Source organism: Pseudomonas sp. AK-TSAG1-1 (genome assembly GCF_056821665.1).
Window position 1 is genome coordinate 6,116,897 of record NZ_CM165965.1, and the last position, 57,671, is coordinate 6,174,567.

Below are 57,671 nucleotides of genomic sequence, written 5' to 3' on the forward strand. Positions count from 1 at the left end.
GCTGATGTTGAACGCCTCCGCCGGGCGCAGGCGCGCAGCGTAGATCATCCGTTCTTCCAGTTGCTCGAAGCGCGGTGGCGCAGCGAAGTCGGTCAGCGGACTCGACGCCGGGCCGTGGCCCTGACGGTCGAGCAGGACGGTTTTGTCGTCCTGGTTGTGTTCCATGTCCTTGATCATGTCGGTCAGTTCCTGATGGCCCAGAATTTCAGTTCAAGCTCGGCGAATTCGCCGGACACGTGGAACGCGAAGCCGCCGGAGCGCTCGAGTTGCGCCAGGTCTTCGGAACTGAGTTCGAGGATGAAGTAGGTTTTGTTCGAGTGGAACGCGATCTGCCGCGGGGCCACGGGCAAGGGTTTGACCTTGATCCCCGGCAGGTGCAGGTTGACCAGTTGGCGAATGCGCTCCACCGGGCCGACCTTGAGGTGCGCCGGCAAGCGTTGGCGCAGTTCTTCGGAGTCGCAGTTGGCACTCGCTGCCAGCACGAACGAAGCCGAGCCCAGCAGTTTGTGGTCGTGCAACGGCGACACGATGATGCCGTACTGACGCGCTTGCAGGATCAGCTCGATGGCGTGTTGCTCCAGCACCATCGACAGCACCTGACGAATCGCTTCCATCAGTTTGCGGAAGCTCGCGCCCTGATCGGCGTGGGAGTAGCGGCTGTCCAGGCGCGGGCGCTTGCTGTCGCTGGAGAAAGTCGCCAGATCGCCGAGCATGGTCAGCAGCGTGCGGTACAACTCTTCCGGGTGCACTTGCTCCAGGCCCAGGTAATGGCGCAGCAGCAGTTCGGTACGGTTGATCAGTTGCAGCATCATGAAGTCGCCCACCTCCGCGCCGCCGACCTTGCCGTTGGAGCGAATCCGCTCGGCAATCGTGTCGCCCCGGTGGTTGAGCATGCTGATGACTTCTTTGAGGCACGACAGCAGGTAGCTGGAGGCGTGGGCCTGAATGTAGGTCGGCACGAAATCCGGATCGAGGCTGATCACACCGTCCGGCGTGGTGTCGAGCACGTCGCAGATCTTCAGCTTCACGTAGGCCTGATCGCTCTGCTGCTCGCCGAGCAACAGTTTGAAGTCCGGGCGGCCGCAGCTGACCTGGCTCGCGGAGTCGTCGCCGGCGTTGGAGTCGGCCACTTCGGCGTCATACGCGGTGTAACGCGCCAGCACGTCAGACTGCTCCGGACGGCGCGCTTCGATGTGGTTACCGGTGACCAACGGCAGCGCCAGGTAAATCGGCGTGTTGCCGGTGTTCGGCGGCACGTCCAGCGCCAGCGGTTCGGTGTTGCCGCCGAGTTCGAACAGGCTGCCGTCCGGCAGGATCCCCGACGCGGCACTGATCACCAGCTTGCCCATGTTGAGGAACTGCAGGTCGATCTCCAGATTGAGAAAACCCCAGGTGTAGCCACCCAGCAACTGGGTGCGGGTTTTCATCTGGTGATCGTAATAGCGATCGTTGTGCTGGAAGTGCTGCGGGCGCAGCAACATGCCTTCCTGCCAAATGACTTTATGGGTATTCATGTTCAGTCATCCGCCTTGGCGAGCGCTTCATGGGTGTTGCGGATACCGGCCTGATCCAGGGTCAGATCGGCATCGGTCAGCTCCAGCGGCGTGACCTGCACGGTGTAGCGCCACTTGGTTTCCGGCAGATCGCGATACGCGGCGAGAACGCCGACGTAGCGGCTGCCCTCCTCCACGCTGAGTTTCATTTCCACGGTTTCACCCGGGCGCAGTTCGAGTTCTTCGCTGGCCACCAGGTCCGGGTTGAGGGATTCCTTGGCGCGCTCGTAGAGGCTGAAGAAATCAGCGTTCTCGAAGGTCACCGGGTGCTTGAGTTCGAACAGGCGCACCACGATCGGCGAAGGACGGCCGTTGAGGTCCGGGTTGAGCTGATCGCTGCCGGTCAGTTTCAGGTTGATCTTGGTCACTTTCGAGTATGGCGACAGCGACGAGCAGCCGGCGAGCAGCACCAGCACGGTGAGCGCAGTCAGCGTCTTGAAAAAAGCGGTCGAGCGGCGAGACATGCGCATCATCCTTGGTGGTCGGTGTGGAGGGTGGAGATCAGGCGGATCTGTTCTTCGTAGGCCTGGGCGAAATCGCGGGCCAGCAGACGCTCGCTCCAGTCATCGTCCTGACGCAGTGCCTGGTGGTAACGGCCGAACGCTCTCCAGCGGCCGCCCGACGTGGCGATCAACGGCTTGTTGTCACGCTCGAAACGCAGGGTCAGCTGTTCCGGCGAGAAATGCTCCAGGGTGCCGCGTACGGCGGCGCGGCTCGCGGTAAGCAAGGCCACCTGATGCGCCTGCAGATCGCGGAACGCCCGAGAGATCGCCTGCTCGGCGGGCAGGTGCCCGGGCTTGTGCGGCTGCAACAGAATCTGCAGTGCTTCGCTCGGATCGACGGCGAATTTCAGCGGGTTCTTGTTGGTGCCTTGCACGGTGGTCTGGGCCAGACGCAGCTCGTTTTTCAGCTCCGAACGGGTGCGCAGGCTCTGCTGCAAGCCACCGATGCTCTGCCGCAGCAGACGCGCAGCGTTCAGTGCCAGTGCTTCGCGCTCGTCATGACTGAGGCTTTTGACATCGACGCCCAGCGCCGCACCGAAATGCTCCCAGAACCCTTCGCTCTGACGCTCGACGGCTTTCGGGGCCGGAGCAGGCTCGGGTTCAACCGGTGCGATCAGCTCCGGCACCATCAGGCTTTCCATGTCGATGCGCGCATAGTCGGCACGCTGACGGGAATCCTCGGGCTTGGCGGTCGGGGCCAACAGTTCGTCGATTTCCGAATAGACGCGCTCTTGCTGTTCGATCGCATTCAACGGATCAAGATCGAGAAACGCGTCGTCCGGAATGATGCTGCCGGCGGCACGCGGACGGCCGACTTCACCGTCGAAGGTCGCCGGGTCACGCACCAGTCGCGCGCGAATTTCGAAGTCGCCGAGCACGTAGGTGCTGCCGTGTTCGATGCGCACCGGTTCGCCCTTGTGCAAGCGTGCACCGCTGTCGCCGTCCTGAACCCCATTGCTGCTGGTGTCGGTGAGAAAAAACGTGCCTTCGCGGTAGCTGACAATCGCGTGGTGATTGGACAGATGACGCTTGCGGTCAGGAATGATCCAGTCGCAGTCCTCACCCCGCCCGATCACGCCGCCGGCCTGTTTGAAGGTCTTCTGGCACAACTCGGTGGGCACGAACTGCTTGGTGTTCAGCATTTCGAAAACCAATTCCATGTTTGATGCTCCTTGCGGTCACTTGCCGCGATTGACCGCTTGCGGATCACCCAACGGGCGATAGTCGTTGTCGTTGAATTTGTAATTGCCGCTACAGCCGCCAAGGCCGCATAGAACGACGAGGGTCAGCAGGACAGCGTGCCAGTGACGAACAGACATCAGAGGGTCTCCAGGGGTAGACAAAGCACAAAGCGCCGACCCTTGCGGGCGGCGCTGAAATAAGTTTTTGAGGTGATCGCGAAGGCTCTACATCGCGGCCTTGAGCCTGACCACCGAGGCACACGAACTCCCTGCGGCGAGGGGACTTGGCTGACCACAAAGGCGGCGCCTGTTCCAGAAAACAGCCCTAGATCAACCATCGAAATCACCTAGGTTGATATTCAGGCGCCCGAGGCGGTACAGCAGCGTGCGGCGCGGCAAGCCCAGTTCGCGGGCGGCGAGGGTCTGGTTGCCGTCGTTCTTGCGCAGGCAATCGAGCAACAGCGTGCGTTCGACCTTTTCCAGGCGTTCACGCAGATTCAGGCCGCTGTGGTCTTCGGGCATCGGCTCCATGCGCAGGGAGAAATGCTCGGCGAGCAATTCGCCACCCTCGCACAACAGCACCGCGCGCTCGACCAGCGCCTTGAGTTCCCGCACGTTGCCGGGGAAGGTGTAACCGGACAGGTGTTCCAGCGCCGCGTCGGACCAGCGCACCGGATCACGTTGCAAGTACGCACAGGCCTTTTCGGCAAAGTGCCGGGCCAGATCGAGGATGTCGCCTTCGCGCTGACGCAAGGCCGGCAACTCGATCGGGAATTGCGCCAGGCGGTAGTACAAGTCCTCGCGGAACTTGCCTTCGCTGACCAGCACTGCCAGGTCGCGGTGCGTCGCGGCGATGATGCGCACGTCGATCTTGTGGGTGTCGTTGGAGCCCAGCGGACGGATCTCGCCTTCCTGCAACACACGCAGAATCTTCGCCTGCAGCGACAGCGGCATGTCGCCGATTTCATCCAGCAACAGCGTGCCGCCATTGGCCGCATCGAACAGCCCGGCGCGATCGCGGTCAGCGCCGGTAAAGGCGCCTTTGCGGTAGCCGAACAACTCGCTTTCCAGCAGGTTTTCCGGGAACGCCGCGCAGTTTTGCACGATGAATGCCTGGGAGCGACGCGGGCCACAATCGTGAATCGCCCGGGCGACCACTTCCTTGCCGGTACCGGTCTCGCCCCGCAGCAACACGGTGTACGGGCTGTGCAGGACTTTGCTGATCAGCGAGTGGGTCTGGCGCATCGCCGCGCTTTTGCCGATCAGGCCGTAACCGTTGAGACTCGGCACGCTGCGGCTCACCGGCGCCTCCACCCCGACGGGCTGGCGCAGGCGTTGCAGCAAGTGCAACTGACCGAGTACGAACGAGCCGAGCTGGCCGAGGGAATCGGCGAAACCCTGCAGGTCGACGTGGCGGCGACTGGCACACAACAACAGGCCCTCCACTGCCTTCTGCTGATTGACCAACGGCACGCACAGCAGCGATTGCCAGGTGCCGGCGGTGGCCGGCAGGAAGCTGGTTTCGTGCAGGCTGGCACCCAGATCATCCAGGCACACCACGCGGTTCTGGCACAGGGCAAACTGCAGCAATTGCTCGCCGTTGTAATCCGCCGGCAGGCTGGTCGCGGCGCGCGGTTGCAGCGCGCCGTCGAGGCACTCGGCGTTCATCCCCAGGCAAGTATGGGTGGCGTCGAGCAGGTACAACTGCGTCAGCTCGCAACCGCTCAGCTCGGCCAGGCCGCGCACGAAGTCACCCAGCAGCGCAGCCCCGTCCGCCGCGCGCGACAGGCTGGCGAACTGCGCCAGCAAGGCTTCGGCATAGACCAGTGGCTGCGGCACTTGAGTGAACATCACACCCACCTCAGGCGAACTCGCACGTCACGCTGGCGTTGCCGTCGAGCGTGGCATGTACCCGCTTGAGGCTTTCACCGGTGGCCATCGCATCGAGCAAGCGGTCGGCCACCAGCGGCAGCACGTGCTGATCCAGCAGATGATCAATCAGGCGCGCGCCGCTTTCGCTTTGGGTGCAACGCTCGGACAGGTGATCGACAAGGCTCTGGCACCAGCTGAAATCCAGCTGACGACGGTTCAAGCGCTCGCCCAGACGGCCGAGTTTGATCTCGATCAGCTCGCGCAACACCGGGCCGCCCACCGGGTAGTACGGCACCACTTTCATCCGCGCCAGCAGCGCCGGTTTGAAGTGTTTGCTCAGTACCGGGCGAATGGTTTCTTCGAGCAGCTCGGCAGTCGGGCGTGCACCGTCTTCGCAGAGGTCGCTGATCTTGTCGCTGCCGAGGTTCGAGGTCATCAGGATCAACGTATTGCGGAAGTCGATTTCGCGACCTTCACCGTCGTTGGCCACGCCTTTGTCGAAGATTTGGTAGAACAGGTTGAGCACGTCCGGATCGGCCTTCTCGACCTCATCGAGCAGCACCACCGAGTACGGCTTCTGGCGCACCGCTTCGGTGAGCATGCCGCCCTCGCCGTAACCGACGTAGCCCGGTGGCGCACCGATCAGGCGCGATACGGTGTGCTTCTCCTGGAACTCGGACATGTTGATGGTGGTGATGAAACGATCGCCGCCATACAACAGGTCAGCGAGGGCCAGCGCGGTTTCGGTTTTGCCGACGCCGCTTGGACCGACCAGCAGGAACACGCCGACCGGTGCATCTGGCTTGTTCAGGCCAGCCGCTGTGGCGCGCATCGAACGATCGAGTGCGTGCACGGCTTGTTCCTGACCACGGATGCGCGTGCGCAGGTCGGTGGCGAAACTCGCGACCTTGGCGTTGTGCTCGCGAGCCAGTTGCGCCAGCGGCACGCCGGTCCAGGCGCTGATCACTTCAGCCACCAGACGCGGGCAGACTTCGAAGCTGACCAGACGCTCCTTGACCTGCGCGGCGGTCAAGGCGCTGTGGGTTTCGTTGAGCTGGGCTTCCAGCGCTTCGACGCTCTGGCCTTCCTCGACCTCGGCAACGAGGGTTTCGATCACGGTGCCTTCGGCGTCTTCTTCCACACTGACGGTCGGCTCGACGGCGGCAGTTTCGCGGGCCTTGGCCAGTTGCTGACGCAGTTCCAACAGGCGCTCGGCCAGTTGTTTCTGTTCAGTCCACAGGCTTTCCAGGGCGACCATTTCGCTTTCGGCTTCGTCCAGACGCGTTTCCAGTGCATCCAGGGCTTCGTGGTCAATCAGCAGACCGGCCTCGGCATCGCGACGCAGGGCCTGACGCTGACGGCCACCTTCGGCCAGTTCGCCGCGCAGGCGCTCAAGGCTTTCCGGGGCGGCGGCGAGGCTGATGCGCACGCGGGCACACGCGGTATCGAGGACGTCGACGGCTTTGTCCGGCAGTTGGCGACCGGCCAGATAACGCGCGGACAGCTCAGCGGCGGACACCACCGCGTCATCACGCAGGTAGATGCCATGGCTCTTCTCGTAGACCTGCGCCAGACCACGCAAAATGGTCACCGCTTCGCTGACGGTCGGTTCGTGCAGTTGCACCGGCTGGAAACGCCGGGCCAGTGCCGGGTCTTTCTCGAAGTATTTCTTGTACTCGGCCCAGGTGGTGGCGGCGATGGTGCGCAGTTCGCCACGCGCCAGCGCAGGTTTCAGCAGGTTGGCCGCGTCGGAACCACCGGCGTTGCCACCAGCGCCGATCAGGGTGTGGGCTTCGTCGATGAACAGGATGATTGGTTTTGGCGAGGCTTTGACTTCGTCGATCACGCCTTTGAGACGACGTTCGAACTCACCTTTTACGCTGGCACCCGCCTGCAGCAGGCCCATGTCCAGCGACAACAGCTCCACGCCCTTGAGCACCTGCGGCACTTCACCGGCTGCGATGCGCGAGGCCAGGCCTTCGACGATGGCGGTCTTGCCGACACCGGCTTCACCAACCACGATCGGGTTGTTTTTGCGCCGACGGGCGAGGATGTCGACCATTTGACGGATCGCACCATCGCGGCACAGCACCGGGTCGAGTTTGCCGTCGCGGGCCTGTTGCGTCAGGTTGTGGGTGAAGCGCTGCAGCAGCGATTCGCCCTGAGCGGCCGGCTTGCCGTTGGCGGCCGGTTGCTCCTGTTGCGACAGGGCGAATTCTTTCAGGCGATCGATGTTCAACTTGGCGAGCAGCGGCTGATAACGGCTGCCGGCATAGCGCATCGGGTTGCGCAGCAGCGCGAGGATCAGTGCGGCATCTTCGACCTGGGTCTGGCCCAGTTCGAGGTTGGCCACCAGCAGCGCGTCTTGCAGCCATTGCACCAGTTCCGGGGCAAACACCGGGTTGCGCGAGGCACTGTGTTCAACGCGAGATTGCAGCGCGGCGCTCAGTTCGCCGGCGTCGACGTCTGCATCCTGCAGCGCACGTGACAGCAAGCCGTTCGGACGTTCCAGCAGACCCAGCAGCAGGTCTTCGACGAGGATCTTGCTGCCGCCACGGGCCACGCAACGTTCGGCCGAACGTTCCAGGTCACGGCGGGTTTCGGCGTCCAGCGCCTGGATGAGTTGTTGCAGGTCTACGTTGATCATGGCTCACGTCCTTAATGAATTTTGCTGCCCAGGGTCACCACGCCGTCTGCTTTCTCGCAGCCCAGCCAACTGGTCCACCCCAGGCGACAGTCGTTCTTTTCACCAATGCGCAATTCGCGGATTTCTTCCGGGCGCAGCACCAGGCGAATGTCGTAATCAAGCGGGTCACGCAGGGTGAACCGCACCAGCGCACAGAGCGGCTGGTAACCGAACCCGATCGGCAGGAATTCGTGGAATCGCTCCCAGTCGAGTTCGGTGATGTGAATGCGGAATTTGCCGCTGCGGTCGCGCACCTGCTCGCCCAGCACCAGGTCTTCACCGAGCAGGCTGTTGGCGCGACCGAGGCGGTTGCGCTGCTCGTCGAGGATCTCTACGCGACGCTCGATACACTGCTCGATGACCAGGTCTTCGTGCTTGAAGTAGTAACGCAGCACGGCCTCGATCAGCGCCGCCGAGTGCGCCCGCAAACTGAGCAGACCGAGGTACGGCAGCAAGCGTTTCCAGTTCAGCTCCTTGGCCTTGCGGATCTCTTCGCCGCCCAGGCCGATCAACGCGAACAGCTGCGCCGAGAACGGATCGAGCGCACCACTCTGGAAGCTGGCGCGGTAACGGTACTTGCGCCAGATCGGCAGCATCAGCCGTTGCAGGCGATGATGGAACAGGTCGAGGAAGTTGCGCGTCGGGTTGCCGTCTTCGCTGTCGCCCAGCGCCTGCTCGCCGTAGAACGCCGGCAGTGGCGAGCCGGAACCGACCAGCCCGATCAGGTTGAAACGCATGCGCGCGCGCATCTGCCCGTGCTCTTCGAAAAACTCCACACGGTCGACGTCGCTGCGCGGAAAGCCCAGGCTCGGGTTGGCCTGGAACTCCACCTGGTCGTACAGATCGTCTTCGCTCAGGTACGGGTGTGCCTCGCGCAGCCGGTCGATCACCAGCAGCACGGCCTGAAACAGCGAGTACTCGCGTATTACCTTCGTCAGCCCGCTTAAAGCAGGGGCTGCAGGCCCATACGTGGTGTCCATTGGTACACCTCTCCCTGTGTGCTTTTTACCCGCAGCTCGTGGTACGAATTGAGACTGGCGTAAAGCGCGAAAAACTCGTTAAGAACCGAGGCGAAAACGAACAGGTCGCCTTCGCCGATATACCCTTCCGGGTCGATGGTCAGTTCGGTGCGCAGACCCCGCACCGGCAAGCCCCGGTGCAGCCGGTCGACGTGCTGGTGCTTGATGTGCTTGAGGCCGCCGAGCAGGCGTTTGCTGACCTTCTCCGCGTGCTGGTCGTAGTAGCGCGGCAGGTCGTAGGTTTCGAGAATCACCTTCAACGCGTTGACGTCGGCCAGCGACAGATAGTTGAGCGACATGTTGCTGATCAGCTTCCACAGGAAGTCACGGTTCAGCGGAGGCGCGAAACTCGACGTGGCAGGGGTGATGTTGCGGAAACTGAGGAACTCCGGCGTCTCTTCACAGGCCATGCAGATGTCGCCGAGCTTGAGCTTGCGCGGCAGGTTCTGGTTGGTGCAGATCAGCTCGATCGACAGGGTTTCGTGGGCTTCGGTGTGGCGGATACCGAAGCTCAGGTAGGTGTCGAGGCCGTCGTGCAGCAGCGACGAACGCTGGCGGATACTGTAGTGCGGGCGGCTGTTGGGCACGTCGAAACTCGGGTCGTGCTCGAACGATTCGAACGGCACGTATTCCTGATAACCGAGGCCGCCGGGCTTCCAGCCGGTCACGGTTTCGACCGAGAACACGCCGCAGTTTTCCAGATCGAATTCCGCCGGCAGCAACAGGTATTCATCCTGCTTGCCGTCGAGGCGGATCGGCAGTGCGTCGTGCGCGAACAGGTTGGCAATCGGCGTGCAGAACAGCTTCACGTTATCCAGCGTAGGGCGCATGCGCATGATGCCGCTCTTGCGGATATCGAAGCGCAGTTCCAGGCCGCGCATCTGCTTGAGCGTGTCTTCGGGCAGCGCCTTGAGGATGTCCAGGCCGTTGACGTCGACGAACAGGAACTTGTCCTGGAAGGCGAAGTATTCCTGCAGGTAGCGATAGCCACGGAAGGTGTTCAGCGGATACGGGATCAACGCTTCTTCTTCGGCAAAACCCACCGGCTTGACCCGGTCACCGGGAATCTTGAACGCCATCGGCTTGCCGGCCACGCCATCGATTGGCTTGCCGGCGCCGTCGAGCGGGATCAGCTCGATGCCTTCAAGGTTGCGCAGCAGGCTCAGGTAGAGCATCTGGCTGATGTAGCGCTCACCGGCAAAGTGCAGGCGCAGTTTGCTCAGCTCCAGCTCACCGAGGTGGCCGTCGGCACTCATTTCCAGACGCAGGCTGAGCAGCGAACCGTCGCCCTTCACCGAGTAGTTCAGCGCAGCCAGATCCAGCGGCAGCACCTCGGTCGGGTAGCAGGTGCGGAAACGGCAGCGCACGTCTTCGATCGGCTTGCTTTCAATCGGCGTATCGCGCTCCACCAACAGCGCCGGCCCCGAACGCTTCAGCGGATCGAACTGCAAAATACTGAACGCCGGCAGCGGGCGCATGTAGTTCGGCCACAGCAGTTGCATCAGCGAATGGCTGAGCTCGGGCAACTCGTCATCGAGCTTCTGGCGCAGGCGTCCGGTGAGGAACGCAAAACCTTCCAGCAACCGCTCCACATCCGGATCCCGCCCGGCCTGGCCCAGGAACGGCGCCAACGCCGGACTACGCTCGGCGAAACGGCGACCGAGTTGGCGCAGTGCGGTGAGTTCGCTTTGGTAGTAGTGGTTAAAGGACACGGTGGGTTACCTGTTTGTCGTGTTTTGCAAAAAAATCAATGCTGTAGGCATTCGTCGATACGTACGTCATGGGCAAAAAGAGCGGTCAGCAATCGTCCAGGAGCTAACGTCGCCCTGCTTTAAAGAATCGACGTCTGCAATTGCAGCTCTAAGCGTCGGCGCATGAATGACCTTCGAACCATTTGCAGTACTGATCAGCAATTCGTAGTCATCGCCAATGCGCACCAGCGAATCCTTCTCGTACGAGAGGTAGCTGCCGATAATCTGTCGAGCACCGACCGGCGCGACATAGTCTCCAACCGCCGGGCCCCAGTTTGAAAAGTGCGATGCCTTCAATGTCAGGGGCACCGCGCAGACGTTCTGCAAGTAGATTTCCTTGCGATAAAGCTGCTGAGAGGTACAACCCGTCAGGGGAAATACCAGTACCGCAAATCCGATGTACTTGATCATCGAACTAATCCTGATCGAATTCATGGGCAAATCGACTCACAGCCGGTGAGAGCGACCGGCAGGCAGAAACCCAAAAACCTAATCATCGAATTCAACTCTGGCCAGCCATAGCAAGCTTTTGACGTCTTGCTCAGCTGCAGCAACTCGACTGAAAAAGTCACTTGAGCGATCACCGCTGTAGTAATTCATCACATCGATTTCACCAGTGGTTGGCTCGGGGTGATCAGGCTTGACGTTTTGTGTCAGCGTCGAAGAGTCCTTGTGAGTCCAGGAGTACATCGGGATGAGGCCACCGCCATACTTATTCAGGATGAAATGCCCGAACTCATGAGCGGCGGTGCATTTGAAATCTTCACCCGCCAATTTCGTCGCGTAGGAAACATTGGTTAAACCGTTTGATGCGCCGGTGATGTAGTAACCCATGTTGTGATGAATCTTGCGAAAAAACGCGAGACTGGTGGAACGGCCACCGCCCTCAGATAAGTTGTCGACGAGAGGAAATTTACCGGCAGAAGGCTCAGCATTGACGTTGACCTTCACAGTGACTTTGTAGACACCTTTGCTGGTGGTGATTGCGCTGGAAATTCCATTCCCACGACTACCATCACGCGACCAGTAACGCTCGATCCCCTCTTTGGCAAATCCTTCCAGAGTCGCATAAGGCGTGCGCGGGGCGCCTTTCGCAGAACCGGTAGAACCGCCGTCAGAAAACTTCGGACGCAACGTCACTTCCACCGTCTTGGCATTGCGATCAACCCGCACATCCACCCAATCCACTTCTTCGGCAGAGCAATCAAGCTTCACTTCGGTGATTTGTTGCTCTCCCGCTTGAATCGCGGTCAGGCGTACTTTCAGGCCCGGGCTTTTCAGCACTCGGGTATCGAGGATGCCGGCGGTGTCGTAGCCGTCCCATTGCCATGGGTGCTCGCCAGATGGCAGGAACACTGCGGTATTGGCTTCGGTGTAGATCAGTTTTTCACCGTCCAGCACTTCCAGCTTTACGCTGTCGGCGGCGGCTTTGCGGTTCTCGACAAGGAAGTCGATCATCTCGCGGTTTTTCGAAGAGCCGGATTTCAGTTCAGCAAAATCCGGAATCTCCAGCGGCGTCAGAATCGAGTTGCCGCCAGACTTCAGTCCCACGCGATAATCCAGCTTCTTTTCATCGGCCGAGGCAGTTGGGATAACGGCGGCCACCATTGCGCTCACGACACTCGCAGCAATGCCCGAAAACGCCGCCGGCGAATGCGAATTCCCGATAATCACCGTCCCGGAACCCGCCGTAACCTTGTTCCCATGCGCCCCCACCGAACCCACGGTCGCGGCGGGTTTGCCATTGATCAAAACCGTGGTCGCCAGATCACCGACCAACGCACCACCACACGCCGAGGCATCGCCTTGGCGGGCGGCCGCGAGGCCGTCGAAGAACACGTCACCGGAACCGGCGGCGATCGGGTTGGTACCGTGGCCAGGAAGTGGGCAAGCGGTGGGGTCGGATACTCGTGCTGCGGGTTTGCCAGACATCGGGATTCTCCTTAGGTGACCTTCACTTGACCGCTGCCATCCAGGCGCGCGGAAAAACTGACCTGACGCTTGAAACCCTCGACTTCCAGCAGGCCTTCGATGCTGAAGGCCAGACGGAGCTGGTCGTGGTCACGCGGCAGGGAAATGACACGCACGTTGCTCAGGCGCGGCTCGTAGGCTTCGATGAAGCTTTCGATGGCCAGGCGGGCCTGACTCAGGGAGTCGTGCAGGCTCAGGCGCATGTCATTGAGATCGGGCAACCCGTAGTCGGACAGCGTTTGCACGCTGCCCGCCCGGGTGCTGAGCATTTTGGCCAGATGGGCAGCCACCGACGCCATGGCAGAAGCCTCGAGGCTCCTGCCCTTGCGTAGTTCCGCATCGCCGTTGAGGCGTTCGAAAAGGCTGCCGTATCCGTCCATGAGTCGCTCTTACTCTTTGTCCAGCTTGCCAACCAGCGACAGGGTGAAATCGGCACCCATGTACTTGAAGTGCGGACGCACGTTCAAGCTGACGCGGTACCAGCCCGGCTCGCCTTCAACGTCGCTGACGATCACTTGCGCAGCGCGCAGCGGACGACGGCCACGCACTTCGGCGCTCGGGTTTTCCTGGTCGGCCACGTACTGGCGGATCCACTTGTTCAGTTCCAGCTCGAGGTCGGTACGCTCTTTCCACGAGCCGAGTTGCTCGCGCTGCAGCACTTTCAGGTAGTGAGCCAGGCGGTTGACGATCATCATGTACGGCAGTTGGGTGCCGAGCTTGTAGTTCAGCTCTGCAGCCTTGCCTTCTGCGCTGATGCCGAAGAACTTCGGCTTCTGCACCGAGCTTGCGGAGAAGAACGCCGCGTTGTCGGAGCCTTTACGCATGGTCAGGGAGATGAAGCCTTCCTCGGCCAGTTCGTATTCACGACGGTCGGAAACCAGAACTTCTGTAGGAATCTTGGTCTCGATTTCGCCCATGCTTTCGAAGTGGTGCAGAGGCAGGTCTTCAACCGCGCCGCCGCTCTGTGGGCCGATGATGTTCGGGCACCAGCGGAATTTGGCGAAGCTGTCGGTCAGCTTGGTGCCGAACGCGTATGCGGTGTTGCCCCACAGGTAGTGCTCGTGGCTGTTGGCAACGGTTTCCTTGTACACGAACGACTTGACCGGGTTTTCTTCCGGATCGTACGGGTTACGCAGCAGGAAACGCGGCACGGTCAGGCCAACGTAACGGGAGTCTTCCGAGGTACGGAAGCTCTGCCATTTGGCGAATTGCGGGCCTTCGAAGTGGTCTTTCAGATCTTTCAGATCCGGCAGGCCGGTGAAGCTTTCCAGACCGAAGAATTTCGGGCCGGCCGCGGCGATGAACGGCGCGTGGGACATGCACGATACGCTGGCCACGTACTGCATCAGCTTCACGTCTGGCGAGCTTGGCGACATGTAGTAGTTGGCGATGATCGCGCCAACCGGCTGACCACCGAACTGGCCGTATTCAGCGGTGTAGATGTGCTTGTACAGGCCCGACTGCATGACTTCCGGCGAATCTTCGAAATCGTCCAGCAGGTCTTCTTTGGAGACGTTGAGGATTTCGATCTTGATGTTTTCGCGGAAGTTGGTGCGATCGACCAGCAACTGCAGGCCGCGCCACGACGATTCCAGAGCCTGGAAGTCCGGGTGGTGCAGGATTTCGTCCATCTGACGGCTGAGCTTGGCATCGATCTCGGCGATCATGCGGTCAACCATGGCCTTCTTGACCGGCTCACCGTTGTTCTGCGGCTTGAGCAGTTCTTCGATGAATGCCGACACGCCACGCTTGGCAATGTCGTAGGCTTCGTCGTCCGGAGTCAGACGGGTTTCGGCGATGATGCTGTCGAGAATGCTGTACTCGCCGTTCTCGGCGCTCTTCTCTTGTGCTGCGCTAGTGCTCATTGTGTTGGCTTCCTTGGCTACTGGAGTCTCAGGCGTCCGGGGCTGCGGCGTTCAGGCCCAGCTCACCGAGTACGCGACCGCGGGATTCGTCGTCGGCGAGCACGCCTTCGATCGCTTTACGGAACGCAGGTGCGTTACCCAGAGGGCCTTTGAGGGCCACCAGCGCATCGCGCAGTTCCATCAGTTTTTTCAGCTCAGGCACTTGCTCGACCAGGCTGGCCGGGTTGAAGTCCTTCATCGAATTGACGCGCAGTTGCACAGCCAGCTCGTCGGCCTCGCCATCTTCCTGCAGACGGTTCGGCACGCTCAGCGTCAGACCCAGCTCTTGCTTGGCCAACACTTCGTCGAAGGTCATCTTGTCGATGCTGATCGGCTTGCGATCTTCGATTTTGCGATCGTCCTTGCGGTGGGTGTAGTCACCGATTGCCAGCAGCTTCAGCGGCAGTTCAATCTCTTCCTGAGCACCGCCGGTGGCGGGTTTGAAGGTGACGTTGATGCGTTCCTTGGGGGCTACCGAGCCTTCTTTGGCCATGGCTTTTCTCCTTGCGGTTGTGGCCCTGGGGCCTATTCGAGTACCACTTCGAGATCGAGGTGGCACAGCCTGCGATAAATCTCTTCCTTGCGTTCACGCACTGCATGGTTCTGCGGCAACAACTCGCAGCAACTGTGCAGCAGGTGCAGCACTTCCAATGCAAGATCGGGCTCCCAGGCGTGCAGGCCTGAGTCCTGTAATGTCTGATCGAGGGTTTCGAGCTGGTTCTTGGCCAGTTCGTACTTCTTGGCCATGAAGCACAGCCGCGCGAGGGCGAACTGCCAGAAGAACCGCTCGCGTCCGCCGTGGGCCGATTGCAGCCCCTGCTTGAGCGTCTGCACGGCAGGCTTGAGGCCTTCCTTGCGCAGTAGCGGCAGCACTTCCTGCAGGGCTTTTTCCCAGGCAGGCTGGGTTTCGACGTCGTCGGTTTCGACCTTGCGTGGCGCGCTGGCGCTTTGCAGGTGCGGCATGACATTGCCGGCGATCCACGCCCGAGTGGACGGATCGGCAAACGGCGCGCCGTCATGGAAACGGCACTCGATGATGCCGGGCAGGCGCTGAACCAAAAGCGCGAAGTGGATTTCCACTTCGCGCATTGCCATCTCGGCGTTGAGGTTCTGGAGACATTCCCAGACCATCCTCTGGCCATCGAACCAGAACGGCGCCTTCGCCAGGCTCGCCTCCAGTTCCACCAGCAGGTCGGCATATTTGCCCTGATCGAAGCGATCCTGATACTGCTTGAGCTTGTCGACCGGCAGGCCGCGCAGCACGGTGATCTGCTCGGCGTTGCGCTCAGGCACCGCGTCGATCGGCAGCCAGAGCAAAGTACGGTTCAGGCGCAGGGCGCGCAGGTCCGTGGCTTTCTGCTTGAGCCACCAGGCGCACAACGGGCGCGCGCTTTCCTGCTGGGCACGCAAGGCCTTGTAGGCGTCTTTCTCGTTGTCGATCGGTGCGCCGGGGGTGAGCAACTGGCTCGCGGCCTGCTTGACCTGCGCCACCGCTGCGCCCACCACACCGGGAGCCGGCTGATTGTCGGCTGCACGCTGGATCATGGTTTTCAGGCGACGTGACAGCGGCAACAGCAGCGGCGCGTCGTCGCCCAGGTGCTCGGTGCACGCTGCATCGAGGCCGGCCAGATGCTCGGACAACTGCCGGAACATCGGCAGCTGTTCCTTGATCGCGATGTTTTCGGTGAGCACCTGCTCCAGACGCGGCACCAGCCAGCCGATGGCAGCAGCACGGGTGCGGGGTTTGAGCGGGTGAACGTCGGCCCAGTTGTTTTCCGACAGATGGTGCAGCAAGCCGAGGCCGGCCAGCAGCCCGGGGAAGGATTCGCGCTGGTACAGCGACCAGGTCAGCCAGGCGCCAACGCGCAAATCCTTGGATTGGGTACGCAGCAGATTTTCGCTGTTTTCACGGATTTTCAGCCAATCGATCTGCCCGCTTTCGTGCATCGAAGAGGCTTTGGCCAGCTCGCTTTCCAGCGCCTCGAATTCGCTCGAGAAACGAACGTCTTCGCCCGCGAAATTCTCTTTGGAAACAGAGACTTTTGCGAGTTCGAGGTAATGGGCGGAAAGTTTGCTTGAGTAGGACATCCATGGCCTTTATTTAGGATTACAGTCATGCGCCTATTGGAATTGCCACGGCGCTGGACAGTATCGAAGAGCAGTAAAGCGACTCATCCAATTGAGATGTGCTCTTTCAAGTGGGCGCATCGTAATCACTATGATGGCCACTAGCAAGCATCTGGTTAAACAACAAGACGAAGTGTTCATTGAGCCGTGTAGGAGATCGCCCTATATGTGGCAGGGGAATCCCTGATAGCGATTTATATTGCATGCATTTGCCCTGCCCCCTCAGAAGCCCTGATCCAGAGCGGCCCGATTCCGATTGAGCGTATCGACCCGAACGTCCGTCCCATTACACGGCGGCAAGCATGACAACTCTCGAAAAAAATAGAAGTAGGACACTTCCGAAAATTCGCTGGATTTTATAAAAATCTACCGGAGACAGCGACCCACAATAAAAGTGCCATCAATTTGATGTCATTTCATTTTTTTGAAACTTTTACCGCTTCGAAAGAAACTGCACTTCAGTGCTAACTCACTAATTATCGAAGTGACTTCCTACAGTCATTTCCTTGAATTGGCGCAAAACTTTCAAGCCCGGAATGCTCTGACAAATCTCAGAGATAGTTCTTACATCAATTTATTTCCTGCATTGCTAGCGTGCCTTGGCAAATTCTTTTCGCGTGGCGATCAGGGACGATCGAACACCGCGCATCGACTCACTTTGCTTAAGGACAAGCGTATGTTCAGCACGGGCAGTTGCGCGCCTTTTACCCTGCAAATTCCCGGAGTTCGCCACGACTTCAAGGTGCTCGCATTCGATGGTGATGAAGCCATCAGCTGCCTGTACGCCATCCGCATCGAACTGGTCAGCGAACGAGCGGATATCGATCTGGAAGGCCTGCTCAGTCAGCCGGCGTTTCTTCAATTCGGGTTTAACGACGAAGGTATTCACGGACGCATTGAAGATGTACGGGTGGGTGAAAGCGGAAAACGCCTGACCCACTACGAGCTGACGCTGGTGCCTGCGTTGCACTATTTGCAGTTCAGTCATGACCAGCGGATTTTTCAGAATCTGACCGTTCCGCAAATCATCACGCAGGTCCTCCAGGGGCACGGCATCCAGACCGACGTATTCACCTTCCATGTCAGCACCAGCGCCGTACGTGAATACTGTATTCAATATGGGCAGTCGGACTTCGACTTCATCCAGCGTTTGTGCGCCGAGGACGGCCTTGCCTGGCATCACCAGCACTCGTCCGAGCAGCACACGCTGGTGTTCACCGACGATCAGGTGTTTTTCCCCAGGCTTGGGCCGACACCTTATCGACAAGCCTCCGGCATGGTTGCCGAACACCCGGTTATTGATCGTTTTACCCTGGCCTTCAAGACCCGCACCAGTACTGTCACCCGTCGCGACTATGACCTGAAGCGTCCCAGCCTGTTGCTCGAAAGTCGCTTCACCGCCGAATTCACGCCCGAATTGGAGGACTACCGTTACCCACTCTTGATGAAGAGCGAAAAGCAGGGCAAACAGCTCGCGCGCCAGGCTCTGGAGAGGCATCGCAGCGACTACCAGCGGGTCGAGGGCGCCAGCAATCAGCCGACGCTGCGCAGCGGCTACTTGTTCGACCTGAGCGAGCATCCGCGCAAGGATTGCAACGACATGTGGTTGCTGGTGAGCCTGCAACATAGAGGCAAATTCCCACAGGCTCTCGAGGAAGCCGCCGACAGCGCTACAACACCCGTCGACGGTTTCACTCAGGGCTATCGCAATACCTTCAGCGCCACACCCGCGGACGTGATTTACCGACCTCCGCTGCCCGCACAAAAGCCCTTGCTGGTCTGCCAGACCGCACGCGTCACCGGCCCGCCCGGTGAAGAGATCTTTTGCGATGAGTACGGTCGGGTATGCGTCGAGTTTCCCTGGGATCGGGCAGAACTCGGTAGCGACAAGAGCAGTTGCTGGATACGGGTTGCCTCCAGTTGGGCGGGCGAAGGCTTCGGCGCAATGACCATTCCGCGCGTCGGCATGGAAGTGGTCGTGACCTTCCAGGAAGGCGACCCGGATCAACCGCTGATTACCGGCTGCGTGCCCAACAAGGTCACTTCCCCCGCCCATCCATTACCGAATCACAAGACCCGAACGGTTCTGCGCAGTCAGAGTTCACCACGCAGCGGCGGCTACAACGAGCTGTCGATCGAAGACCGCACCGGGCAGGAGAAAATCTACCTGCGCGCCCAGCGCGACATTGAGCAACTGATCCTCAATGACAGCCGCAGTCAGATCAGCCATGACCGTTTTGAACAGGTGGGCAATGACAGCACCACCCTGATCGAAGGCAAAGAACTGCGCACCCAACAAGGCGTGCGCAGCACGGTGATCAATGCCGATGACCTGCTGACCATCAGCGGCACCAGTAGCCTGTCCGCAGGTTCGCTGGTGATTCAGGCCGGCCAGCAGGCCCGCGTCACCGCCAGCCATGTCGTGATCGATGCGGGTATGAGCCTGACGCTGACGGCGGGCGGTCATCACATCGTGATCGACGCCAGCGGAATCTTCAGCAGCGTGCCGATCGTACAGGGCGGCGCGCCTGTGCCGGGTATGGCGCCGCTGCAGGCGCTGCAAACCCCGCCCGGCCGATCCATGGCAGACATCGCCAGCCCGGCATCCATCGTCGCCGGCGCCCGCCAACAGGCCGCGGACTACTGCCCGCTGTGCGAAGCCTGTCGCGCCGGCCAGTGCAGCATCACAGAGGTCGCATGAACACACTTGAACAATGGCTGCACGAGCAAGCGCAATCGAGTCGGGATCTGTTGCTGATGCTCGACTCGCTCGACCACCTCGAAGAGCGCATCGCGCTCAGCACCGAATTGGGTGCCGCTCACTACCGCAGTCTGTATGGCAGCACGGTGGCGAATTCGCTGGCACAAAACGGCCCGTTTCTCTTTCAGATCGGCACAGTCAGGCATCCACTGATCCAGACGCTGCTGAATACGCCCGGACGGCATTGGGGCTGGCTGGCGAGCGTCAGCCACGTTGACCTCGATGCGCTGACTGCGCACTGGCGGGCACGTGTGGTGACCGGCGAACCACCGAATCAGGCGCTGTATCGCGTGCACGACTGTCGCGTACTCGGTCGCACGCTTGCTCATCTGCCAGCGGAGCAGCACGCGCTCTTGCTCGGGCCGATGACCAGTGTCTGTTACTGGCACGACGGGCAATGGACGGTCACCAACAACCCTGACCCGGGCGAGCATCCGCTGCCGGCGGATCCGCCGTGGCTGCACACCCCGATTCCGGAGCGGATTTACGCCAACGTGCTGTTCGATAACGCCCGGCGCTATCTGGTCGGCGAACACACTGAAGCGATAGTGGCGCTCGCTGAGCAATTCGATGTGGATGAGTGGGTCTGGGGGCAAATTCAACAGAGTCACCTGTGGGGCTGGCAACAGCCGCAACAGGTGCATTTCCTGCTGACCCAAAGCCTGAAGGCACCGGGCTTTCTACCACCGCAAATCTGGCTGCCCAAAACCGGCGAAGACCCGGCGACGCACTTTGAGCGGGTGTATCAGCAGACCTTGTATCTGCAGGAGAGCGGGGCCTTATGAGACGAGGACTTCGATGTCTGGCACTTGTCGGTTGCGTCGCCCTGAACCTGGGTTGCTCTGTTGCAGGCAAGTCGAACACTTTCACCTTTGTTCCTGACTTGCCGCCCAATTTCAAATACGACCTGACGGCCACCTACGTGCCCGCCAAAGATCAGACATGCTCGGTTCCCGGTGGAAAAAATACCCAGCTTGGATTCAATAAAACCAACATGGTCTACGAGCCCACTTCCCGAATCCCGCTTTACAGAACTGTGAGCAACTGCCCGCTGGCGCTGAATCATGTAGAGGTCAAGATCATCGGCGTTTTTGGTCCAGAACGGAGTGATAGCAGCTATGACTACGCCTCATTTGCCGTACGTCCAGAGTTGTTGGAGCGACACATGGGGACTTTCGACGAAGTCGGTACAGGTGAGTTCTTCGGTGAATGCATGTGGTTTTTCCGCACAGTCAGCCCCAAGCGTTACCTCATAAAAATGTTGAGATGCAAAAAAATGGATGAGCAGGGCAATGTCGCCCGGAGTCGTCCTTCCACGGCGTACACGCTGACGCAACTGCCGGGAAAAACCGTGAAGTTGAAGATCAAGTTAGCAGATGAGGAAAGGCCCGGCTGGGGTGACACCTGGGTCCAGGTTCCCGGCGGCTGGAAGCGCTGCATGGGCGAAGGTTTAGAAGATCAGCGTGGGTATTGCAATGGAAACTACAAAGACTTCAGCACCTTCAGAATGGTGGATGAACGGATCTGCACCATTTACCCCGGCTGCACGGAAAACAAGGACGAGACACCATGAGCATTGAACCGTTAGATCCGAGCGTCGCTGCCTTTATGCAAGGCAACATCCACGCCTGCCCAATGCGCGGACATTCGACGAGCTTTCAATTAGTGGACGAGTTTGGTGATGGCAAACCCTATGCCGGGTTGATCTACGAAATCATCGATTATGAGGACACCGTTTACACGGGCAAGCTGGATGCCACGGGCTCCGGCAACGTGAATAACCATTACTGCGGCCCGGTAGTACTCAAGCTCAACCAGCCCTTTAAAGGAACAGAAGTACTCTATAAAGATTTAAGGACAAGAGAGCACTACCCCCTCCCCATCACCGAACTCCAGGTTCGCGCCGAGAAAACCCGCTTCTTCACCAAATCAGGCGTGCGTACCCAGGCCAACCCAGCAAAAGACCTTGCCGGGATCAACGCCTATTACCAGGTTGAAGTGAGCGAACTGGTCAAACATGTGGCGCACTTGCCGCCTCTGGCGGAGCGTCGTGATCCGCCGAATATGGTGGTGCACAAACTAATGCGCTCCACGCCCCAAACCCGAGCGTTCGCGCAGATTGATACCAATGCGCCGGACGGAGGAATGAGCGCGATCTTCAGTCAGGCCAGCATGGCCACGGTCGAGTTGGGCTTCGCCCCGCCACCGCCCAAACCCAAGGGCATTGCCCTGTTGCCGAACAAGCACCATGTACTGGAAGTACGCCCCATGCGAGCGCTACGTCCAATGCTGTCGACCGGCAATGAATTCTGCGCACTCAACCTCTATCAACTGTCATTGATGGCGACCCTGAGTTACACCGACTTCGGCCAGGAGCCGAACACGCAACCGGTCAAGACCGACTGTGTGAGTTTCCCCGTGCAGCCAAGCAGCGGTAATTGGTTCGGCCATGCACTGCCGCAGTTTGATGAGTTGTGGCAAGTCGATGCGTCACAAACGAAGAAGTACTACCCGTTGTATGAAGAAGTGCCTTACTCGAAACGGCTGGAGGTAGTGCCGTTCGATCCACAGCTCTACCCCGAGGTGAATGATCCAGCACTGGGGAATGAACAGGAACATCCGGCCAAGCTGCACTTTTTCGATGATCGCAGACAAGCCGACAGTACGGACACCCAGGCCTTTATTACGCATCACGACGAGGTGATATTGATCAGTGTCCGGGGAACCAATGAAACGTTACCCGATGGCCTGCGTGATGGAGACGCCTATCAGGTTCCTTTTCAAGAAGGAGAAGGCAAGGTGCACCGTGGCTTCTACGGTGGCGCCCAAGCGGTTTTCCCGCTTGTCGTGAGCTATCTGGAGAGGTTTTACAGTGGGCAAAAACTGCTGATTACCGGACACAGCCTAGGCGGTGCGATAGCACTGATCTTGTCCGAGATGCTGCGCCGGAATCAGCGCTACCAGCCGGATATCGTGCTCTACACCTACGGAGCCCCTCGCGCTGGCGACACGACCTTCATCAAAAGCGCCCAACCACTGATCCACCATCGCATCGTCAACCAGAACGACCCCGTGCCCAGCGTACCCGCCACCTGGATGAACACCTTTGCCAACCCCAAGCCGATGTACATCGCAAACGGAGTGGTGCTGGTCCTTAACCCGGTCGCCGGTTTTTCCTTGCTGATCCTGGGGATGATCAACTTCTCGGGTGAGAATTACGGGCATCACGGTGCCTTGCGCCATTTCATGCCAGTGGTGTTCGACAAGGAACACCAGTCCTCCATTCTCTGGCAGCCGGGCTGCAGCCTCATCAACGATCACGGCTGCGCCGAAGCCTTGCAGAACATCAATGGCTTGCCCAAGCGCGGTTCATTGCTGAAGCAGCTTTTGGCGGCGGGCGATCACTCGATGGTCAGCAGCTACATCCCCGGCTGCTGGGCCAGCCTGCGCCGCTGGCAAGAGGCGCAGTTGCTCAAACGCTCGCTGGTGACGCACCGGGAGTTCGAATGGGTCAGCGGTGCATTGGCAAACATCAAAGGCCAATTGCGCGCCATTGAACGCACTATTCAAAACCACCCCCACGCCTATGCCCGCCACCAGGAAAGCACCCAAAAAACCGATGCACTCAACAATGAAATCGACAAGATCACCACGACCCAGACTCGCCTGTTGGCCTTGAAGAACCAGCGAGTTACCGAAGCCGAGGTTTACGGCAGCTATGCCGAACAGCCCGAGTGGGTGCAGGAAAACCTGCTGCGTTGGAACGCCCATCCGGAAAACCTCGTTCAGGAACAACTGGCGATGATCCCTCCGGCAGCCCAGGACCATGATGCCGCCATCGCAGCGATGACCGGAGGGCATGCCGTGGGCACGCCGTTTCATCTGGATATTGACTCGATTGTTTAGTGCAACTCCGCTCTGCCTCTGGCAGCAGTAACAACGAATCCCGCTTCCCCAAAGCAACACCGCCATTCAGGCACTTAACCAACCCCTGCAAGGAGCAACCTCCATGGCAACACCCGCCTACATGTCCGTCACCGGCGAAAAACAAGGATTGATCACCGCTGGCGCGTTCACCGCCGACTCCGTGGGCAACACCTATCAGGAAGGTCATGAAGACTAGGTCATGATTCAAGCCTTCGAGCACGACGTGATCATCCCGCGTGATCCGCAATCCGGACAGCCGACCGGGCAGCGCATTCACAAGCCCGTGGTCATCACCAAGGTCTACGACAAGGCTTCGCCGCTGCTACAGGCGGCGCTGACTTCCGGCGAGCGCATGAGCGAGATCCTCATTCAGTGGTACCGCACTTCGGCGCAAGGTACGCAGGAGCACTACTACACCACCAAACTGGAAGACGCGATCATCGTTGCCATCAACAACAAGATGCACAACTGCCAGGACCCGGGTAACTCGCACTTCACTCACCTGGAAGAAGTGCAGTTCACTTACCGCAAGATCACCTGGACCCACGAAGTGTCCGGTACTTCAGGCTCCGATGACTGGCACACTCCGATCGGCTAAGCCGGACATGTTCGACGGGGCACAAAAAATGGGCACCCGACCGCAATCGGTGTGCCCATTTTTTTATTGCGCTGCTCCCCGTCATTCAGGGAGTGCGCCGCCATTAAGGATTGACGCTGTCTTTCAACGACTTGCCTGGCTTGAATGCCACGGTGTTGCTGGCCTTGATTTTGACCGGCTCGCCGGTTTGCGGGTTTTTGCCGGTGCGGGCGCCGCGGTGGCGTTGCAGGAAGGTGCCGAAGCCCACCAGCGTGACGCTGTCCTTGCGGTGCAGAGCGCCGGTGATTTCTTCGAGGACGGCGTTGAGAACGCGGTTGGCCTGTTCTTTGGTCAGATCCGCTTTTTCAGCGATTGCAGCGGCGAGTTCTGGTTTACGCATTAGTGAAGCCCCTTTGACGGTTTTTTGTTGTTATGTCCGTGCTGTTCTCGTTGGAACAGCGCCCAAGGCGCCGCAGGCTCTACTCTGCGGCAGACGGGAGTGAGGATGGCACGCGGATACCGGCTGCGCCAGTCTCCCCGCGACCTTTGTAGGGGCAAAAGCGGGGTGATTCCGACAGAACGACCGGTATTTACGCCAGCAGGGCCGGAAGCTGTTTGTTCAGGGCGAGTTTTTCCATCACCGCCGCGCCGGTCAGCGCGTAGCCGAGCAACTGGCCATCGGCGCTGTGGCACAGGGCCTTGATGTCGGCGCCCTGCCCTTCAACGGTCCAGATCCCTTCGCTGCCCCGTGGCGGTGGCGAAACGACCAACGGGCACACCGGGGTTTTCACGGTGATCGGCATCGGGCCATAGCTCACCGCCGTCAGATTGCCCGCCAGGGTTTGTGCCAGCGCACGCGCACAGCTCATGAGGGGCATCACGTACAACAGATTCAGCCCATCGACCTCGGCGCAGTCGCCCAAGGCGTAAATATTGGCGTGAGAGGTCTTCAGGTGGCGGTCAACGACGACGCCACGGTTGACCTGCACGCCGGCCGCCGCCGCCAGATCGATGCGCGGGCGCAGGCCGATCGCCGACACCACCACATCGCAGGCAATCACCTGACCGTCGGACAGATGCGCCTCCAGCCCATCCGCGACTTTTTGCAGACGAGTCAGCACCGGGCCGAGGTGGAAACGCGCCCCCAGGCTTTCCAGCCCGGCCTGCACGGCGGCCGCAGCGGCCGGGTGCAGCAGCATCGGCATGACTTGCTCGCACGGCGCCACCAGCTGCACCTCGTAACCGCCGAGGATCAGGTCGTTGGCGAATTCGCAGCCGATCAAGCCGGCACCGAGCAGCAATATGCGACGCTTGCCCGCAGCGGCTGCACGAAAGCGCGCGTAGTCTTCGAGATCGTTGATCGGGAATACCAGCTCGGCGCCATCGCCCTCGATCGGCACACGCACGGTTTCCGCGCCCCAGGCGAGGATCAGGTCGCGGTAGTACACCGCTTCTTCGCCGATCCACAGGCGTTTGTGGCCGGCGTCGATGCCGCTGATGCGCGTGTGGGTGCGCACCTCGGCCTTCAACTGCTCGGCCATGGCGCCGGGTTCGGCCATGCTCAGGCCATCGGCGTCCTTGTTCTTGCCGAAACCGGTGGAGAGCATCGGCTTGGAGTAAGAGCGCCCGTCATCGGCGGTAATCAGCAGCAGCGGGGTTTCGCTGTCGAGTTTGCGAAACTCCCGGGCCAGGTTGTAGCCAGCAAGCCCGGTGCCGACGATTACGACAGGTGCGTTCATGCCTTACTCCTTTTCCGTATTAGCCGATTGCGTACATTTCGAAATCTTGCTTGCCGACACCGCAGTCCGGGCAAAGCCAGTCTTCCGGCACGTCTTCCCATTTAGTGCCTGGCGCGATGCCGTCATCCGGCCAACCCAATGCCTCGTCGTAAATCAGGCCACAGACAATACATTGCCACTTGTTCATTCAGGTACTTCCTCAGGATTCAGGCTTGTGTCGGCGCGAATGGTCGATGGAGCTGCGCTGCCATCCGGCTCAGGGCGTTTTGTACTGATGGTGCCGGGCAGATGCAAGCCTGTTCGGTGCAACGGCGCCCCGGATCCATCAAATTCGCAGCACGCCATGTTAAGCTCGCCGCCTCATTTGCGGCCAATAATGACTCATTGTGCACCATTCAAATGCCTGCCCGGCCCCGCTCTGGCTGACTCAAAGCCGACTGACGCCCCTTCCCGATTCGTTGACCCTCGACTGGTTGTTCGACGAAGGCTCGCTGACCCGCCGCCTGACGCGGCTGTCCAATGACGGCTTCAGCGTCACGCCGTTGTTCGAAGGCTGGGACACTCTGCGCAGTGACGAATGCGCGGCGCTGGAGCTGGCCGAAGGCAGCGAAGGCTGGGTGCGCGAGGTGTATCTGCGCGGTCACGGCGAGGCCTGGGTGTTTGCCCGCAGCGTGGCGTCGCGCGCCGCCCTGCAAGGCGACGGCTTGCACATGGACGAACTGGGGAGCCGCTCGCTGGGCGAACTGCTGTTTTGCGACCACGCCTTTCAGCGTCGCGCCATTGAGGTCTGCCACTACCCGCAAGGCTGGTTGCCGGCCGCCTGCCGTGCGCCTGAATTGTGGGCGCGCCGCTCGCGTTTCGACCGTGGCGCCTTGAGCGTGCTGGTGGCGGAGATTTTCCTGCCGACGTTGTGGAGCGCCGCCCGCGCCCATCCGGAGAACTGCTGATGTACCAGAGCCTGCTCAAGTCCCTGAACCGCTTGAATCCGCGCGCCTGGGATTTCATTCAGCTGACGCGCATGGACAAGCCGATCGGCATTTACCTGCTGCTGTGGCCAACGCTGTGGGCGCTGTGGATTGCCGGCAAAGGCTCGCCGTCGCTGGCCAACATCGCGATTTTCGTGCTCGGCGTGGTGCTGACCCGCGCCGGTGGCTGTGTGATCAACGACTGGGCCGACCGCAAGGTCGACGGCCACGTCAAACGCACCGCGCAACGACCGCTGGCCAGCGGCAAGATCAGTTCGAAAGAGGCGCTGGTATCCTTCGCGCTGCTGATGGGCGTGAGTTTCCTGCTGGTGCTGTGCACCAATGCGCCGACCATCTGGCTATCGCTGGGCGGCCTGGCGCTGGCGTTCACCTACCCGTTCATGAAGCGCTACACCTATTATCCGCAAGTGGTGCTCGGCGCGGCGTTCTCGTGGGGCATGCCGATGGCATTCACCGCCGAAACCGGTGAACTGCCCGCCGCCGCATGGCTGCTGTGGATCGCCAACCTGCTGTGGACGGTGGGTTACGACACTTATTACGCGATGACCGATCGTGACGACGACCTGAAGATCGGCGTGAAATCCACCGCGATTCTGTTCGGCGATGCGGATCGGGTGATCATCCTGACGCTGCAGGTGCTGTCATTGGCTTGCCTGCTGCTGGCCGGGTCGAAGTTCGAGCTGGGGACGTGGTTCCATCTCGGCCTGCTGGTAGCGGCGGGTTGTTACGCGTGGGAGTTCTGGTACACCCGTGACCGGGACCGCATGCGTTGTTTCAAGGCGTTTTTGCACAACCATTGGGCCGGGCTGGCGATTTTTGTCGGGATCGTGCTGGATTACGCGTTGCGTTGAGGTACGTGACCTGTGGGAGCGGGCTTGCTCGCGAAAGCGGTCTATCAGTTGACACATTTACTGACTGACACGACGCCTTCGCGAGCAGGCTCACTCCTACAGGGGATTTGCGTTTACTTGTGCTCGTGCATCACGTGCCAGACATCCTTCATGCCATCGCCCTTCATGTCACCGGGCTTTTCATCCTTCATGAAGGTATACAGCGGCTTACCGTCGTAGGCGTACTGCATCATGCCGTCGTCACGCTTGATCACCGTCCATTTGCCTTCAGCCTTGGCACCCGCCGGCGCCATCATCGGTGGCCAGTTCTTCGCACAATCACCGTTGCACATCGACTTGCCGCCAGCGTCCTTGTCGAACGTGTAAACGGTCATGCCTTTGTGATCGACCATCATGCCGTCTTTCATCATGGCCGGTTCGGCCGCCATCGCCAGTCCGGGCAGAGTCAGCGCAGCAGCCATCAGCAGAGCTTTGAAAGAAGCAGTCATTTGAGTCATGGAAACCTTCTTTTGCGGTTGTCAGGATTCGGACTTAGAGCTTAGTCCAGGATCACGCCAACCGCCGGGCGACTAAAATACTGTCACACGACTGCAATAATTCCGTTATCTAATGCGGCGCAAGACAGTTAAATGACAAGAGGATTAAGGCATGGTTGGCAGGAGCATTCTGATCGTCGACGACGAAGCGCCCATTCGCGAAATGATCGCCGTTGCGTTGGAAATGGCCGGCTATGACTGCCTCGAGGCAGAGAACTCGCAGCAGGCACACGCCATTATCGTTGACCGCAAACCGGACCTGATCCTGCTCGACTGGATGCTGCCCGGCACCTCCGGCATCGAACTGGCCCGACGCCTCAAGCGCGACGAGCTGACCGGGGACATCCCGATCATCATGCTCACCGCCAAGGGTGAAGAGGACAACAAGATCCAGGGCCTTGAAGTCGGCGCCGACGATTACATCACCAAGCCATTCTCGCCACGCGAACTGGTTGCCCGCCTCAAGGCTGTGCTGCGCCGCGCCGGCCCGACCGATGGCGAAGCGCCGATCGAAGTCGGCGGCCTGCTGCTCGACCCGATCAGCCACCGCGTGACCATCGATGGCAAACCCGCCGAGATGGGCCCGACCGAATACCGTCTGCTGCAATTCTTCATGACCCACCAGGAACGCGCCTACACCCGCGGGCAGTTGCTGGATCAAGTCTGGGGCGGCAACGTCTATGTTGAAGAGCGCACCGTCGACGTGCACATCCGGCGCCTGCGCAAGGCCCTCGGCGACGCCTACGAAAATCTGGTACAAACCGTGCGCGGCACTGGCTACCGGTTTTCCACCAAGGCCTGACCCGACCGCCAGACTCGCTGACAAGGACCGTATTTTCCGTGAATCAAAACTGGCATGGCACCCTGATTCGCCACATGCTGTTGCTGGTCACCGCCTGTCTGGTGATCGGCCTGATCAGCGGCTATTACGGCTGGAGCCTCGCTGCAGGCCTGGGCCTGTACCTGGCCTGGACGCTCAAGCAATTGCTGCGCCTGCACGAATGGCTGCGCCTGCACCAACCCGATGAAGCACCGCCCGACGGCTACGGCCTGTGGGGCGAGGTGTTCGACAGCATCTACCACCTGCAACGCCGCGACCAACGGGTGCGCGGGCGTCTGCAAGCGGTGATCGACCGCGTGCAGGAGTCCACCGCCGCGCTGAAAGACGCGGTGATCATGCTCGACAGCGACGGCAACCTGGAATGGTGGAACCGCGCCGCCGAAACCCTGCTCGGCCTCAAGACCCCGCAGGACAGCGGCCAACCGGTGACCAACCTGGTACGCCATCCGCGCTTCAAGGAATACTTCGAACAGGAAAGCTACGCCGAGCCGCTGGAAATCCCTTCACCGACCAACGATCGCGTACGCATTCAGCTATACCTCACCCGCTACGGCAACAACGAGCATCTGATGCTGGTGCGCGACGTCACGCGCATCCATCAACTGGAACAGATGCGCAAAGACTTCATCGCCAACGTCTCCCACGAATTGCGCACGCCGCTGACGGTGATCTGCGGCTACCTGGAAACCCTGCTCGACAACGTCGAGGAGGTGAATCCGCGCTGGAGTCGTGCCCTGCAACAGATGCAACAACAGGGCGGACGTATGCAGACGCTGCTCAACGATCTGTTGCTGCTGGCGAAACTGGAAGCCACCGATTACCCGTCGGACAACCAGCCGGTGCAGGTCGATACGCTGCTGCAATCGATCAAGAGCGATGCGCAGCAGTTGTCCGGACAGAAAAACCAGCGCATTACTCTCGAAGCTGACGCAAAGATCCTGCTCAAGGGCAGCGAGGCAGAACTGCGCAGCGCGTTTTCCAATTTGGTGTTCAACGCCGTGAAGTACACCCCGGCCGAGGGCAACATCCGCATTCGCTGGTGGGGCGACGATCAGGGCGCGCACTTGAGCGTGCAGGATTCCGGGATCGGCATCGACAGCAAACACCTGCCGCGCCTGACCGAACGCTTCTACCGCGTCGATTCCAGTCGCAATTCCAATACCGGCGGCACTGGCCTGGGCCTGGCGATCGTCAAACACGTGTTGCTGCGCCACCGCGCGCGGATGGAGATCAGCAGCGTGCCCGGTCACGGCAGCACGTTCACCTGCCATTTCGCCCCGGCCCAGGTCGCTCAGGCACGGGCAATCAGCGCCGCCGAGTGATGCCGGCCAGCACGCGCCACTAGGCAATCGCCATGTCAGCCGCTACATTGGCTGACTTGCGTCTGCCTTTCAGGCGCGATTTTTTCTCTCTTACGAATCACACGGAACCCGCAAAACTCCATCATGGACCCTTCCCCTGGCTTGTCCCTCGCAACAATATTCGCCGATTTCGGCATGATTCTTTTCGCTCTGATCCTGGTTTTGCTCAACGGCTTTTTCGTTGCGGCCGAATTCGCCATGGTCAAACTGCGCTCGACCCGGGTCGAGGCCATCGCCGACAAGAACGGCTGGCGCGGGCATATCCTGCGCACCGTACACAGTCAGCTCGATGCCTACCTCTCGGCGTGTCAGCTCGGTATCACCCTGGCCTCCCTTGGCCTGGGCTGGGTCGGTGAGCCGGCGTTCGCGCACATTCTCGAGCCGCTGCTGAGCGCGATCGGCGTGCAGTCGCCGGAAGTGGTCAAAGGCATTTCGTTCTTTACCGCGTTCTTCATCATTTCCTACCTGCACATCGTGGTCGGTGAGCTGGCGCCCAAGTCGTGGGCGATCCGCAAACCCGAGCTGCTCTCGCTGTGGACAGCGGTGCCGCTGTACCTGTTCTACTGGGCGATGTACCCGGCGATCTACCTGCTCAACGCCAGTGCCAACGCGATTTTGCGTATCGCCGGCCAAGGCGAGCCCGGCCCGCACCACGAACACCATTACAGCCGCGAAGAACTGAAACTGATCCTGCACTCCAGCCGTGGTCAGGACCCGAGCGACCAGGGCATGCGCGTGCTGGCCTCGGCGGTGGAAATGGGCGAGCTGGAAGTGGTCGACTGGGCCAACTCCCGGGAAGACCTGATCACCCTCGAATTCAATGCGCCGCTGAAAGAAATCCTGGCGATGTTCCGTCGCCACAAGTTCAGCCGTTACCCGGTGTACGACAGCGAGCGCCAGGAGTTCGTCGGCCTGCTGCACATCAAGGACCTGCTGCTGGAGCTAGCGGCGCTGGACCATATTCCCGAGTCGTTCAACCTGGCTGAACTGACCCGCCCGCTGGAGCGCGTGTCACGGCACATGCCGCTGTCGCAGCTGCTGGAGCAGTTCCGCAAGGGCGGCTCGCACTTCGCTGTGGTTGAAGAAGCCGACGGCAACATCATCGGCTATCTGACCATGGAAGACGTGCTGGAAGTGCTGGTCGGCGACATCCAGGACGAACACCGCAAGGCCGAACGCGGGATTCTCGCCTATCAGCCGGGCAAGCTGCTGGTACGCGGTGATACACCGTTGTTCAAGGTTGAGCGCCTGCTCGGCATTGATCTGGACCACATCGAAGCCGAAACCCTCGCCGGGCTGGTCTACGAGACTCTGAAACGGGTGCCGGAAGAGGAAGAAGTACTGGAAGTCGAAGGCCTGCGGATCATCATCAAGAAGATGAAAGGGCCGAAGATTGTGCTGGCGAAGGTGTTGATGCTGGATTGATCGGCTGATCCGGCACCACGCCGATCCTTTCGCGAGCAAGCCCGCTCCCACACTGGAATGCATTTCAACTGTGGGAGCGGGCTTGCTCGCGAATGGGCCTGCAGCGGCAACACATCACTGCTTGCCCAACGCAAAGTTGGGCAACGCCCCCAACGGCTGGTTGAACTGATACGGAATCGACACCAGGCCCTGCCCGGTATTGCGCTGCACCACAAAGTGCAGGTGCGGGCCGCTGCTGTTGCCGGTGTTGCCGGACAGCGCCAGCGGGCTGCCGACCGTCACCCGCTGTCCCTCACGGACGCTCACCGAGCCTTGCTTGAGGTGCAGGTACACGCCCATCGTGCCGTCATCGTGCAGCACCCGGACGAAATTGCCCGAGGCATCATTGCCGCGCCCGCTCTGCGAGTTTTCGGTTTTCACCACCACCCCGGCCCGCGCCGCGATGATCTGTGTGCCGACCGGCATGGCGATGTCCATCGCGTATTTGTTCTTCGGCCCGTAGTGGCTGTATTGGCCGTTGGCACCCTGGCTGAGGCGGAACGGCCCGCCCCGCCATGGCAACGGATAGCGATAGCTCTGAGCGGCTCCCGCAGGGTCACCCAGCGCATACTGGAACTGCGGCGTATACACCAACGGCTTGCTGCCGGTGATCGCCGTCAGCAGCGCCAGACGCGTATTACTGCGCGCCGGCAACACCCGGCGAATGGTCTGAGCCGGTGCGCCACGCACGTTACTCATTCCGGTAAATGCCAGTGCGACCTCGACCGGTGCGTACAGATCGTTGCGCACAAACACCACATCGGTGCCCTTCTGCTTCTTGATGTCGAGATACACCTGGCGCTCCAGGTGCTCGACCATGCGGTCCTGAAACACGAACACCTGCGAGCCTTTGCTCGGCCGGTCGCTGTACGAGACCACGCCGTTGGCATCGGTGGATTTGTAGATCGTCATGGCCACAGCCGAGGTGGAGGCCATGAAAAGACCACAGAAAAACAGCAGGCGCGCGAGCATGGGCAAGAGTCTGTCGAAGGAAGGCCTGGGAATGAGCCTAGCAGGTGAGACAGACCAGGCTAGTCGACAGATGTTTCAAATTGGGCGGTCTGGGAGGTTGATCGTGCAAGTGATGGCCCCTTCGCGAGCAAGCCCGCTCCCACCTTTGAAATGCATTCCAATGTGGGAGCGAGCCTGCTCGCGAAAGCGGACTGTCAGGCGACGAAAATCACGCGCCCGGAACGAAGTGCTTCTGCGCCGTGCCGCGGGCGATCAGGCGGGAGATGTAGTCGAGCTTCTGCGCGTCCTGGTCGACGAAGCGGAAGGTCAGTTGCAGCCAGTCGCTGTCCGCTTTCTGCTCGTGGGCGACGATGGCATGCAGGTAACCGTTGAGACGGGCGATTTCAGCGTTGTCGCCCTGCTCCAGGTCGAGCACGGCGCTGTCGAGGATCTGCGGCAGGGTCTCGGTGCGCTTCACCACCAACAGCGCTTCCTTGATGCTCAGGGCCTTGATCACGCATTGCTGGTTGCCGCTCGGCAGGCGCAACTGGCCCTGACCACGACCACCGACGGGGGTTTTCGAGGCTGCCGGTGCCTGCACCGGCGGGCTGTTGAGCAAGCCACGCGATGGTGCAGCGGCAGGCGTTGGTGCAGCGACCGCAGGCTTGGCGAACGGGTTGACTGCAGCAGCTGCCGGAGCGCCACCCACCACGGCAGGCTTGCCGCCGGTCAACGCGCTCAGGGAGTCGTTGCCGAACGCCGAGTTCATCTTGGTCGGCGCGCTGTTCATCAGGGTGTCGAGCTTGCCGACCTTGTTCAGCGCCTGCTTGACCTTGGTCAGCAGTTGCTCGTTGGTGAACGGTTTGCTGACATAGCCGGAAACGCCAGCCTGAATCGCCTGCACCACGTTCTCTTTATCGCCACGGCTGGTGACCATGATGAACGGCATGGACTTGAGGTTGTCCTGCTGGCGGCACCAGGTCAGCAGTTCGAGACCGGACATTTCCGGCATTTCCCAGTCGCACAGCACCAGGTCGAACGCTTCCTTGGCCAGCATCGCCTGGGCCTTTTTGCCGTTGATGGCATCCTCGGTGCGAATCCCCGGGAAGTAGTTACGCAGGCACTTTTTCACCAGGTCGCGAATGAACGAAGCGTCGTCCACGACCAACACACTGATCTTGCTCATCCAACACCCCTATAAAAATCCCGGCAAGCATACCGCTTTTGCTGATGGCACATTGCCAACAATCTTCAGTCACGCCGGGACTTTTCGTTCGCGGGTGCTGCTTTTCAATTCGATTTCCTGACTCAAGCGCCATAAACAAAAACGCCCGGCCAAAGGGCCGGGCGCTTTTCTCAGGCAATCTTACTTATCGTCAGCATCGCCCGGAACATTAGCGGTTTCGCCGCTTGTGCCTTCAACTTCTTCTTTCATGCGCTTGAGGCCCATGTGCCGCACATCGGTCCCGCGCACCAGGTAGATCACCAGTTCCGAGATGTTGCGCGCGTGGTCGCCAATCCGCTCCAGCGAACGCAGCACCCAGATGATGCTCAGAACCCGCGAGATAGAGCGCGGATCTTCCATCATGTAGGTCGCCAGCTCACGCAGGGCCGTCTTGTATTCGCGGTCGATGATCTTGTCGTATTGCGCCACCGACAACGCCAGATCAGCGTCGAAACGGGCAAACGCGTCCAGCGCATCGCGCACCATGTTGCGCACCTGGTCGCCAATGTGGCGAACCTCGACGTAACCGCGCGGCGCTTCGCCTTCTTCGCACAATTGAATCGCGCGGCGCGCGATCTTGGTCGCTTCGTCACCGATGCGTTCCAGGTCGATCACCGATTTGGAAATGCTGATGATCAGCCGCAGGTCGGACGCCGCCGGCTGCCGACGGGCGAGAATGCGCAGGCACTCTTCGTCGATGTTGCGTTCCATCTGGTTGATCTGGTCGTCGATCTCGCGCACCTGCTGGGCCAGGCCGGAGTCGGCCTCGATCAGCGCGGTGACTGCGTCGTTGACCTGCTTCTCGACCAGCCCACCCATGGCCAGGAGGTGGCTGCGCACTTCCTCGAGCTCGGCGTTGAACTGCGCGGAGATATGGTGGGTAAGACCTTCTTTGGAAATCATGCATTCGCTCCGAAAAAGCGTTTAACCAAGAGCTGCTAGCTACAAGCTGCAAGCTGTTATGTGGTGATCCATGCCGCTTCGCTTCTAACTCGCCGCTTGAAGCTTGCCGCTCGCAGCTGCTTCAATCAGCCGTAACGACCGGTGATGTAGTCTTCGGTCTGCTTCTTCGCCGGATTGGTGAACAGGGTATCGGTGTCGCCAAACTCCACCAGTTTGCCCATGTACATGAACGCCGTGTAGTCGGAAACCCGTGCGGCCTGCTGCATGTTGTGGGTCACGATGACGATGGTGAACTTGGACTTCAGCTCGTAGATCAGCTCTTCGACTTTCAGGGTCGAGATCGGGTCGAGGGCCGAGCATGGTTCGTCGAGCAGCAACACTTCCGGCTCAACCGCGATGGTGCGAGCGATCACCAGACGCTGCTGCTGACCACCGGACAGACCGAGTGCCGAATCATGCAGGCGATCCTTCACTTCGTCCCACAGCGCCGCGCCTTTCAACGCCCACTCGACCGCTTCGTCGAGGATGCGTTTCTTGTTGATGCCCTGGATGCGCAAGCCGTAGACCACGTTTTCGTAGATGGTCTTCGGGAACGGGTTCGGCTTCTGAAACACCATGCCGACGCGACGACGCAACTCGGCGACGTCTTCGCCCTTGCGATAGATGTTGTTGCCGTACAGGTTGATCGCGCCTTCGACGCGGCAGCCGTCAACCAGGTCGTTCATGCGGTTGAAGGTACGCAGCAGCGTCGACTTGCCGCAACCGGACGGGCCGATGAAGGCAGTCACGCGCTGTTTCGGGATGTTCATGCTGACGTCGAACAGCGCCTGCTTCTCGCCGTAGAACAGGCTCAGGCCCGGGACTTCGATGGCAACGGTTTCCTGCGCGAGGTTCAGGCTCTGTTTATCGCGACCCAGGGCGGACATGTTGATGCCGTGGGTATGTGTTTCGTGCTGCATGGGAGGCTCCCTGTGCTAACAAATTCGGTTCGGTTAGCCGCTTGGTGCGGCTGTACTCAATCTAGGGTGGGAGCGGGCTTGCTCGCGAAGCAGTCGGCACATTCAACCTCAATGTCGCCTGACCCACCGCCTTCGCGAGCAAGCCCGCTCCCACCGGGATATCAACTGTCCAAAGCTTTGTATTTTTCGCGCAGGTGGTTACGAATCCACACTGCCGACAGGTTCAACGTGGCGATCACCAGCACCAGCAGCAGCGCCGTGGCGTACACCAGTGGCCGTGCGGCTTCGACGTTCGGGCTCTGGAAGCCGACGTCATAAATGTGGAAGCCCAGGTGCATGATCTTCTGGTCCAGGTGCAGGTACGGGTAGTTGCCATCCACCGGCAGCGACGGCGCCAGCTTCACCACACCCACCAGCATCAGCGGCGCCACTTCACCGGCAGCACGGGCCACGGCGAGGATCATGCCGGTCATCATCGCCGGGCTGGCCATCGGCAGGACGATCTTCCACAGCGTTTCCGCCTTGGTCGCACCCAGTGCCAGCGAGCCTTCGCGGACGGTGCGCGGGATACGCGCCAGACCTTCCTCAGTCGCCACGATCACCACCGGCACCGCCAGCAGCGCGAGGGTCAACGAAGCCCAGAGCAGGCCCGGCGTACCGAAGGTCGGTGCCGGCAGTGCTTCGGGGAAGAACAGACGGTCGACCGAGCCACCCAGCACGTAGACGAAGAAGCCCAGACCGAACACGCCGTAAACGATCGCCGGAACGCCAGCGAGGTTGTTTACCGCGATGCGGATGATCCGGGTCAAGGCGTTCTGCTTGGCGTATTCACGCAGGTACACCGCCGCCAGCACGCCGAACGGGGTGACGATCATCGCCATGATCAGGGTCATCATCACGGTGCCGAAGATCGCCGGGAAAATCCCGCCTTCGGTGTTCGCTTCACGCGGGTCGTCGGACAGGAACTCCCAGACCTTGCCGAAGTAGAAACCGATCTTGGTCATCGTGCCCATGGCATTCGGCTGGTAAGCGTGAACCACTTTGCCCAGGCCGATTTCGATCTCTTTGCCGTTGGCATCGCGGGCAGTCAAAGCGTCGCGGTTGAACTGTGCATGCAGATCGGCCAGACGTGCTTCGATGTCCTGATAACGAGCGTTCAGCTCAGCGCGCTCGGCGTCCATGTCCGCTTGCGCGGTGGCATCGAGTTTGCCGTCCAGTTCCAGTTTGCGGCCGTGCAGACGGATGCGTTCCAGACCTGAGTTGATCGCGCCGATGTCGGTCTTTTCCAGGGACTTGAGCTGCGCGGCGAGCTTGTTCACGCGGTCGATCCGCGCTTGCAGCTCGGGCCAGGCGGCTTCGCCCTCGGCGATCACCTTGCCGTCCTGTTTGACGTTGACCAGGTAGCCGTAGAAGTTGCCCCACTCGCGACGCTCGATCGTCATCAATTCTGGCGGCGTGGTCTGGTTGGTCAGCCACTCGCCGACGATCCAGGTGAAGTCGTTGCCATTCAAGTCACGGTTGCCGACCTTGATCAGCTCGCGAGTCATGAATTCCGGGCCCTGGTCGGGCACCGGCAAGCCGGCGCTTTTCAGGCGGGCGCGAGGCACTTCTTCTTTCTGTACCACTTCGCCGATGACCAGGTGATTGGCCTGGCCCGGTACGTCGTAGTTGGCGTGGATCAGGTCCGCCGGCCAGAAGTGACCGAGGCCGCGCACGGCGATCACCGCCAGCAGGCCAATGGTCATGATGACCGCGATGGACACCGCGCCACCGCTGATCCAGACGCCCGGGGCGCCGCTCTTGAACCATCCATTCAGGGAGTTCTGTTTCACAGACTTCTACCTTTCTTAAAGCGACGAGTATTTCTTGCGCAGACGCTGACGAATCAGTTCTGCCAGGGTGTTCATGACGAAGGTGAACAACAGCAGCACCAGCGCCGAGAGGAACAGCACGCGGTAGTGGCTGCCACCGACTTCCGACTCGGGCATTTCCACCGCGACGTTGGCGGCCAGGGTGCGCAGGCCTTCGAACAGGTTCATTTCCATGACCGGGGTGTTACCCGTGGCCATCAGCACGATCATGGTTTCCCCGACCGCGCGGCCCATGCCGATCATCAGCGCCGAGAAGATCCCCGGGCTGGCGGTGAGAATCACCACGCGGGTCATGGTCTGCCACGGCGTGGCACCGAGGGCCAGGGAGCCGAGGGTCAGGCCACGCGGCACACTGAACACGGCGTCTTCGGCAATCGAGTAGATGTTCGGGATCACCGCAAAACCCATGGCCAGACCGACCACCAGGGCGTTGCGCTGATCGTAGGTGATGCCCAGGTCGTGGGAGATCCACATGCGCATGTCACCGCCGAAGAACCAGTTCTCCATGAACGGACTCATGTACAGCGACAGCCAGCCCACGAACAGGATCACCGGAATCAGCAGCGCACTTTCCCAGCCGTCCGGCACCTTGAGGCGGATCGACTCAGGCAGACGGCTGAAGGTGAAACCGGCGACCAGAATGCCGATCGGCAGCAGCATCAGCAGACTGAAAATGCCCGGCAGATGCCCTTCCACATACGGCGCGAGGAACAGACCGGCGAAGAAGCCGAGGATCACCGTCGGCATCGCTTCCATCAACTCGATCACCGGTTTGACCTTGCGGCGCATGCCCGGGGCCATGAAATACGCGGTGTAGATCGCTGCGGCAACGGCCAGCGGCGCGGCCAGCAGCATCGCGTAGAACGCGGCTTTCAGCGTGCCGAAGGTCAGTGGCGAGAGGCTCAGTTTCGGTTCGAAGTCGGTGTTGGCTGCGGTCGATTGCCAGACGTATTTAGGCTCGTCGTAGTTCTCGTACCAGACCTTGCTCCACAGCGCGCTCCACGACACTTCCGGGTGCGGGTTGTCGAGCAGCAGCGGTTGCAGCTTGCCGCCGGCTTCGACGATCACCCGGTTGGCGCGTGGCGACAGACCGAACAGGCCCTGCCCTTCGGCCACCGGCTCGACCAGCAAGGTGCGGTGTGCGGTGCTGTGGAACACTCCGAGTTTGCCGGAAGCATCAAGGGCTACGAAGCCTTTGCGACGCTCTTCGGCAGTGATTTCCACGATTGGCGCAGTGCCCATCTGGAAGGTACGGATCTGTTTCAGGCGCAGCTCGCCATCGGTATCACGGGCCATGAACCACTGGGCCAGGCCGCCCTTGGAGTCACCGATGATCAGCGAGATACCACCGACCAGCTGCGTCGACGCGGTGACTTCAGCGTCGGCGTTTTCCAGCAGTTTGTAGCGACCGTTGAGGCTCTTGTCACGCAGGCTGAACACGTCGGCCTGGGCACGCCCGTTGACCACGTACAGCCATTGCTGGCGCGGGTCGACGAAGATGTTTTTCACCGGCTCGGTCATCTGCGGCAGATCGATACGCTTCTGCTCGTTGGTGACTTCGCCGGTCATCATGTTTTCTTCGCTGGTCAGCGACAACACATTGAGTTGCGAACCGGTCGAACCCACCAGCATCAGGGTCGAATCGGTGGCGTTGAGGCTCACGTGTTCCAGCGCCCCGCCGCTCTCGTTCACCGCGATCGGCGTGTTGCCGTATGGGTATTCGATGGCCGGGGTGATGGTTTTCTTGCCATCGGGGTAGCTGACTTTATAGGTGTGGCGGAACACCAGTGCCTGGCCGTTGGACAGGCCCACGGCCACCAGCGGATGACCTGGCTGATCTTCGCCGATGGACGTCACGCTGGTGCCGGCGGGGACTGGCAGATCGACGCGCTTCAATTCAGCGCCACTGTCGATGTCGAAGAACAGCGCCTGGCCTTTGTCGGAAACGCGCATCGCCACCTGATTCTGCTCTTCGAGCGAAATCATCAGCGGCTTGCCGGCGTCCTGCATCCAGGCCGGGGTAATGGCATCTTTCGCGGTCAGGCTGGCACCGTGGAATAACGGCGCAACGACGTAGGCGAGAAAGAAGAAGATCAGGGTGATGGCTGCCAGCACCGCCAGCCCGCCAACGAGGACGTACCAACGGGTGAAGCGATCCTTGAGCGCGCGAATGCGGCGCTTGCGTTGCAGCTCAGGCGTATTGAAATCAATGCGCTTGGGAGGGGAAGTCGTAGTCATTGGGGAATTGGCCAGATCATTCATGCGCTCACCCTAGCGATCCTGTATGACAGAAAGATGACAGTGCAGTGACGCAACAAATCCACCGCCAGCGGGGACTGGAGGAGGATCAAAGAATTCGAAGGGTGTGTGGGAGCGGGCTTGCTCGCCAAAGCGGTGACTCAGTCACTGAGGTGCTGAATCTCAAGGCCTCTTCGCGAGCAAGCCCGCTCCCACACTCGAGTCCGGAGGGGTTTATTCCGGACTCAGTTTGTTACTTTTTTGCGACTTCAGCGCCGCCTTCCTGCAGACCCAGGTCAGCCAGTGCTTTTGCAGCAACCTTGGCTGGCAGTGGGATGTAACCGTCCTTCACCACAACTTCCTGACCCTGTTTGGACAGAACCAGTTTCACGAACTCGGCTTCCAGCGGGGCCAGAGGCTTGTTCGGTGCCTTGTTCACGTAAACGTAGAGGAAGCGCGACAGCGGGTACTTGCCGTTCAGTGCGTTCTCTTCCGAATCTTCAATGAACTCGGTGCTGCCTTTCTTCGACAGTGCAACGGTTTTCACGCTGGCGGTTTTGTAACCGATGCCCGAGTAACCGATACCGTTCAGCGAGGAGCTGATCGACTGCACAACCGACGCCGAACCTGGTTGTTCGTTGACGTTAGGCTTGTAGTCGCCTTTGCACAGGGCTTCTTCCTTGAAGTAGCCGTAGGTGCCGGATACCGAGTTACGACCGAACAGCTGCACTGGCTTGTTGGCCAGGTCGCCGGTCACGCCCAGGTCGCCCCAGGTTTTGACTTCGGCCTTGGCGCCGCACAGACGGGTGGACGAGAAGATCGCGTCAACCTGTTCCATGGTCAGGTGCTGGATCGGGTTGTCCTTGTGCACGAACACAGCCAGGGCGTCCACGGCAACCGGGATAGCGGTCGGCTTGTAGCCATACTTCTGCTCGAAGGCCGCCAGTTCGGTGTCCTTCATCTTGCGGCTCATCGGGCCCAGGTTGGAGGTGCCTTCAGTCAGCGCAGGTGGCGCAGTGGCGGAGCCAGCGGCCTGAATCTGGATGTTTACGTTCGGGTATTCTTTTTTGTAGTTCTCAGCCCACAGGGTCATGAGGTTGGCCAGAGTGTCGGAACCAACGCTGGACAAGTTGCCCGATACACCGGTGACCTTGGTGTAAGCCGGAATTGCCGGGTCAACGCCAGCGGCTACCGCGTGGGCAGTCGCAACGCCAGCGGCGACAAAAGTCATTGCCGCCATCAAACGCTTCAGTTTCATGCCTTACTCCTAGCAGATAGGGTGTGTTAAGTCGGGGCCAAGTATCAGCAGGCCGTGTGAACACTCTATGGCTGAAATATGACAATTGGATGAAAGGCCAGCATCGGGGTTTTACAAGATGATTCGAAGGTATTAGAGAACAACGCAGAACCAATGTGGGAGCGGGCTTGTTCGCTAAAAGGCCGTGTCATCCTATTCATATAGAGACTGACATACCGCATTCGCGAGCAAGCCCGCTCCCACTGGTGAAGATTTTTAGCGCCCCTTCTTCCACAGCCATGCGCCGACCAGAATCCCCATCGTGCAAAGGACGGCTACATAGTAAGCCGGCCCCATCGCACTTTCTTTAAGCAGCAGACTGACCACCATTGGCGTCAGGCCACCGAAGATCGCGTATGCCACGTTGTACGAGAACGACAACCCACTGAAGCGCACCACTGGCGGGAACGCCTTGACCATCACGTACGGCACCGCACCGATGGTGCCGACCAGCAGGCCGGTCAGGGCATACAGCGGAAACAGCCAGTTCGGGTGATCGGCGAGGCTGTGATAGAAGGTCCAGGAGCTGATCAGCAGCCCCAGGCTACCGAAGACAAACACCCGGCCGGCGCCGAAACGATCCGCCAGGGCGCCGGAGATGATGCAGCCAACGCTCAGGAACACGATCGCCAGGCTGTTCGATTGCAGTGCCACCGTCGGTGAGAAGTGATAGACCGTTTGCAGTACGGTCGGGGTCATCAGGATCACTACAACGATCCCGGCCGACAGCAACCAGGTCAGCAGCATCGAGACCGCAATCGCCCCGCGATGGTCACGCAGCACCGCTCGCAGCGGCACCTCTTCGGCCAGCGCCTTGCGCAGTTGCAGCTCGGCGAACACCGGCGTTTCGTGCAGCCAGCGGCGCAGGTAAACCGAGAACAAGCCGAACACGCCGCCGAGCAGGAACGGGATCCGCCAGGCGTAATCCGCAACTTCCAGTGGTGTGTAGAGGCTGTTGATCGCGGTAGCAACCAGCGACCCGAGGAGGATGCCCGCCGTCAGGCCGCTGGTCAGCGTGCCGCAGGCGTAGCCAATGTGCTTTTGCGGCACGTGTTCGGAAACGAAGACCCACGCCCCCGGCACTTCACCGCCAATCGCCGCGCCCTGGATCACCCGCATCAGCAACAGCAGAATCGGTGCCCACAGGCCGATCTGCGCGTAGGTCGGCAGCAGACCCATGATCAGCGTTGGCACGGCCATCATGAAAATGCTCAGGGTGAACATCTTCTTGCGTCCCAGCAGGTCGCCGAAGTGCGCCATGACGATGCCGCCCAGCGGCCGCGCCAGGTAACCGGCGGCGAAAATACCGAAGGTTTGCATCAGGCGCAGCCACTCGGGCATGTCGGCCGGGAAGAACAGCTTGCCGACCACAGTGGCGAAGAACACGAAGATGATGAAGTCGTAAAACTCCAGCGCACCGCCCAGGGCCGATAGCGACAGAGTCTTGTAGTCATTGCGGGTCAACGGTCGTGCGGGTTGCTCGGGCTGCGCGAGGCTCGAAGGCGCTGTGGTCATGGCAAGGGCTTCTCTTATAGTCGGATCTACCGCCACAACAACGCTGGCTGTGGCTTGGGCAGGTTCGGCACCATAGCAAATTGTTCGAAAAAGCACATAGAGGCGCGTATTTGACGGTCAAAATCAGAACCCGATGGTCGTCGCGGAGTCTACCGACCGATATACTCGCAACCTTGCTCCGGTTTGTAGGGGGTTGCTGTGCGAAAACGTCGTTGGTCGCCTTGGTGCGTGGATCCAGCCGCTTTCGCAGAGTTTCCCCTTTAGGCGCCTTATGGAAAACGTGACGAACGTAGTATGTTCGGTGCTGAATCGTTTTTCCTGAAGACGGCTACCACCAGCAATACCAACGAAGAGTCACGGGTCAGAGGCACCCCCGGCATGATAGAGCTAGAACAAGAAGATCCGATCCCGCAAGGCGACCTGGCCCTGCAAATTACCGCACTCCCCCGCGAAACCAACGGCTTCGGCGATATTTTCGGTGGCTGGCTGGTGGCGCAGATGGATCTGGCTGGCACTGCTATGGCCAGCCGCGTGGCAGGTGGTCGTGTAGCGACCGTAGCCATCGACCGCATGGCGTTTCTGGTGCCGGTCGCTGTCGGCGCGCAATTGTCCTTTTATACCCAGACCCTGGAAATCGGCCGCAGCTCGATCCAGATGATGGTCGAGGTGTGGAGCGACGATCCGCTGTCCAGCGAGTGGCGTAAAGTGACCGAAGCGGTATTCGTCTTCGTCGCCATCGATGGCAGCGGGCGCACCCGTTCGGTACCGCCGCGCGCGCGTTAAACCTCGCCGCGGTTTTGCGGTCGATAGTCGTCCCAAGTGTCTGATCGAGAGCTGTCCCATGAACACGCCCAACGTTGAAGCGGTGAAACTGGATGAACTGAACTGCTGGCGCATCCGCCACGGTCAGGCCGAAGTGCTGGTGGCCCAACAAGGCGCGCACATCCTCAGTTATCAGATCGACGGCCAGCCGCCGATCATCTGGCTCAACGACAAGGCCGTGTTCAAGACCGGCAAAAGCATTCGCGCCGGCGTGCCGGTGTGCTGGCCGTGGTTCGGCGTCTTCGAGCGCAACCCGCAGAGCGTCAAAGCCATGCGCGTCAGCGACGAACCGGCGCCGGCTCACGGTTTTGTCCGGGCGATGGATTGGGAATTGGGCGGCATCGAAGCCGAAGGCGATGGCATCAAGGTCGAGTTCAAGCTGCCCTACCCTGAAGCGGGTTTCCCGGGCTGGCCGCATCAGGTCGACCTGACCCTGACCCTGCATCTGAATGATCAGTTGCACATCAGCCTGACCAGTCATAACCGGGGCGCCGAAACAGTCAGCCTCAGCCAGGCTTTGCATACTTATTTCGCCGTCAGCGATGTGCGCAACGTGCATGTCGACGGTGTCGATGGTTTGAATTACATCGAGACCCTGGACAACTGGAATACCCACAGCCAGCAAGGCGAACTGCGCTTTGCCGGGGAAACCGACCGCATCTACCTCAATGCGCCGCCGCAACTGAGCATTGTCGACCCGGCCTGGGAACGGCGAATCGCCCTGACCGCCACTGGTTCGCGCACCGCGGTGATCTGGAACCCGTGGATCGACCGCGCGGCGGCGTTTAGCGACATGGACAACGATGGCTGGCAGCGCATGCTGTGCATCGAGACCGCGAATGTGATGGATGACGTGGTGAACCTGGCCTCGGGCGCCAGCCACACCATGGGCGTCAGCGTCGGCAGCAAACCGCTTTAAACCAAACAACAGAACGAACTGTGGGAGGGGGCTTGCTCCCGAAGGCGATGCTTCAGTCAACTGATCCATTGACTGACACACCGCCTTCGGGAGCACGCCCCCTCCCACAGTTGTTTTGCGCAGGTGTCAGAGATCGGACTCTTTCACCACCCGCACCTTGTCCGCCTCCAGCGCATACGCCGCGTCAGCCAGATCATTGCTGACCTTCTCGATCTTCAGCGTGCCGGTCACCCACAGCGGCGTGTAGATGTCATCCAGCTTCAAGCCCTTTGGATAACGTACCAGCACCAGTTGATTCGGCGGCGGTGGCGGCACGTGGATGCACGCGCCCGGGTACGGCACGAGGAAGAACAGCGTGCTACGGCCCTTGGCATCGGACTCCAGCGGCACCGGGTAGCCACCGATGCGGATGTGCTTGTCGTTCATCGACGCCACGGTTTTGGTCGAATACATCACCGCCGGCAGGCCCTTGGCCTGTTTCATGCCGCCCTTCTCGGTGAAGGTGCCGGTGGCTTCGGGGGAGTTGTGATCGATTTCGGGCATGGCCTCGAGGGCTTTCTGGTCCGACTTGGGCATCAGTTCCAGCCAGTCGGTTTCCGGCAGTTCGCCGGCGTGGGCCAGACCGCTGCCCAGCAAAAGAAGAGTCAACAAAAGACGGCGCATGGAAGTGCTCGGTAAAAGATGCTCGGATAAAGGAAGGACGTTGAATCGCCGAGCATTCTAGCCCTCCCTGCCGCGTTGGCAGAGAGGGCTTGGTCGCTTGGATCAGTTCTTTTTGATCAGGCCGTAGATCACCAGCAGCACGATCGCACCGACCAGCGCGCCAATGAAACCTGCGCCTTGACCGGCCTGATAGATACCCAGGGCCTGGCCGCCGTAAGTGGCCGCCAGCGAACCGCCGATACCGAGCAGGATGGTCATGATCCAGCCCATGCTGTCATCGCCCGGTTTGAGGAAGCGTGCCAGCAGGCCGACGATCAAGCCGATAAAAATGGTTCCGATAATTCCCATGACATTTCCCTCTGATTGATTGGCTATAGCCTAGCCAGACTTTGGCATCCTGCCATCAGAGAACGGCGGTTCCCGAAGGTTCCGCCGCTGCCAGATGAAACTGTCGTTACTCGGCGATCAGCGCTTCGACCTTGACGATCTGCGCCTGCAGCGTGGCCATGTCGGCGCAGCGCAGGTTGGCGTGGCCGACCTTGCGTCCGGCCTTGAACGCTTTGCCATAGTGGTGCAGATGGCAATCTTCGATGGCGACGACTTTCTCCACCGGCGGAACCACGCCGATGAAATTGAGCATCGCGCTCTCGCCGACCTTGGCCGTCGAACCCAGCGGCAGACCGGCCACGGCACGCAGATGGTTTTCGAACTGGCTGCACTCGGCGCCTTCGGTGGTCCAGTGCCCGGAGTTGTGTACGCGCGGAGCGATTTCGTTGGCCTTGAGGCCACCGTCGACTTCAAAGAACTCGAACGCCATCACGCCCACATAATCGAGCTGCTTGAGCACACGGCTGGAGTAGTCTTCGGCCAGGGCCTGCAACGGGTGATCGGTGCTGGCGACCGACAGCTTGAGGATGCCGCTGTCGTGGGTGTTGTGCACCAGTGGGTAGAACCTGGTTTCACCATCGCGGGCACGCACGGCGATCAGCGAGACTTCGCCGGTGAACGGCACGAAGCCTTCCAGCAGACAGGCAACGCTGCCCAGTTCGGCGAACGTGCCGACCACGTCTTCTGGCTTGCGCAGGACTTTCTGGCCCTTGCCGTCGTAACCCAGGGTACGGGTTTTCAGCACGGCTGGCAGACCGATGGCAGCCACGGCGGCATCCAGATCGGCTTGCGACTGAATGTCAGCGAAGGCCGGGGTCGGAATCCCCAAGTCTTTGAACATGCTCTTCTCGAACCAGCGGTCGCGAGCGATGCGCAGGGCTTCGGCGCTCGGGTACACCGGCACGAATTGCGAAAGGAACGCCACGGTTTCGGCCGGGACACTTTCAAATTCGAAGGTTACCAGATCGACTTCGTCGGCCAGTTGGCGCAGGTGATCCTGATCGCCGTAATCGGCCCGCAGGTGTTCGCCCAGTGCCGCGGCGCAAGCGTCCGGCGCAGGGTCGAGGAAAGCGAAGTTCATGCCCAGCGGAGTCCCCGCCAGCGCCAACATGCGGCCCAACTGGCCGCCACCGATTACACCGATCTTCATCTCAACAACCTCAGGCAATACGTGGGTCTGGATTGTCCAGGACGCTGTCTGTCTGCTCGGCACGGAAGGTTTTCAGTACCGCGTGGAACTGTGGATGCTTGGCGCCCAGGATGCTCGCCGAGAGCAGGGCTGCGTTGATCGCGCCGGCCTTGCCGATGGCCAGGGTGGCAACCGGAATGCCGGCTGGCATCTGCACGATCGACAGCAGCGAATCGACGCCCGACAGCATCGACGACTGCACCGGCACGCCCAGCACCGGCAGGTGGGTCTTGGCCGCACACATGCCTGGCAGGTGGGCTGCGCCACCGGCACCGGCGATGATCACCTCGATGCCGCGGCCCTCAGCCTCTTCGGCGTACTGGAACAGCAGATCCGGGGTGCGGTGGGCGGAAACCACCTTGACCTCGTACGGGATGCCGAGCTTTTCCAGCATATCGGCGGTGTGGCTAAGGGTGGACCAATCGGACTTGGAGCCCATGATCACGCCAACCAGTGCACTCATCGTCGCGCCTCTTCTCTCTGGAGCGCCCGCAGGCGCGTCATAAAACAACAAGCCACGCAGGTTGCGTGGCTTGATTGTACGAAAAATGGCCGGACGTACCGGCCGAAGGCCGCGCAGTATACCGCAAAGAAGCCAATAAACAGCCCCCGATGCGACCATCTGTCAAATGAGCGAAAGGCCCGGTTTTATTGACTCAAAGGTCAGCGCTAGAACACCGCAAATCCCCCGGTGGGAGCAGGCTTGCTCGCGAAGGCGCCAGGTCGGCTACATGGATGTCGACTGACACGTCGCCTTCGCGAGCAAGCCCGCTCCCACACGTGGATCTACCGTGGTTCAGGAAGCCTGCGCAGCGCCGCCTTCGAGCTTGCGCCAGAGCAACCGAACGTTGGCCTTGCGCACCAGCGCGCAGCGGTACAGGCGAATCTCCAGCGGCACGTGCCATTGCGGGCCGCCGCAGACCACAAGCTCGCCACGTGCCAGCTCGGCACGCACGCTCAGTTGCGGCACCCAGGCGATGCCGAGGCCTTCCAGGGCCATGCTCTTGAGGCTGTCGGCCATGGCCGTTTCGTAGATGGTGGTGAAACGCAGCTGGCGCTGGCGCAACAAGCCGTTTACCGAACGCCCGAGAAACGCCCCGGCACTGTAGGCCAGCAACGGCACGCTGGCCTCGCCCTCCAGATCGAACAACGGCTTGCCATCGGCATCCGCCGCGCACACTGGCAGCATCTCGGTCTGGCCCAGGTGCAACGATGGAAAGATTTCCGGGTCCATCTGCATCGCTGCATCCGGGTCGTAGAACGCCAGCATCAGGTCACAACCGCCTTCGCGCAGCGCATGCACCGCGTCGCCGACGTTGGTCGCCACCAGTCGCGTGGCGATGTTCAGCCCTTCATTGCGCAGTTGTGCGATCCAGCGCGGGAAGAAGCCCAGTGCCAGCGAGTGCGCGGCAGCAACCTGCATCACCTCGCCCTGCCCGCCTTCCAGATGGTGCAGGTGACGCAGCACTTCCCCGAGCTGTTCGACCACGGTGCGCGCGGTCACCAGAAACAATTGCCCGGCCGCCGTCAGCTCGATCGGCGTGCGCGAACGGTTGACCAGCGTCAACCCGAGCGCTGCTTCGAGGCTGCGGATCCGGCGGCTGAACGCCGGCTGGGTCACGAAGCGCCGTTCGGCCGCCTGCGAGAAGCTGCGAGTGGCGGCCAGAGCACTGAAGTCCTCGAGCCATTTGCTTTCCAGATTCATCACGTCCTCCCGGGAACGCACCAAAACAGGTCACACGTCTGCCGCGCACGCGGCGTCACACGGGCATTATGCCGAATGTGCATAGGCCAGTGTTTAACAGCATTGGCCCAAAAAATCCCACAAGCCTAGCATTCGCAGCGTTCCGGCATAGACCGGGTCCATATCGAGATGATTTCTATCATGTCCTCCGCTGCATCTTTCCGCACAGAAAACGACCTGCTTGGCGCCCTCGAAGTACCGGCTCAAGCGTATTACGGCATCCAGACCCTGCGAGCGGTGAACAACTTCCGTCTCTCCGGCGTTCCGATTTCGCATTACCCGAAACTGGTTGTAGGTCTGGCGATGGTCAAACAGGCCGCCGCTGACGCCAACCGTGAGTTGGGTCACCTGAGCGAAGCCAAGCACGCTGCCATCAGCGAAGCCTGTGCCCGATTGATCCGCGGTGATTTCCACGAAGAGTTCGTGGTCGACATGATTCAAGGTGGCGCCGGTACTTCCACCAACATGAACGCCAACGAAGTGATCGCCAACATTGCTCTGGAAGCAATGGGTCACCAGAAAGGCGAGTACCAGTACCTGCACCCGAACGACGACGTCAACATGGCGCAGTCGACCAACGATGCTTACCCGACCGCAATCCGCCTGGGTCTGCTGCTGGGTCACGACGCGCTGCTGGCCAGCCTCGACAGCCTGATTCAGGCCTTCGCCGCCAAGGGTGAAGAATTCAACCACGTCCTGAAGATGGGTCGTACCCAACTGCAAGACGCCGTGCCGATGACCTTGGGTCAAGAGTTCCGTGCATTCGCCACCACCATGGGCGAAGACCTGGCCCGTCTGAAGACGCTGGCCCCGGAACTGCTGACTGAAGTGAACCTGGGCGGCACCGCGATCGGCACCGGCATCAACGCCGACCCGCGTTATCAGGCGCTGGCCGTTCAGCGTCTGGCGCTGATCAGCGGTCAACCGCTGGTTCCAGCCGCCGACCTGATCGAAGCCACCTCCGACATGGGCGCGTTCGTGCTGTTCTCCGGCATGCTCAAGCGCACCGCGGTCAAGCTGTCGAAGATCTGCAACGACCTGCGCCTGCTGTCCAGCGGCCCACGTACCGGGATCAACGAAATCAACCTGCCGGCGCGTCAACCAGGCAGCTCGATCATGCCTGGCAAGGTCAACCCGGTGATTCCGGAAGCCGTCAACCAGGTGGCCTTCCAGGTCATCGGTAACGATCTGGCGCTGACCATGGCAGCCGAAGGCGGCCAACTGCAGCTGAACGTGATGGAGCCGCTGATCGCCTTCAAGATCCTCGACTCGATCCGCCTGCTGCAACGCGCCATGGACATGCTGCGCGAGCACTGCATCGTCGGCATCACCGCCAACGAAGCCCGCTGCCGCGAACTGGTCGAACACTCGATCGGTCTGGTCACCGCGCTGAACCCGTACATCGGCTACAAAAACGCCACCCGCATCGCCCGTATCGCCCTTGAAAGCGGCCGTGGCGTGCTGGAACTGGTGCGCGAAGAAGGTCTGCTCGACGAAGCCATGCTCGCCGACATCCTGCGCCCGGAAAACATGATTGCTCCGCGTCTGGTTCCGCTCAAAGCCTGAGCCCGCGCGTAACTTGTAGCACCGCTCACCAGGTCGAGGGACTAGACACCTCTCACCTTTTGAGGGCTTGGGGATGATTCCCCAAGCCCTTTTTTTTAACTTTCTGATCCTGAGACCCGAATGTCTGGGGACTGATCAATGTGGGAGCGAGCCTGCTCGCGAATGTGCCTGTCAGTTGATGCACTGGTTGACTGATCCACCGCTTTCGCGAGCAGACTCGCTCCCACAAAAGAGCAATCCCCGCACAAGCCCGGCGCCGGTAACGCCGGGTGTTTCAAAGCCTCGTTTCGTCGCTTGCACCACGACTGTGCAGACGGGCGCGTCACTGATCGGTATAGTGCCGCCCCTCTTCGCATGAGCGGTCGTCGGTAACGAGGCCACAACCCATGCGAAACCCGAACTAATAACAAACCCGCGATATGGAACCGGGACGAAACCTTCGCCTCACCCGTCGTGCCGTGCGCACACCGGTGTAACACGATGTTTCTTCCATCCAGCATTTGCTCACACAAAAAACAGCGAGGAAAAATCCATGCTCGAAGTCATTAACGACTTCCTCTCAGGGAAAGTACTGATCGTGCTCATTGTCGGGCTCGGTAGCTACTTCACGATTCGCTCGCGTTTCGTTCAATTGCGCCACTTCTTCCACATGTTTGCGGTGTTCCGCGACAGCCTCAAAGGCAGCGCCGGGCAGCTCAGCTCGTTCCAGGCCCTGATGCTCAGCCTTGCCGGCCGTGTCGGTGCAGGCAACATCGCCGGTGTCGGCATCGCCGTGACCCTCGGTGGGCCGGGTGCGGTGTTCTGGATGTGGGTGACCGCACTGGTCGGCATGTCCAGCAGCTTCTTCGAATGTACGCTGGCCCAGGTCTACAAGCGCGCCGATGGCGACGGCCTGTACCGTGGCGGTCCGGCTTACTACATCCAGCACGGCCTGAAACTCAAAGGCATGGCAGTGGTGTTTTCGATCCTGCTGCTTGTCACCTACGGCTTCGCCTTCATCGGCCTGCAGTCCTACACCGTGACCCACTCGCTGCAAAACGCCTTTGCCTTTGACCCGCAACACACCGGTATCGTCCTGGCGGTGCTGCTGGCCATCACCTTCATCGGCGGCATCAAGCGCATTGCCTCGGTGTCCGACCTGCTGGTTCCGGTCAAGACCCTGGCCTATATCGCCGTGACCCTGTACGTGATCGGCACCCAGATCGAACACGTACCGGCCATGCTGGTCACCATCTTCAAGAGCGCCTTCGGTCTCGACCCGGCCTTCGGCGGCCTGCTCGGCAGCGCCATCGTCATGGGTGTGAAGCGCGGCGTGTTCGCCAACGAAGCGGGCCTGGGCAGTGCGCCAAACGTCGCCGCCGTGGCTGCCGTGAAGCACCCGGGCGCCCAAGGTGTGGTCCAGGCGTTCAGCGTGTTCCTCGACACCTTCGTGATCTGCACCTGCACCGCGCTGCTGATCCTGCTGTCGGGCTTCTACACCCCGGGCTTCGAAGGTGACGGCATCGTCCTGACCCAGAACTCGCTGGCCGCGGTGGTCGGTGACTGGGGTCGCATGTTCGTCAGCGTCGCGCTGTCGCTGTTCGTCTTCACCTGCATCCTCTACAACTACTACCTGGGCGAGAACAGCTTGCAGTTCCTCACCCGCAACCGCGCTGCGCTGATGACTTTCCGCGGCCTGGTGCTGGCGCTGGTGGTCTGGGGTTCGATGCAGGACCTGTCGACCGTGTTCGCCTTCGCCGACATCACCATGACCTGCCTGGCCTTCGTCAACCTGGTGGCTTTGGCCATGCTGTTCAAGGTCGGCATGCGCGTGATGCGCGACTACGACGGACAGCGCCGCGCCGGCGTCAAACAGCCCGTGTTCGACTCCAGCAAATTTACCGATCTGGACCTGGACCTGAAGGCCTGGCCGACCAGCCCGCAAGCCGCCGGCAAGACCGAAGTCGAGCCGCAAGGCGTCCCTGCAGCGCAACGCTGACAGGTGAATGACGGGCGCATCCCCTGCGCCCGTCAGTTACAGTGCAATGCATTACCTGTGAGAGCGGGCTTGCTCGCGAAGGCGGTGAATCAGTCAAATATCGTTAGCTGACCCACCGCCTTCGCGAGCAAGCCCGCTCCCACCTGTCATCTCTTGTGGAGACCCTCAGATGATTGCCAATTCCTTCCCCGCCGCCCAACACGTCATGGTGCTCTACACCGGTGGCACCATCGGCATGCAGGCCAGCGCCAATGGCCTGGCCCCGGCGTCCGGTTTCGAAGCCCGCATGCGCGACTACCTGCACAGCCAGCCTGAGTTGGTGGTGCCGCAGTGGCGCTTCCGGGAAATGTCGCCGCTGATCGACAGCGCCAACATGACCCCGGCCTATTGGCAGCAATTGCGTGAAGCGGTGGTCGATGCCGTTGACGTGCAGGGCTGCGACAGTGTGTTGATCCTGCATGGCACCGACACGCTGGCTTACAGCGCCGCCGCGATGAGTTTCCAGTTGCTCGGCCTGCATGCCCGCGTCTGCTTCACCGGCTCCATGCTGCCGGCGGGCGTCACTGACAGCGATGCCTGGGAAAACCTCGGCGGCGCACTGGTTGCCCTCGGCCAGGGCCTGGCGCCGGGCGTGCACCTGTACTTCCACGGCGAACTGCTGGCCCCGACCCGTTGCGCGAAAGTGCGCAGTTTCGGCCGTCATCCATTCAAACGCCTGGAGCGTCAAGGTGGCGGCGTGAAAGCCACGTCGATTCCTGCAGCGTTGAACTACAACCAGCCCAAGCAACTGGCGAATGTCGCAGTGCTGCCGCTGTTCCCCGGCATCAGCGCCGGGATTGTCGACGGCCTGCTCGACGGCGGCATCCAAGGCCTGGTGCTGGAGTGCTACGGCAGCGGCACCGGACCGAGCGACAATCCCGAGTTCCTCGAAAGCCTTGGCCGCGCGCGGGACAACGGTGTGGTGGTGGTCGCGGTCACGCAGTGCCACGAAGGCGGCGTCGAGCTGGATGTTTACGAAGCCGGCAGCCGGTTGCGTGGCGTTGGTGTGCTGTCCGGTGGCGGCATGACCCGCGAGGCGGCGTTCGGCAAGTTGCAGGCGTTGCTGGGTGCAGGCCTGGAATCGGCTGAAGTGCGCCGACTGATCGAACTGGACCTGTGTGGCGAGTTGATCTGACACCACACACTCCCCCTGTGGGAGCGGGCTTGCTCGCGAAGGCGTCAGGTCAGACAGGCTGATGTCGACTGACACGACGCTTTCGCGAGCAAGCCCGCTCCCGCAATGGGATCTGCGTCCGGCATGTAACTTGCTGCGCTCCAGCCATCCCCAGGCTGGAAGATCGTATGCTGCACTCCCACCTCACCACCCTCAATGCCGTCTCGCTGATCCTCAACACCTTCAAGACCGAGGGCCTTTGCGGTGACGCGCTGCTGGCCGGCAGCGGCATCAGTGCCGCGGACCTGAACCGCGCCGACACGCGCATCACCACCAATCAGGAAATGCAGGTCTGCGCCAACGCGGTCGCGCTCAAGCACGACATCGGCCTTGAACTGGGCCGACGCATGCACGTGTCCTGCTACGGCATCCTCGGTTACGCGCTGCTGACCTGTGCCACCTTCGGTGACGCTTTGCGTCTGGCGATTCGTTATCCGGCGCTGTTGGGAACACTTTTCGAACTGAGCCTGGAAGACGATGGCGAGCGCATCTGGTTCGTCGCCGCCGATTACCGCGAGAGCCCGGCGATGGCAGTGTTCAACGCCGAGTTCTGCCTGGTGTCGCTGAAAGTGATTTGCGACGACCTGCTCGGCCATCCCCTGCCCCTGCTCGCCACGCGGTTCGAGCACGCGGCGCCGGATTACCGCGACAGCTACGCCGAACACTTCGACAGCCCGCTGCACTTCGCCGCCCGGGACAACGCGTTCGCCTTCGACCGCTGCTGGCTCGAACAGCCGCTGCCGCTGGCCGACGCCATCACCCATCAGGCCATGGCCGAGCGCTGCCGCAAGCAGAACCTCGAATTTACCGGCCGCCAGGCCTGGCTCGGGCGTATCCGCCAGTTGCTTAGCGCTCAACTGAATGCCGCGCCGGGGCTGGAAGGCCTGGCCCAGCAGATGAAATGCTCGCCGCGCACCCTGCGCCGCCACCTCAAAGACATGGGCAGCAGTTATCAGGAGCTGCTCGACGAACTGCGTTTCGAGCGCGCCAAGCAGATGCTGTGCGAGGATCAGTTGCCGATCTACCGCATCGCCGAGACGCTGGGCTTCAGCGAAACCGCGAGTTTCCGCCACGCGTTCGTACGCTGGAGCGGTGTGGCGCCGAGCCAGTTTCGCCCGCACTGATATCCCACATTGAAAGGCGGGCGCTCAGCGATTTGCTGTCATGCACGGAGTCCTGTGGGAGCGGGCTTGCTCGCGAAGGCGGCGTGTCAGTCGTCATCAATGCATCTGACACACTGTATTCACGAGTAAGCCCGCTGCCACAAGTAACGCATTCCATGCCTTGAATCGAGGCATGGCTGCATTGAAGGAGGGGCGAATTTCGGTCAGATCTTTTGGCCATATCGATCCCCTTTTGGCCTTTCCTGCCGTTCTCCGATTCGCCGCGCGCCGCAACACTGGGGATAACCGAATCAGCCCTGCGGAGAACAACAAATGCTGACGATCTACTCAGACGATCACCACCTGCACCATGGCCGCTGCGAACTCATCGACGGCCAGCTCAAGCCATGTTTCGAAATGCCCTCGCGCGCCGACCACGTGCTGCAGCGGGTCAGAAACCAGAACCTCGGCGCAGTCGAAGCGCCGAAGGATTTCGGCCTGGAGCCGATCGCACGGATCCATAGCCGCGACTACCTCGATTTCTTCAAGGGTGCGTGGCAGCGCTGGACCGAATTCAACACCGACGGCGACCTCCTGCCGTACACCTGGCCGGCACGTACGCTGCGGCAGATCAAACCGACCAGCCTGCACGGCGAGCTTGGCTATTACAGCTTCGACGGCGGTGCACCGATCACCGCCGGCACCTGGCAGGCGGCGTACAGCGCAGCGCAAGTGGCATTGACCGCCCAAGCGAAAATCCAGCGTGGCGCACGCAGTGCCTTCGCCCTGTGCCGTCCACCGGGACACCATGCCGCCAGCGATTTGATGGGCGGTTATTGCTACCTCAACAATGCCGCCATCGCCGCTCAGGCCTTCCTCGATCAGGGCCACAAAAAGATCGCGATCCTCGACGTCGACTACCACCATGGCAACGGCACGCAGTCGATTTTCTACGAGCGCAGTGATGTGCTGTTCACCTCGATCCACGGCCACCCGGAAGCAGAATTCCCATTCTTCCTTGGCTATGACGATGAGCGCGGCGAAGGCGCCGGTGAGGGCTTCAACTTCAACTACCCGCTGCCTGCCGGCTCCGGCTGGGACGTGTGGAGTGCGGCGCTGGAGCAGGCCTGCAACGAAATCGACAGCTACGGCGCCGACATCATTGTCGTGTCGCTGGGCGTCGACACGTTCAAGGACGATCCGATCTCGCAATTCAAACTCGACAGCCCGGATTATCTGGCCATGGGCAAGCGCATTGCCGCGCTTGGCAAACCAACCCTGTTCGTCATGGAAGGCGGTTACGCGGTGGAAGAAATCGGCATCAACGCGGTGAACGTGCTGGAAGGGTTTGAACAATGAACCGCTTCAAGCAATTGATCGCGCCAGCCCTGTGCGCGGCGCTGCTGAGCAGCGCTGCCCACGCCGAAGAACGCACCTTGCGCGTCTACAACTGGTTCGACTACATCACGCCCAAGGCGCTGGAAGACTTCAAGGCACAGAACACCCAGACCAAACTGGTCTACGACATCTTCGACACCAACGAAGCCCTGGAAGCCAAGCTGCTGACCGGCAACTCCGGCTATGACGTGGTGGTACCGTCCAACGTGTTCCTCGCCAAGCAGATCGAAGCCGGGGTGTTCCAGCCATTGGATCGCAGCAAGTTGCCGAACTGGAACCACCTCGATCCGAAACTGATGAAGCTGATCGAAGCCAACGACCCGGGCAACCAGTTCGCCGTGCCGTACATGTACGGCACCATTCTGATCGGCTTCAACCCGGCAAAGGTCAAGGCCGCGCTGGGTGACAACGCACCGGTGGACAGCTGGGACCTGATCTTCAAGGAAGAGAACATCAGCAAGCTCAAGCAGTGCGGTGTCGCCCTGCTCGACTCGCCGTCGGAGATTCTGCCGCTGGCCCTGCAACACCTGGGCCTGGACCCCAACAGCAAAAACCCGGCGGACTACGCAAAAGCCGAAGCGCTGCTGATGAAGATCCGCCCGTACATCACCTACTTCCACTCCTCCAAGTACATGGCCGATATCGCCAACGGTGACATCTGCGTCGCGGTCGGCTATTCCGGCAGCTTCTCGCAGGCGGCCAACCGCGCCAAAGAAGCGAAGAACGGCGTGGTGGTCGACATGCGCCTGCCCAAGGAAGGCGCGCCGATCTGGTTCGACATGCTCGCGATTCCCAAGGGTGCGAAGAACACCGAGGACGCCTACACCTTTATCAACTACTTGCTGCAACCGGCAGTGATTGCCCCGGTCAGCGACTTCGTCGGCTACCCGAACCCGAACAAGGACGCCACCGGGCTGGTCGATCCGGCGATCCGCAACAACCCCAATCTGTACCCGACCGACGCGGCGATGAATACGCTGTACACCCTGCAACCATTGCCCCGCGATGCCGAGCGGGCGCGAACCCGGGCCTGGACCAAAATCAAGTCCGGCACCTGAGCCGCATCACTTTCCCGCCGTCACCTGGACCTGCGCCTGCGCAGGTCTTTTTTTGCCTGCGATATCTATCTACCACCCAGAGCCCTCTGCCCGTCACTACCTTGCAACGGATCGCCCACCGCACCCGCCACGGTGCCTGTTGCTCCCACAAAGGATGTGACCATGTCAGAAACTTCCAGCCCCCCTGCCGAACCCGTGCTGTCCAACGCTCAGGATGCCCTGCTCACCCAACTGGTCGCCGGTCCCTCAATCAGGGAAGTCGCCACCCGCGCCCTGCAACCAGCGCTGAAAGCGCTGTACCCGCAATTGCAGATCGACCCCCGACTGGCGATGGTGATAACACCGCGATGGACCTTGCGCGACCAGCGCGTCGTGCCCGGGCCCACGCATGTCGAATCGCTGACCGACGCCCTGGTACACCATGGTGTTGCCAATACCCCGGTGACCTACCTGGATGGCGAGCACTACCTCACCTTGCAACCACTGGACGAGAGGCCGGTGCAACTGCCGGTCAACATCGAAGCCATCGCCAGGCTGCTCAACGAAATCGCGCCGCTGCTGTTTATCGCGTTCCAGGAACAGCAGGTCGAGTACTGGAACCAGTTCACCCGCGCCTCGTCCCCGCGCTGGCAAGAGTTGGCCCAGTCCCTGCGCGATCTGTGGAACGTCGAAACCAATCCTGAGTGGGACGACGACCAGCGCGCCATGGCCCGAGGTCTCTTCACTGATCCGCAGAAAAGTACCCGCAGCGCCAATGACCGCTATCAGTCGCGCGCCTGCCTGATCGATCTGGACACCACGCATAACGGGACTTCGAAACACATCGACGTGCTCGACATGGCGGTACTGGTCGGCAGCCTCGGCAGCCGCACGCTGATACTCACGCACACCCTCATTCACGGCTTTCAGGCCTTCGACTCGCTGCAGGAACTGGGGGCGTCACTGCAGGCGCAGATCGACGGACCTCCGCCTGCGACTCTGCTATGGCGGCTGATCGAACCGGATGGCAACTACTTCGATCACCTGGCCTGCAATCTGATTGCGCTGCAGGCCGAAGCGATT

49 protein-coding genes and 2 pseudogenes (2 of these 51 running past the window's edge) are annotated in these 57,671 nt (G+C 60.8%); 19 read left to right on the forward strand and 32 right to left on the reverse strand.

The annotated features are described in order from the left end of the window. The 15 genes and pseudogenes from icmH to tssA all read right to left on the reverse strand — a co-directional run. A protein-coding gene (gene icmH, locus AC1UK9_RS27800; RefSeq protein WP_008078709.1) for a type IVB secretion system protein IcmH/DotU crosses the window boundary here: on the reverse strand, positions 1-177 show its start. It extends 699 nt beyond the left edge of the window; only the first 177 of its 876 coding nucleotides appear in the window; it begins with the start codon at positions 175-177; the stop codon falls past the left edge of the window. 5 nt (positions 178-182) lie between these two features. After that, the gene (gene tssK, locus AC1UK9_RS27805; RefSeq protein ID WP_025112684.1) at positions 183-1,514 is read right to left on the reverse strand and encodes a type VI secretion system baseplate subunit TssK; all 1,332 of its coding nucleotides are present in this window, start codon (positions 1,512-1,514) and stop codon (positions 183-185) included. Positions 1,515-1,516: 2 nt separating this feature from the next. Next, complete coding sequence (gene tssJ / locus AC1UK9_RS27810) at positions 1,517-2,017, reverse strand: type VI secretion system lipoprotein TssJ (RefSeq protein ID WP_025112683.1); 501 nt, start codon at positions 2,015-2,017, stop codon at positions 1,517-1,519. 5 nt (positions 2,018-2,022) lie between these two features. Continuing rightward, complete coding sequence (gene tagH, locus AC1UK9_RS27815) at positions 2,023-3,216, reverse strand: type VI secretion system-associated FHA domain protein TagH (RefSeq protein WP_025112682.1); 1,194 nt, start codon at positions 3,214-3,216, stop codon at positions 2,023-2,025. Between the two features lie 18 nt (positions 3,217-3,234). Continuing rightward, on the reverse strand, positions 3,235-3,375 hold the full coding sequence (locus AC1UK9_RS27820) for a hypothetical protein (protein WP_003229566.1): 141 nt from the start codon (positions 3,373-3,375) through the stop codon (positions 3,235-3,237). A 192-nt stretch (positions 3,376-3,567) separates the two neighbouring features. After that, positions 3,568-5,088, reverse strand: a complete 1,521-nt coding sequence (locus AC1UK9_RS27825) for a sigma-54 interaction domain-containing protein (RefSeq protein WP_025112681.1) — start codon at positions 5,086-5,088, stop codon at positions 3,568-3,570. A 10-nt stretch (positions 5,089-5,098) separates the two neighbouring features. Next, on the reverse strand, positions 5,099-7,756 hold the full coding sequence (gene tssH, locus AC1UK9_RS27830) for a type VI secretion system ATPase TssH (RefSeq protein ID WP_482578859.1): 2,658 nt from the start codon (positions 7,754-7,756) through the stop codon (positions 5,099-5,101). A gap of 11 nt (positions 7,757-7,767) precedes the next feature. Continuing rightward, the gene (tssG, locus tag AC1UK9_RS27835; RefSeq protein WP_025112679.1) at positions 7,768-8,775 is read right to left on the reverse strand and encodes a type VI secretion system baseplate subunit TssG; all 1,008 of its coding nucleotides are present in this window, start codon (positions 8,773-8,775) and stop codon (positions 7,768-7,770) included. Then, the gene (gene tssF / locus AC1UK9_RS27840) at positions 8,739-10,526 is read right to left on the reverse strand and encodes a type VI secretion system baseplate subunit TssF (RefSeq protein ID WP_025112678.1); all 1,788 of its coding nucleotides are present in this window, start codon (positions 10,524-10,526) and stop codon (positions 8,739-8,741) included. The genes tssG and tssF overlap by 37 nt, the downstream gene beginning before the upstream one ends. Positions 10,527-10,592: 66 nt before the next feature. Beyond that, positions 10,593-10,976, reverse strand: a complete 384-nt coding sequence (locus AC1UK9_RS27845; protein ID WP_473013957.1) for a hypothetical protein — start codon at positions 10,974-10,976, stop codon at positions 10,593-10,595. A gap of 1,226 nt (positions 10,977-12,202) precedes the next feature. After that, a pseudogene (locus AC1UK9_RS27850) lies at positions 12,203-12,497 on the reverse strand (PAAR domain-containing protein); the annotation flags it as partial. Between the two features lie 11 nt (positions 12,498-12,508). Next, positions 12,509-12,916, reverse strand: coding sequence for a type VI secretion system baseplate subunit TssE (gene tssE, locus AC1UK9_RS27855; RefSeq protein WP_003229582.1), 408 nt, complete (start codon positions 12,914-12,916; stop codon positions 12,509-12,511). 9 nt (positions 12,917-12,925) lie between these two features. Further along, positions 12,926-14,401 carry a type VI secretion system contractile sheath large subunit gene (gene tssC, locus AC1UK9_RS27860; RefSeq protein WP_025112673.1) on the reverse strand — a complete coding sequence of 492 codons (1,476 nt, stop codon included), beginning with the start codon at positions 14,399-14,401 and terminating at the stop codon, positions 12,926-12,928. Positions 14,402-14,429: 28 nt separating this feature from the next. Next, on the reverse strand, positions 14,430-14,933 hold the full coding sequence (tssB, locus tag AC1UK9_RS27865; protein WP_003229587.1) for a type VI secretion system contractile sheath small subunit: 504 nt from the start codon (positions 14,931-14,933) through the stop codon (positions 14,430-14,432). 32 nt (positions 14,934-14,965) lie between these two features. Further along, positions 14,966-16,528, reverse strand: coding sequence for a type VI secretion system protein TssA (tssA, locus tag AC1UK9_RS27870; protein WP_025112672.1), 1,563 nt, complete (start codon positions 16,526-16,528; stop codon positions 14,966-14,968). Between the two features lie 715 nt (positions 16,529-17,243). Here tssA and AC1UK9_RS27875 point away from each other — a divergent pair. The 5 genes and pseudogenes from AC1UK9_RS27875 to AC1UK9_RS27895 all read left to right on the forward strand — a co-directional run bounded on the left by AC1UK9_RS27875 (position 17,244) and on the right by AC1UK9_RS27895 (position 23,853). Continuing rightward, positions 17,244-19,268: a type VI secretion system Vgr family protein gene (locus AC1UK9_RS27875; protein ID WP_482578860.1), complete on the forward strand. Its 2,025-nt coding sequence runs from the start codon at positions 17,244-17,246 to the stop codon at positions 19,266-19,268. Continuing rightward, entirely contained in the window at positions 19,265-20,113 is an 849-nt protein-coding gene (locus tag AC1UK9_RS27880; protein ID WP_482578861.1) for a DUF4123 domain-containing protein, read from the forward strand. The genes AC1UK9_RS27875 and AC1UK9_RS27880 overlap by 4 nt, the downstream gene beginning before the upstream one ends. Continuing rightward, positions 20,110-20,901, forward strand: coding sequence for a hypothetical protein (locus tag AC1UK9_RS27885; RefSeq protein WP_482578862.1), 792 nt, complete (start codon positions 20,110-20,112; stop codon positions 20,899-20,901). Before AC1UK9_RS27880 ends, AC1UK9_RS27885 begins: the two co-directional genes overlap by 4 nt. Next, a complete protein-coding gene (locus tag AC1UK9_RS27890) occupies positions 20,898-23,234 on the forward strand; it encodes a lipase family protein (RefSeq protein ID WP_482578863.1) in 2,337 nt (778 codons plus the stop codon). Before AC1UK9_RS27885 ends, AC1UK9_RS27890 begins: the two co-directional genes overlap by 4 nt. A 103-nt stretch (positions 23,235-23,337) precedes the next feature. Further along, positions 23,338-23,853, forward strand: a pseudogene (locus AC1UK9_RS27895) (Hcp family type VI secretion system effector). Between the two features lie 103 nt (positions 23,854-23,956). On the opposite strand, the gene AC1UK9_RS27900 reads toward AC1UK9_RS27895, so the two are convergent. From AC1UK9_RS27900 to AC1UK9_RS27910, 3 genes are all read right to left on the reverse strand, one after another. Further along, positions 23,957-24,232, reverse strand: a complete 276-nt coding sequence (locus AC1UK9_RS27900; protein WP_003213368.1) for an HU family DNA-binding protein — start codon at positions 24,230-24,232, stop codon at positions 23,957-23,959. Positions 24,233-24,422: 190 nt separating this feature from the next. Next, positions 24,423-25,571 carry an NAD(P)/FAD-dependent oxidoreductase gene (locus tag AC1UK9_RS27905; protein WP_482578864.1) on the reverse strand — a complete coding sequence of 383 codons (1,149 nt, stop codon included), beginning with the start codon at positions 25,569-25,571 and terminating at the stop codon, positions 24,423-24,425. 19 nt (positions 25,572-25,590) lie between these two features. Continuing rightward, positions 25,591-25,758, reverse strand: coding sequence for a rubredoxin (locus AC1UK9_RS27910; protein ID WP_025112666.1), 168 nt, complete (start codon positions 25,756-25,758; stop codon positions 25,591-25,593). A 199-nt stretch (positions 25,759-25,957) separates the two neighbouring features. Here AC1UK9_RS27910 and AC1UK9_RS27915 point away from each other — a divergent pair, with 199 nt between their 5' ends. Both AC1UK9_RS27915 and ubiA read left to right on the forward strand, forming a co-directional pair. Beyond that, positions 25,958-26,518, forward strand: a complete 561-nt coding sequence (locus AC1UK9_RS27915) for a chorismate--pyruvate lyase family protein (protein WP_025112665.1) — start codon at positions 25,958-25,960, stop codon at positions 26,516-26,518. Further along, positions 26,518-27,408 carry a 4-hydroxybenzoate octaprenyltransferase gene (ubiA, locus tag AC1UK9_RS27920; RefSeq protein WP_482578865.1) on the forward strand — a complete coding sequence of 297 codons (891 nt, stop codon included), beginning with the start codon at positions 26,518-26,520 and terminating at the stop codon, positions 27,406-27,408. Before AC1UK9_RS27915 ends, ubiA begins: the two co-directional genes overlap by 1 nt. Positions 27,409-27,521: 113 nt before the next feature. Here the strand turns inward: ubiA and AC1UK9_RS27925 are convergent, their stop codons facing one another. Beyond that, the gene (locus AC1UK9_RS27925) at positions 27,522-27,905 is read right to left on the reverse strand and encodes a COG4315 family predicted lipoprotein (protein ID WP_025112663.1); all 384 of its coding nucleotides are present in this window, start codon (positions 27,903-27,905) and stop codon (positions 27,522-27,524) included. Between the two features lie 151 nt (positions 27,906-28,056). On the opposite strand from AC1UK9_RS27925, the gene phoB reads away from it, so the two are divergent. The 3 genes from phoB (at position 28,057) to AC1UK9_RS27940 (ending at position 31,571) form a co-directional block, all read left to right on the forward strand. Next, positions 28,057-28,746, forward strand: coding sequence for a phosphate regulon transcriptional regulator PhoB (gene phoB / locus AC1UK9_RS27930; RefSeq protein ID WP_007896474.1), 690 nt, complete (start codon positions 28,057-28,059; stop codon positions 28,744-28,746). Positions 28,747-28,820: 74 nt separating this feature from the next. Further along, a complete protein-coding gene (phoR, locus tag AC1UK9_RS27935; RefSeq protein WP_256214734.1) occupies positions 28,821-30,107 on the forward strand; it encodes a phosphate regulon sensor histidine kinase PhoR in 1,287 nt (428 codons plus the stop codon). Between the two features lie 123 nt (positions 30,108-30,230). Next, positions 30,231-31,571, forward strand: a complete 1,341-nt coding sequence (locus AC1UK9_RS27940; RefSeq protein ID WP_025112661.1) for a hemolysin family protein — start codon at positions 30,231-30,233, stop codon at positions 31,569-31,571. Between the two features lie 114 nt (positions 31,572-31,685). Here the strand turns inward: AC1UK9_RS27940 and AC1UK9_RS27945 are convergent, their stop codons facing one another. From AC1UK9_RS27945 to AC1UK9_RS27980, 8 genes are all read right to left on the reverse strand, one after another. Continuing rightward, a complete protein-coding gene (locus AC1UK9_RS27945; RefSeq protein ID WP_482578866.1) occupies positions 31,686-32,582 on the reverse strand; it encodes a peptidoglycan DD-metalloendopeptidase family protein in 897 nt (298 codons plus the stop codon). Between the two features lie 208 nt (positions 32,583-32,790). Continuing rightward, positions 32,791-33,747: a response regulator gene (locus AC1UK9_RS27950; protein WP_482578867.1), complete on the reverse strand. Its 957-nt coding sequence runs from the start codon at positions 33,745-33,747 to the stop codon at positions 32,791-32,793. Positions 33,748-33,927: 180 nt separating this feature from the next. Continuing rightward, entirely contained in the window at positions 33,928-34,689 is a 762-nt protein-coding gene (gene phoU, locus AC1UK9_RS27955) for a phosphate signaling complex protein PhoU (RefSeq protein ID WP_007954334.1), read from the reverse strand. Between the two features lie 125 nt (positions 34,690-34,814). After that, a complete protein-coding gene (pstB, locus tag AC1UK9_RS27960; protein ID WP_102357857.1) occupies positions 34,815-35,648 on the reverse strand; it encodes a phosphate ABC transporter ATP-binding protein PstB in 834 nt (277 codons plus the stop codon). A 161-nt stretch (positions 35,649-35,809) separates the two neighbouring features. Continuing rightward, positions 35,810-37,480: a phosphate ABC transporter permease PstA gene (gene pstA / locus AC1UK9_RS27965; RefSeq protein WP_482578868.1), complete on the reverse strand. Its 1,671-nt coding sequence runs from the start codon at positions 37,478-37,480 to the stop codon at positions 35,810-35,812. 15 nt (positions 37,481-37,495) lie between these two features. Further along, positions 37,496-39,529, reverse strand: a complete 2,034-nt coding sequence (locus AC1UK9_RS27970) for an ABC transporter permease subunit (protein ID WP_473016037.1) — start codon at positions 39,527-39,529, stop codon at positions 37,496-37,498. 481 nt (positions 39,530-40,010) lie between these two features. Next, positions 40,011-41,015 (reverse strand): phosphate ABC transporter substrate-binding protein PstS, encoded by a 1,005-nt coding sequence (locus AC1UK9_RS27975; RefSeq protein ID WP_025112655.1) that lies wholly within the window; start codon positions 41,013-41,015, stop codon positions 40,011-40,013. A 255-nt stretch (positions 41,016-41,270) separates the two neighbouring features. After that, positions 41,271-42,569 (reverse strand): MFS transporter, encoded by a 1,299-nt coding sequence (locus AC1UK9_RS27980; RefSeq protein ID WP_025112654.1) that lies wholly within the window; start codon positions 42,567-42,569, stop codon positions 41,271-41,273. 378 nt (positions 42,570-42,947) lie between these two features. Between AC1UK9_RS27980 and AC1UK9_RS27985 the strand changes: the two genes are divergently transcribed. Next, the gene (locus AC1UK9_RS27985; protein WP_003229628.1) at positions 42,948-43,352 is read left to right on the forward strand and encodes an acyl-CoA thioesterase; all 405 of its coding nucleotides are present in this window, start codon (positions 42,948-42,950) and stop codon (positions 43,350-43,352) included. 58 nt (positions 43,353-43,410) lie between these two features. Further along, a complete protein-coding gene (locus tag AC1UK9_RS27990) occupies positions 43,411-44,310 on the forward strand; it encodes a D-hexose-6-phosphate mutarotase (protein WP_025112653.1) in 900 nt (299 codons plus the stop codon). A 126-nt stretch (positions 44,311-44,436) separates the two neighbouring features. Here AC1UK9_RS27990 and AC1UK9_RS27995 read toward each other — a convergent pair whose 3' ends face one another. From AC1UK9_RS27995 to AC1UK9_RS28015, 5 genes are all read right to left on the reverse strand, one after another. Then, the gene (locus tag AC1UK9_RS27995; RefSeq protein WP_025112652.1) at positions 44,437-44,973 is read right to left on the reverse strand and encodes a DUF3299 domain-containing protein; all 537 of its coding nucleotides are present in this window, start codon (positions 44,971-44,973) and stop codon (positions 44,437-44,439) included. A 102-nt stretch (positions 44,974-45,075) separates the two neighbouring features. Then, positions 45,076-45,321, reverse strand: coding sequence for a GlsB/YeaQ/YmgE family stress response membrane protein (locus AC1UK9_RS28000; protein WP_003229635.1), 246 nt, complete (start codon positions 45,319-45,321; stop codon positions 45,076-45,078). Between the two features lie 106 nt (positions 45,322-45,427). After that, a complete protein-coding gene (locus tag AC1UK9_RS28005) occupies positions 45,428-46,510 on the reverse strand; it encodes a 5-(carboxyamino)imidazole ribonucleotide synthase (protein ID WP_473013970.1) in 1,083 nt (360 codons plus the stop codon). Positions 46,511-46,520: 10 nt separating this feature from the next. Further along, positions 46,521-47,012 (reverse strand): 5-(carboxyamino)imidazole ribonucleotide mutase, encoded by a 492-nt coding sequence (gene purE / locus AC1UK9_RS28010; RefSeq protein WP_003229641.1) that lies wholly within the window; start codon positions 47,010-47,012, stop codon positions 46,521-46,523. A 333-nt stretch (positions 47,013-47,345) separates the two neighbouring features. After that, a complete protein-coding gene (locus AC1UK9_RS28015) occupies positions 47,346-48,254 on the reverse strand; it encodes a LysR substrate-binding domain-containing protein (protein ID WP_007962273.1) in 909 nt (302 codons plus the stop codon). A gap of 180 nt (positions 48,255-48,434) precedes the next feature. Here AC1UK9_RS28015 and aspA point away from each other — a divergent pair, with 180 nt between their 5' ends. The 7 genes from aspA to AC1UK9_RS28050 form a co-directional block, all read left to right on the forward strand. Continuing rightward, on the forward strand, positions 48,435-49,859 hold the full coding sequence (gene aspA / locus AC1UK9_RS28020) for an aspartate ammonia-lyase (protein WP_003229645.1): 1,425 nt from the start codon (positions 48,435-48,437) through the stop codon (positions 49,857-49,859). Positions 49,860-50,391: 532 nt separating this feature from the next. Then, a complete protein-coding gene (locus AC1UK9_RS28025) occupies positions 50,392-51,837 on the forward strand; it encodes an alanine/glycine:cation symporter family protein (protein ID WP_025112650.1) in 1,446 nt (481 codons plus the stop codon). Between the two features lie 169 nt (positions 51,838-52,006). Further along, on the forward strand, positions 52,007-53,011 hold the full coding sequence (locus AC1UK9_RS28030; RefSeq protein WP_482578869.1) for an asparaginase: 1,005 nt from the start codon (positions 52,007-52,009) through the stop codon (positions 53,009-53,011). A 167-nt stretch (positions 53,012-53,178) separates the two neighbouring features. Beyond that, complete coding sequence (locus AC1UK9_RS28035; RefSeq protein ID WP_025112648.1) at positions 53,179-54,174, forward strand: AraC family transcriptional regulator; 996 nt, start codon at positions 53,179-53,181, stop codon at positions 54,172-54,174. Positions 54,175-54,486: 312 nt separating this feature from the next. Next, a complete protein-coding gene (locus AC1UK9_RS28040; RefSeq protein WP_482578870.1) occupies positions 54,487-55,512 on the forward strand; it encodes a histone deacetylase family protein in 1,026 nt (341 codons plus the stop codon). Then, positions 55,509-56,609 carry a polyamine ABC transporter substrate-binding protein gene (locus AC1UK9_RS28045; RefSeq protein ID WP_025112646.1) on the forward strand — a complete coding sequence of 367 codons (1,101 nt, stop codon included), beginning with the start codon at positions 55,509-55,511 and terminating at the stop codon, positions 56,607-56,609. The genes AC1UK9_RS28040 and AC1UK9_RS28045 overlap by 4 nt, the downstream gene beginning before the upstream one ends. Before the next feature lie 162 nt (positions 56,610-56,771). Beyond that, positions 56,772-57,671: the 5' end (the start) of a hypothetical protein gene (locus AC1UK9_RS28050; protein WP_482578871.1), read on the forward strand. Its footprint extends 3,672 nt past the window's final position; the window shows 900 of its 4,572 coding nt (coding positions 1-900); its start codon is at positions 56,772-56,774; its stop codon lies off the right edge, out of view.

Excerpts from the sequence above, each read along its gene's own strand:
- AC1UK9_RS27950 (WP_482578867.1), bottom strand. The coding sequence starts at position 33,747 with ATGAGCAAGATCAGTGTGTTGGTCGTGGACGACGCTTCGTTCATTCGC.
- AC1UK9_RS28000 (WP_003229635.1), bottom strand. The coding sequence starts at position 45,321 with ATGGGAATTATCGGAACCATTTTTATCGGCTTGATCGTCGGCCTGCTG.
- AC1UK9_RS27845 (WP_473013957.1), bottom strand. The coding sequence starts at position 10,976 with ATGATCAAGTACATCGGATTTGCGGTACTGGTATTTCCCCTGACGGGT.
- AC1UK9_RS28025 (WP_025112650.1), top strand. The coding sequence starts at position 50,392 with ATGCTCGAAGTCATTAACGACTTCCTCTCAGGGAAAGTACTGATCGTG.
- purE (WP_003229641.1), bottom strand. The coding sequence starts at position 47,012 with ATGAGTGCACTGGTTGGCGTGATCATGGGCTCCAAGTCCGATTGGTCC.
- AC1UK9_RS28035 (WP_025112648.1), top strand. The coding sequence starts at position 53,179 with ATGCTGCACTCCCACCTCACCACCCTCAATGCCGTCTCGCTGATCCTC.
- tssH (WP_482578859.1), bottom strand. The coding sequence starts at position 7,756 with ATGATCAACGTAGACCTGCAACAACTCATCCAGGCGCTGGACGCCGAA.
- pstB (WP_102357857.1), bottom strand. The coding sequence starts at position 35,648 with ATGCAGCACGAAACACATACCCACGGCATCAACATGTCCGCCCTGGGT.
- AC1UK9_RS27820 (WP_003229566.1), bottom strand. The coding sequence starts at position 3,375 with ATGTCTGTTCGTCACTGGCACGCTGTCCTGCTGACCCTCGTCGTTCTA.
- AC1UK9_RS27905 (WP_482578864.1), bottom strand. The coding sequence starts at position 25,571 with ATGAACGCACCTGTCGTAATCGTCGGCACCGGGCTTGCTGGCTACAAC.
- AC1UK9_RS27900 (WP_003213368.1), bottom strand. The coding sequence starts at position 24,232 with ATGCGTAAACCAGAACTCGCCGCTGCAATCGCTGAAAAAGCGGATCTG.
- tssC (WP_025112673.1), bottom strand. The coding sequence starts at position 14,401 with ATGAGCACTAGCGCAGCACAAGAGAAGAGCGCCGAGAACGGCGAGTAC.
- AC1UK9_RS27995 (WP_025112652.1), bottom strand. The coding sequence starts at position 44,973 with ATGCGCCGTCTTTTGTTGACTCTTCTTTTGCTGGGCAGCGGTCTGGCC.
- AC1UK9_RS27980 (WP_025112654.1), bottom strand. The coding sequence starts at position 42,569 with ATGACCACAGCGCCTTCGAGCCTCGCGCAGCCCGAGCAACCCGCACGA.
- tssE (WP_003229582.1), bottom strand. The coding sequence starts at position 12,916 with ATGGACGGATACGGCAGCCTTTTCGAACGCCTCAACGGCGATGCGGAA.
- AC1UK9_RS27945 (WP_482578866.1), bottom strand. The coding sequence starts at position 32,582 with ATGCTCGCGCGCCTGCTGTTTTTCTGTGGTCTTTTCATGGCCTCCACC.
- AC1UK9_RS27880 (WP_482578861.1), top strand. The coding sequence starts at position 19,265 with ATGAACACACTTGAACAATGGCTGCACGAGCAAGCGCAATCGAGTCGG.
- AC1UK9_RS27925 (WP_025112663.1), bottom strand. The coding sequence starts at position 27,905 with ATGACTCAAATGACTGCTTCTTTCAAAGCTCTGCTGATGGCTGCTGCG.
- AC1UK9_RS27970 (WP_473016037.1), bottom strand. The coding sequence starts at position 39,529 with ATGCAGGACGCCGGCAAGCCGCTGATGATTTCGCTCGAAGAGCAGAAT.
- tssB (WP_003229587.1), bottom strand. The coding sequence starts at position 14,933 with ATGGCCAAAGAAGGCTCGGTAGCCCCCAAGGAACGCATCAACGTCACC.
- phoU (WP_007954334.1), bottom strand. The coding sequence starts at position 34,689 with ATGATTTCCAAAGAAGGTCTTACCCACCATATCTCCGCGCAGTTCAAC.
- AC1UK9_RS27990 (WP_025112653.1), top strand. The coding sequence starts at position 43,411 with ATGAACACGCCCAACGTTGAAGCGGTGAAACTGGATGAACTGAACTGC.
- tssK (WP_025112684.1), bottom strand. The coding sequence starts at position 1,514 with ATGAATACCCATAAAGTCATTTGGCAGGAAGGCATGTTGCTGCGCCCG.
- tssG (WP_025112679.1), bottom strand. The coding sequence starts at position 8,775 with ATGGACACCACGTATGGGCCTGCAGCCCCTGCTTTAAGCGGGCTGACG.
- AC1UK9_RS27890 (WP_482578863.1), top strand. The coding sequence starts at position 20,898 with ATGAGCATTGAACCGTTAGATCCGAGCGTCGCTGCCTTTATGCAAGGC.
- AC1UK9_RS27875 (WP_482578860.1), top strand. The coding sequence starts at position 17,244 with ATGTTCAGCACGGGCAGTTGCGCGCCTTTTACCCTGCAAATTCCCGGA.
- AC1UK9_RS28045 (WP_025112646.1), top strand. The coding sequence starts at position 55,509 with ATGAACCGCTTCAAGCAATTGATCGCGCCAGCCCTGTGCGCGGCGCTG.
- AC1UK9_RS28015 (WP_007962273.1), bottom strand. The coding sequence starts at position 48,254 with ATGAATCTGGAAAGCAAATGGCTCGAGGACTTCAGTGCTCTGGCCGCC.
- AC1UK9_RS27825 (WP_025112681.1), bottom strand. The coding sequence starts at position 5,088 with ATGTTCACTCAAGTGCCGCAGCCACTGGTCTATGCCGAAGCCTTGCTG.
- AC1UK9_RS27940 (WP_025112661.1), top strand. The coding sequence starts at position 30,231 with ATGGACCCTTCCCCTGGCTTGTCCCTCGCAACAATATTCGCCGATTTC.
- ubiA (WP_482578865.1), top strand. The coding sequence starts at position 26,518 with ATGTACCAGAGCCTGCTCAAGTCCCTGAACCGCTTGAATCCGCGCGCC.
- AC1UK9_RS28030 (WP_482578869.1), top strand. The coding sequence starts at position 52,007 with ATGATTGCCAATTCCTTCCCCGCCGCCCAACACGTCATGGTGCTCTAC.
- phoR (WP_256214734.1), top strand. The coding sequence starts at position 28,821 with ATGCTGTTGCTGGTCACCGCCTGTCTGGTGATCGGCCTGATCAGCGGC.
- tssJ (WP_025112683.1), bottom strand. The coding sequence starts at position 2,017 with ATGTCTCGCCGCTCGACCGCTTTTTTCAAGACGCTGACTGCGCTCACC.
- AC1UK9_RS27975 (WP_025112655.1), bottom strand. The coding sequence starts at position 41,015 with ATGAAACTGAAGCGTTTGATGGCGGCAATGACTTTTGTCGCCGCTGGC.
- AC1UK9_RS28005 (WP_473013970.1), bottom strand. The coding sequence starts at position 46,510 with ATGAAGATCGGTGTAATCGGTGGCGGCCAGTTGGGCCGCATGTTGGCG.
- tagH (WP_025112682.1), bottom strand. The coding sequence starts at position 3,216 with ATGGAATTGGTTTTCGAAATGCTGAACACCAAGCAGTTCGTGCCCACC.
- tssA (WP_025112672.1), bottom strand. The coding sequence starts at position 16,528 with ATGTCCTACTCAAGCAAACTTTCCGCCCATTACCTCGAACTCGCAAAA.
- phoB (WP_007896474.1), top strand. The coding sequence starts at position 28,057 with ATGGTTGGCAGGAGCATTCTGATCGTCGACGACGAAGCGCCCATTCGC.
- AC1UK9_RS28040 (WP_482578870.1), top strand. The coding sequence starts at position 54,487 with ATGCTGACGATCTACTCAGACGATCACCACCTGCACCATGGCCGCTGC.
- aspA (WP_003229645.1), top strand. The coding sequence starts at position 48,435 with ATGTCCTCCGCTGCATCTTTCCGCACAGAAAACGACCTGCTTGGCGCC.
- AC1UK9_RS27985 (WP_003229628.1), top strand. The coding sequence starts at position 42,948 with ATGATAGAGCTAGAACAAGAAGATCCGATCCCGCAAGGCGACCTGGCC.
- AC1UK9_RS27885 (WP_482578862.1), top strand. The coding sequence starts at position 20,110 with ATGAGACGAGGACTTCGATGTCTGGCACTTGTCGGTTGCGTCGCCCTG.
- AC1UK9_RS27910 (WP_025112666.1), bottom strand. The coding sequence starts at position 25,758 with ATGAACAAGTGGCAATGTATTGTCTGTGGCCTGATTTACGACGAGGCA.